Genomic DNA, 56,921 nt, shown 5'->3' with positions numbered 1-56,921 from the left:
TTTCGGCGAGGGCATCTACTTCGGTTCGGCGAAGAGCAACTGGCCGGATTCCCAGCCCGATCACAGCGACCGGAACAAGGCGATCGGCAACACGCTCGGCCCGAACATCGCCGCCGAGGCCATCGACATCAAGGAAGGCACCACCGGCGGCGAGGTGCGCGGCAACACGTTCCACGGCGCCGGGCAGACCGGGGAGAATTCCGGCGAAAGCTGGGTCAACGCCAAGGGGAACGGCTACACCATCGCGGACAACCGGGGCGCCGGCGCGCACCGCAGCGGGTACAAGACCCGGACCGAGGCCGAGGGATTCGGCTGCGCCAACACGTTCCGCGGCAACAGCGGGTCGGTGGCGCCGTTCACCGCCCCGGACGGCTGGGCCTTCGACGTCACCAACAACGGGCAGTGCGGCGGCAAACCGAACGTGGTGTGCGACGACAACACGGTCACCCCGGGCGGCGCCGGACTCAGCACCATCCCACCGATCCGCTGCCAGCCATAGCCCGCACTTCGTCGGCAAAGCGCACGGTCACGGGGTGATGAGGTAGGCGACGCCGCCGGGGCCGCCGCGGACCTTGCCGTCGGCGTCGTACCGCTTGGTGCGCTGCCAGATCTTCTCGAACTGGTCCCGTTTGTACACGTTCCGCACGCGGTCGTTGCTGCTGGACGCCGGGTCGTTCGCGATCACGTCGCCGTCCGGGGTGAAGCCGACGACCACCATGATGTGCCCGGCGGTGCCGTAACCGGCCCCGTCGAGTTCGCTGGCCAGGAACGACTGCGAGGTGATCACCGGGATGCCGCGGGCGATGTACTCCTCGAGTTCGGTCAGCGAATGCAACCGGGTGATGTGCCCGCGCAGGCCGTACCGCGCGGCGTAGGCGGTGTTGAACGGCCAGTTCCCGGTGCCCTGGTAGGCGTAGTCGTAGGTGTACCGGGCCGCGTAGGCGACGCTCGGATCCACGTAACCCGAAGGGATCCAGGACATGTCCTGCCCGCTCGGCCCCTTGCCCCAGTACTCGACGACCATCTCGGTGGAGGTGGGGCTGCACCAGTTCTCGCCCCCGCCGCCGTACTCCGGGAAGTGTCCTTTGTGGAGGTTCTGGGCGTGCCGCGGCACCGGGAGCTCCACCCCGGCGGCCTTGCCGGGCTTGCTGACCTCGACGTCGAACCGGTCGGGGAGCAGGGAAGTCATCGCGCCGATCGAGGTGAGCACCGGAGTGGCGCCGCTGCCCGCCTCCCGGTACAGGCTCACCCGGAGCCGGTAGGAACTGAAGCCGACACCCGCCTTCGCGACCAGCGTGTCCACGCTGACCTCGGCGTGCTGGTCGCTCTGCCCGTCCACGCTGGTGCGCTGGATGTCGGCGTCCCCGTGCGCCCACTGCCCCAGCACGTACCAGGCGGTCTCCTCCCCGCCCGCGGTCCGCGCCCGCGCCTCGACCTGCAGCCAGGTCTTCTCCGGCGTCGAAGCGTTCCAGGAGGCGATCAGCTCGCTCGCGTCGAAACCCGGGCGGTACTCGGGCGAGGTCCACTGCGCGTACTCGTAGGTGCGCGTGGTGCCCAGGCGGGGTTCGGTGCGCTGGATCGTGCCGATCGGCGCGTCGATGCGCAATCCCCGGCCGTCCGCGGCGACCCCGGCGAGGGTGCCGGTGCGGAACTCGGCGGTGGTGGCCCACTGGTGGTAGTCGATCGACTCGTCGTCGGCTCGGGCCGGATGCGCGCCGGCGGCGGGTGCGGTCACGGTGACCATCATCGCCGCAGACAGCAGGGTGATCAGTAAGCGGGCGCGCATGCGGACTCCATCCCTCGTGTTGCCAGGGATTTTTGCTCTTTTGCGCACTGGTGTAAACCACTGACCGGCCCCGAGGTGGTTACAGTACGGCCTGCGACTGGGTGACCTTGGCGACCAGCTTGCCCGCGTCGTCGTGGATTTCGGTCTCCACCACGATCACCCGGCGGCCGGGGTGCAGCGGCCGGGAGGTCGCCACCGCGTACCCGTCGCGGATCGCGCGCAGGAAGTTCGTCTTCGACTCGATCGTGGTCGTGCCCCGCGCGCCCTCGGGCAGGTTGAGGAACGCGCACACCGCGCCGTTCGCGTCGGCCAGCGACATCAGGACGCCGCCGTGCAGCACGCCGCCGAGCGTGCACAGCGAATCCGACCAGGCCACCCGGCTGCGCACGACCTCGGCCGAGTGCTCGAGCGCCTCGACGCCCAGCGCCTTGGTGAACGGCATGGTCCGGTGGAACAACTCGGTGCCCTCGGCGTCGGTCATGGCGGGTCTCCTCGGCTCGTCGATGATCGGCAAGCCTGCCCGAGGGCGCGCGTGCGGTCGATTACCTCCGGGGTAATGGCGGTCAGGCCAGCGGGTTCGGGAGCACGAGTTCGGTGTTGCGGTCCGGTGCCGAGCCCTGGCGGCCCAGGTCGGCGTGCAAATCGTTGTAGGACAGCTCGCGGTAGAGCGACGCAAGCGCTTGCGCGGAGGTGTCCCCGTAGTCCGCCGCGTACGGCGCCTCGGCCTCGACCAGCGTGGTGAACAGGGACAACGTGCCGTCCGCGTTGTCCGCGACCTCGATGACCCGCGCCTGCTGCGGGAAGTCGATGTGCGACGCGGTGTTGATCTCCCAGAAGCCCTGTTCGGGGGTTTTGCCCGGATGCGCGGTGATCTTGTTGAGGTGGGTGTGCCCGTTGACCCAGGCGAGCACGTTCGGGAACCGGTTGAGCAGCCCGACGAAGGTGTCGCCGTTCAGCCGCGGCTCCAGCGGGTGCCGCGAATCCGGCAGGACGTTGCCCATGGTGCCGCTGGTGTGGTGGCTGAACAGGATGAACAGCTCGTCGGTCACCTGGTGCGTGACCTTGTTGCCGAAGAAGTCGTAGTACCGCGAGCTGCCGCGCTGCAGGGTCTTCTCCACCCAGAGGAACTGGCCGAGGCCGATCGACCCGTCCGCGAACCCGGCCAGCGTGGTGGTGTCCAGGCTGATCCCGGTGATCCCCGGCGCGATCCGGAACGTGTAGTAGACGTTGCGGCCGTCGGCGTTGTTCCCGGTGAACCCGTGGCCTTCCGGTCCGGGGCCGGTGTGCGCGGCGTCGAGATGGGCCTGGACGAACTCCGCGGTGCTGAACGGGCGCCGCCGCTCGTCCGGGGTGACCTCGCGGATCGTGCCGGAGCCGCCGAACAGTTCGGCCACCGGCACGCTCCGGCCCGGGGTGTTGATCGCCTCGGCGAGTTTGCGGCTGGTGCTCTCGTCCTTGCCGATGATCTTGTAGCGGCCGGTGTACCAGTTCTCGATGCCCGGCAGATCGGGCAGCGAGCCGACGATGCTGTCGTCGTGGTTGCCGAACGTGCAGTACCACGGGATGTCCAGGCCGGGCGAGGTGAACTCCGCGGTCGCCGCGCCGAGCAGGCCGGGCAGCTGCGGGAAGCCCTTCTTCGTGTAGTCGTCGGCGAGCGGTTTGCCCGGGTTCCAGAACAGCGGGGAGCCGGAGTCCTGCACGCCCTGGTAGGTCGCGGGGTCGCCGGAGTTCGGGGTCACCGTGCCGCCGTTGAGGATGTCCAGGAACCAGCTCAGTTCCAGGTGCTCGTGGTTGTCGGTGTTGTCCCCGGTGGTCATCATGAAGTCGAACGGTTTGCCGGTGAACGGCCCGCCGCGCAACGCGTTCACCCGGCGCACGAGCGCCGTGGTCGCCACCGGTCCGAGCGTCTCTTGTGGACGGTGAGCCGAGCCGATCAGCGGGTGCAGGTATTCGAACCTGGCCGGGCTCTCGGCGTCGGTGATGTGCAGATCGGTGAACTGCACGAAGGACGCCCGAGCGGTGCGCCGGTCGTCGCGCCCGGCCTTGGCGGGGGCGAGTTCCTCCCGCACGACCAGCGGCCAGCCCGGGCCCGCGGTCAGCCGGGTGTACCTGCCGCCCGCGGTGACCGGCGCGGCGACCGCTTCGAGCGTGGTGCCCGCCGGGTCCACCGCACGCCGGGTGGTCTCGCGCAGCAGGCGTTCGACGGCGTTCGCGGTGGGCGTGCTCAGCAGCAGCCCGAGCCCGGAAACCCCGGCCACGGTCACGAATCCACGCCTGGTCCAGTCGGCCATCCAGCTACTCCCGCCTCGCTCGCGCTGCACGCCAGGTATGCACGGTGCCGCATGAGGTTAGCCGACCGATGAACGCGCGGGAACCCAAATGCGAAGGTTTGTCATGTTTGCCTACGACGAAAGTGTTGCCGGGTGGGGTGGGTCGTGAGTGGCCAGACCGGTTCCAACCGGCCAGGACACTCACGAGGTCAGCCCTTGAGGCCCGATTCGGTGACGCCGCGGACGAGGTAGCGCTGCAGGAAGACGAAGAGCAGCACGATCGGCAGGATCGAGATCGCGGCGGCCAGGAAGAGCAGGTTCGTCTTCGGGTTCTGCGAGGTCAGCAGGCCGGACAGGGCCACCTGCACGGTCCACGAGGACGGATCCTGCGCGATGATCAGCGGCCAGAGGAACGCGTTCCAGCTGCCGATGAAGTTGATGACGCCCAGCGCGGCGAAGAAGCCGCGCGAGTTGGGCGCCACGATCCGCCAGAACACGCCCCACCGGCTCAGCCCGTCGATCCGGCCCGCCTCCTCCAGCTCGGCCGGGAAGTCCAGGAAGTACTGGCGGAACAGGAATGTGGTGAACGCGCTGAACAGGCCCGGGATGATCAGCCCGCGCAGATCGGAGATCCAGCCCAGGCTCGACACCACGACGAAACTCGGCACGAACGTCACCGAGGTCGGGATCATCAGCGTGGCGATGACCGCGTAGAGCACCTTTTTCGAGTGCCGGTAAGGGATTCTCGCCAGGCCGTAGCCCGCCAGCGAGCAGAGCAGCAACTGGCCCGCGGTCTGCAGCACGGCCACCAGCGTCGAGTTCAGCAGGGACCGGGCGAGCGGCACGTCGTCACTGGCGAACAGCGCGCCCAGGTTCTCCCAGTGCGGCGAGGACGGGAAGAACGACCAGTCCGGCGAGCTGATCTCCTCCGGGGTGGCCAGCCCGTTGCGCAACAGCAGGTAGAACGGCAGGAGGAACAGCACCGCGGCGACGAGCAGCGCCGCCCAGCGCGACACCGCCTTCACGACGCGGTCCGGTTGAAGCGGAAGAGCTTGCCCTGCAACAGGGTCACCAGTGCGATCAGCAACGCCAGCACCACCGCGCCCGCGCTGCCGTGCCCGAGGTCCTGCCCGCCGGAGCCGAGCGAGGTGTAGTAGAGGTAGACCAGCGGCGGCCGCGCGAACGGCGGGTAGCCCCGCGAATCGCCGAGGATGTTGTAGAACTCGTCGAACGCCTGGTACGCGTTGATGAGGTTGAGCAGCAGCACGGCCACCGCGGTCGAGCGCAGTTGCGGCAACGTGATGTGCCGGAACACCTGCCAGCCCGGTTTCGCGCCGTCCAGCCAGGCGGCCTCGTACAGGTGCCGCGGAATCCGTTGCAGCGCCGCGATGAACAGGATCATGTAGAACCCGAGCTGCAGCCACAGCCGCGCGGTCACCAGCACGATCCAGTACAGCGGCGGGTGCACGGTCCCGGTCCACGCCACCGGATCGGCGTCGAACAGTCCCAGCACGGTGTTCGCCAGCCCGGTCCGCACCCCGGAGAACAGCGAGGTCTTCCACACCAGCGAAGCCACCACGTACGAACAGGCGAACGGCAGGAAGAACACCGAGCGGAAGAACGTGCGCGCGAACGACAACTGGTTCACCCCGACCGCCAGCGCCAGCGACAGCACGAACGTCAGCGGCACGACGATCAGCGCGAACACGCTGAACGTGCCCAGGCTGGACAGGAACGCCTCGTTGGTGAGCATCGAGACGTAGTTGTCCAGCCCGACGAACGAGGTCGGGGTGACCGTGTTGTGCGCGTCGAAGAAGCTGAGGTAGGCGCTCCAGCCGATCGGCAGGTACGCGAACACCGCCAGCCCGGCCAGGAACGGGCCGACGAACAGCCAGAACGCCCAGGTGGTGCGGCGGTTCATCAGCCGAACAGGCGTTTCGTCTCGGACTTCACGACCTCGACGGCCTTGCGGGTCTCGGCCACCGGATCCGCGCCCTCCTTCGCGATCCGGGCCAGCGCGTCGGCGAGCGCGGTGTTCGACTGCGCTGTCCACTGTGGACCACCAACCAGGTGGCTGTGCTCCCGCACGTACCGCACGGCGTCCGCGGCGGGGCCGGATTTCAGGCCCTCGGCGCGGTCGAGCAGGCTGGTGCGCGCCGGGAGGTGGAACCCGAACTTCGTGGCGAACTCCAGCTGATCGTCGGCCTGGTCGATCCACAGCCACTTCAGGAAGTCCTTGCCCGCGGCCACGTTCTTGCTCTTCGCGTTGACCGAGGCCCCGTACGCGCCGACCGGGACCGAGGGTTTCCCGTGGTCGTCGAGTTTCGGGAACGGGAGCACGCCGAAGTCGTCGCCGAGCGCGGCCCGCACCTTCGGCACGTTCCACAGCCCGGTCCACTGCATCGCGGCCAGGCCGCCGATGAACGCGCCGGGATCGGACCAGTCGGTCGGCGCGCCCAGCAGCAGCGCGTTGCCCGCGTTCAGCGCGCGCAGCCTGGCGAACGCGGTCGCGGCCCGCGGATCGTCGAAGCCGACCGCGCGGCCGTCCCCGGTCAGGTAATCCAGCCCCGCCGACCACAGCAGGGGACCCGCGAGCACGGCCACGCCGCCGTCGTTCCCGGCGAACAGGCCCTTGACCCCGCCCCGGGTGAGCCGGTTCGCCGCGTCGATCAGCTCGTCGACGGTCCGCGGCGGCGTCACGCCCGCGGCCTGGAGCAGGCTCTTGCGGTAGAAGAGGACCTGGGTGTCGATGGCCTGCGGGATGCCGTACACCTTGCCCTCGACCGTCTGCGCGGCCAGCGCCGCCGGGTGGAAGTCGTCCCGCACCGGCGCGATGAGGTCGTCCAGCGGCACGATCTGGTTCTGCCGCACCCAGTCGATCTTCAACTGGGCCTCGAACACGTCCGGCACCGCGCTGTTCTGCAACGCGGTGACGATCTTCGAGTCGTAGTCGCCGGGATTCCAGACGACGTCCACTTTGGTCTTCCGGTAGGCGGCGGCGTAGCGCCGGACCGCGTCCTGCACGCCGTCCTCGCCGTAGGCGTGGTACCACTGCTGCAACGCGCCCGAATCGCCGCGCCCGGTGTTCGAACCGCAGGCGGCCGCGAACGTCCCGGCCGCGGCCAGTCCCGCCAAGGAAAAGAACGCACGCCGACTACGCGGCGAACCGTTGATCATGCCCCCTAGCCTCCACTGTGCTCATCGCGGCTCTGCGCGCGACACGATCGCGCCGCCGGGGCTCGACTTCTGCGCCCGTCTCCCCGTGCGTTGTCCGGACGCCCCGCCGCCGCGATCGCGGGGCCTTCGGCCGAAGCGCGCTCTCGGGTCATTTCGGGTGCCGCCCGAGCCAGTTCGCCATGGCCTCCTCCCCGGCGCGCCAGGACATACCCGACGCGCCGAGAATTTTCCGGCTAGAGCTTGCTGATGTCGAGTTTTCCCTCGGAGTGGAACGCGCGCAGGCGCTTCTTGTCGAACTTGCCCACGCTGGTCTTGGGCACCTCGTCGATGAACGTCCAGTTCTCCGGCAGCTGCCACTTCGCGACCTTGTCCGCGAGGAATTCCCGCAGTTCGGCGGCGGTGACGCTCTGTCCTTCGCGCACGACCACGGCGACCAGCGGCCGCTCGTCCCACTTCTCGTCCGGCACGCCGATCACCGCGGCCTCGGCCACCGCCGGATGCGCCATCACGGCGTTCTCCAGGTCCACCGAGGAGATCCACTCGCCGCCGGACTTGATCACGTCCTTGGCCCGGTCGGTCAGCGTCAGGAAGCCGTCCGGGGTCACCTTGCCCACGTCCCCGGTGCGCAGCCAGCCGTCGTGGAACTTGTCCGGGTCGACGTTGTCGCCGTAGTAGGCCCCGGCGATCCACGGCCCGGAAACCTCCAGCTCACCGACGCTCTCGCCGTCCCACGGCGCCTCGGTGCCGTCGTCGGTGATCAGCCGGGCGCGCACCGAGGCGGGGAACCGGCCCTGCGTGTAGCGGTACTCCCACGCCTGCTCACCGGTGACCCCGCCGGGCGGGCGGGCCACGCTGCCCAGCGGCGAGGTCTCGGTCATGCCCCACGCGTGCAGGATCGGCACACCGTACTTCTCCTCGAACGCGTGCATCATCGACGGCGGCGCGGCCGAACCGCCGACCACGACCTCGCGCAGGTGCGAGATGTCCTGCGGGTTGGCCTCCAGGTGCTGCAGCAGGCCCTGCCAGATGGTCGGCACCGCACCGGCGAAGGTGGGCTTCTCCGCCTCGAGGATCCGCGCGATCGGCGCGGGCTGCAGGAACCGGTCCGGCATGATCAGCGAGGCGCCGACCATCAGCGCCGCGTACGGCAGGCCCCAGGACATCGCGTGGAACATCGGGACGATGACCAGCGCCTTGTCGTGCTGGGCCAGCCGCATGCTGTCGCTCATGCACACCTGCATCGAATGCAGCCAGATCGAGCGGTGCGAGTAGGCGACGCCCTTCGGGTCCCCGGTGGTGCCGGAGGTGTAGCACATCGCGGCGGCGGCCCGCTCGTCCACGACCGGCCAGTCGAAGGTGTCCGGCTGGGCCGCGAGCAGTTCGTCGTAGGAGTGCACCTCGACGCCCGCCGGGGCCTCCAGCGCGCTCGCGTCCCCGTTGGCCACGATCACGTGCCGGACCGTGTTGAGCTGCGGGAGCTGCTTGGCCAGCAGCGGCACCAGGGTGCCGTCCACCAGGATGACCTGGTCCTCGGCGTGGTTGGCGACGAAGACGAGCTGTTCGGGGAACAGCCGGATGTTCAGCGTGTGCAGCACCGCGCCCATCGCGGGGACCGCCGCGTAGGCCGCCATGTGCTCGGCGTTGTTCCACATGAACGTGCCGACCCGCTGGTCGCCGGTGACGCCGAGGCTGCGCAGGGCGTTTGCCAGCCTTGCCGCATGTTGCCCCAGTTCGCCGTAGTCCTCCCGGCGTGCGCCTTCACCGGTCCAGGTGACGACCTCGCTGTTCGCATGGACCGTGGTCCCGTGCCGCAGCAGATGCGCCAACGACAACTGCCCGTCCTGCATGGTGCTCAACATCGCGTCTCCCGCTGGTCCTCGTTCGACTGTGAACTGGGTTACGCGCGACTCTAGTGCTGGTAGAAGGCCTGGGGCAGGTGCAGAGTGCACAACCGTTCCGGCACGCGCCTGGGCCGGGTGCCGCGTAGCCGAATCGTTGCCCAGAAGTGCTCTACCGGGTAGTAAGTGCGTGTCGGTTTCGCGGCTTCGTCCCAGGTGGCGTTTACTGGGGCCGTGGTAACGAGGGCCTGGCCAGCGCTTGCTGTTGCAAGCACTCGGTTGAGCGGGCCGTCGCCGCGACAGCGGACCCTGAGAGGAAAGGACTAGTACGTTGGCTCTGCCTACGTTGACTCCGGAGCAGCGTGCGGAAGCCCTGGCCAAGGCGGCCGAGGCTCGCAAGGCGCGGTCGGAGCTGCTTGCGTCGATCAAGTCCGGCAAGGAGAGCATCGAAAAGGTGCTCAAGCAGGCGAAAGAGAACAAGACCATTGGCAAGACCAAGGTCACGCAGCTGCTGAAGGCCGTGCCGGGCCTTGGCGCGGTCAAGGTCGCCGCGCTGCTCGAGCAGGCCGGGATCGACCCGGACCGGCGTGCCGCCGGCCTCGGTGACCGGCAGCGCGAAGCCCTCATCAACGCGCTGAAGTAAGGGCTTGAACAGCCACGGTCAGGCCTCGTGAGTGGTCAGGACGGGTAACGCCGTCCTGACCACTCACGAGCGCGCGGACCAGGTATTCGTCAGGGCGATGAGCCCGTCGGCGAGCCCGCCGCGCCAGCAGGCGTAGTCGTGGCCGCCGTTGAACTCGGTGTAGTGCACCGGGTAGTTCTTCCTGCGCAGGACGTCACGAAGTTTCCGGGTGCGGTCGAGGATCACCCACTCCTGCAGCCCGACTTCCAGGTAGAAGCGCACTGGCCCGCGCGGGGCGTCCGCGAACTCTCCGGTCAGCCACTCGCCGGAGAACCAGTACGAACCGGACTGGCTGAGCACGTTGCCGAACCTTGCCGGTGCGCGGAGCCCGGTGAACGCCGCCGCCAGCCCGGACAGGCTCTGCCCGGCGACGATCGTGCGTGCCGGATCGCCGGTGGCGCCCAGTTCCGCTTCCGCCCACGGCGCCAGCTCCCCGGCGAGGAACTCGACGAACGCGTCCCGGCAGGTCAGCTCGGCCGACCGGGTCTCCGGACTCACCGAATCGGGGAGCGCGGCCACCATGCGCGGAATCCGGCCCGCGGCGATCAGGTTGTCCAGCGTGGCGGCGATGTCCCGGTCGCCGATCCAGCCGTCCCCGTCCAGCAGCACGAGCAGCGGGAGGCGTTCGCCTCGCTGGTGCCCGGGCGGGGTGTAGGCCCAGCACCGGCGGCCCGACGGCAGCGTGTGCTCGCCGAGTTCGCCCGCCGGGACGTCCGGGGACCGGCGCAGCCAGGGCTGTGCGGGCGCGTCCGGCAGCTCGGCCAGCGATTTCTCCGGAGGTCCCGAGGGCGCGGGCAGGTTCGCCCGGGCCAGCGGATCGGGGCCGGGCTTGCCCCCGGCGGGGGTGAGCTGGTAGCTGCCCCGCCAGTCGGCGCGGACCCGGACGGCCGCGTACCGGACATCGGTGCCCGGCACGGGTTCCAGTTCGCCCTCGGCGAGTTTGTTGGCGCGCAGGAAGACGGACCGCTCACCACGCCAGAGGAAGGTGAGGATCCGATCGTTGACGTCGTCCGCCGGTTCGATCAGCGGCGTGCCGTGCTCGGCGACCCGCCGCCAGAACTCCGCGACCCCGACCTCGCCCCGGGCCAGCCGCGTGATCGCCGGGCTTTCCGCCCACGGCACCGGGTACGGCCGCGGTTCCCGCGGCGGCTTGATGATCACCTGGGTCATTTTTCGCTCAGCAGGATCCAGAGCAGCAAGGGGCCGCCGAGCAGGCTGGTGACCACGCCGACCGGGACCTCCCCGCTCCCGGTCAGCACGCGGCCGACGGTGTCCGCGGTGACCGTGATCGCGGCGCCCACCAGGGCGGAGCCGAGGATCGGGACCCGCGCCGGTCCGGCCAGGCGGCCGGCGATGATCGGGGCCGCCATGGCGAGGAACGCGATCGGCCCGCTCACCCCGACCGCGAGCCCGGCCAGCAGCACGGACATCACCAGCACGCCGAGCCGCCAGGCGCCCAGGTGCAGCCCGAGCGTGCGGGCCACGTCGTCGCCGAAGCGGAGGACCGCGAGCTTGCGGCCGCACAGCAGCGCCACCGGCAGCAGCACGGCGAGGCCGATCGTGGCCGGGATCGCTTCGGCGTAACCGCGGTAGGAGAGGTCGCCGATGGTCCAGCCGAACACGGCCTGCGCGGTCGGCAGCCCCTGCAGCGAAAGGATCAGATCGGACACCGACTCCAGCGACACGGTGATCGCCAGCCCGACCACCAGCACCCGGTAGCCGCGGGTGCCGAGTCCGCCCGCGACCAGCAGGATCAGCATGGCCGCGCCGACCGCGCCGAGCGGTCCGAACCACCAGCCGGTGATCATCCCGGTGCCGCTGGCCAGGACGCCGAGCAGCACGGCCATCGCCGCGCCCTGGTTCACCCCGAGCAGGTCCGGGGTGGCCAGCCGGTTGCGGGCCAGCGTCTGGGACAGGCAGCCCGCGACGCCGAGCGCCGCCCCGGCCAGGATGCCGTCCGCGATCCGGGGCAGCCGCGATTCCTGGATCAACGCGATCAGTGCCGGATGGCCGAACCCGAACAGCGCGCCGACCGTGTCGCCGGGCGCGAACCCGGCGGTGGTGAGCACGATCGACACCGAGCCGAGCATCGCGAGCACGGCCGCCAGCACGAGCGCGGCCAGCCCGGCCCGCCGGGGCAGCAGCACCGAGAAACGCCCGCGCCGCAACAGAAACGAATCTGCGTTGAATCGACCTCGCTCCGCTCGGTGTGCATCCGCCGCCGCCGCGCGGTTCTTGTGCGGTGCAGGTAAGCGGGCGTCGTCGGCGCGCGGCGTCATCCGCCTTCTCCCGGGGCGCGGAGGGTCAGCAGCCCGCGGGACCGGGCGATCAGCACCAGGATCGGCGCGCCGACCAGGGCCAGGATCACCGCGACCGGCAGTTCGTACGGCGAGATGACGATCCGGGAGACCACATCCGAGACCAGCAGCAGCGCCGCCCCGGCGAGCGCGGAAAGGACCAGTTGCAACCCGAGCCGGGGCCCCGCGATGAACCGGGCGGCGAACGGCGCGAGCAGCCCGGCGAACGCGATCGGCCCGGTCAGCGCGACCGAGGCGCCGGTCAGCAGGGCCACCGCGAGCGCGGCCAGCACCCGGGTCCGCCCGGGCCGGTGCCCGAGCGCGATCGCCGTGTCGTCGCCGAGCGCGAGCGCGGCCAGCGGCCGCACCGAAACCGCGGCGATGAGCACCCCGGCGGCGACCACCGGCAGCAGCGCGAGCGCCTGCGCGAGCCGGATCCCGGACAGCGAACCGAGCACCCAGTTCCGGTAGGCGTCGTAGCTGTTCGCGTTGCGCAGCAACAGGTACGAGGTCAGCCCGCGCAGCGTCGCGCCGAGCGCCACCCCGGCGAGAACCAGCCGCAACGGCGAGACGGTCACCCGCGCGGCGTTCGCGATCACCAGGACCACCACGCTCGCGCCGATCGCCCCGGCGAACGCCCACACGAGGTAGGTCCACGATCCGGTCGCCCCGGCGAAGGTGAACCCGCACACCACGCCGAGCGCCGCCCCGGCGTTCACCCCGAGCAGTCCCGATTCGGCCAGCGGATTGCGGGTCACGGCCTGCAGTATCGCGCCGGAGATGCCGAGCGCGGCGCCGATCGCCGCGCCCGCGATGGTCCGCGGCACCCGCTGCCCGGAAACGTCGTTGCCCACGGTGGCATCCGTCACCCCGCCGAAGAGGTAGTCCAGCACCGCGTCCGGGCCATAATCGGCGCTGCCGAACAAGATTGATGCCGCGACGGCGAGCAGGAACAGGCACATCAGCCCGCCGAGCCACCAGCGCACCGGCGATCCGGCACGTGACATGAACATGAGGGCAGGCTAACCTAACTGCCTGTGTCAGTCAGAAGACTTCGCCCTGCCGCCGTCGCCCTCACCGCTTTCGTTCTCCTCGGATCGCTCGCCGGATGCGGTGGTTCCGGAGCGAACGAACCAGGCGCGACCTGGCAGGTGACCGACGCCAACGGGGTCCAGGTCGCCGTTCCGGCCACCCCGAAAGGCGTGCTCGCCCTGGGGGAGAACGACATCGACGCGGCGCTCGCGCTCGGCGTGCCGGTCGTCGGCACGCTCAAGGGCCGGGGCCAGGACGGCCCGCCGAGCTACCTCGCCGAGCAGGCGAAGGGCGTCCCGACCGTCGGCGAGCTGACCAAGCCCGACGCGGACGCGATCACCAAACTCATCGTGGACGGCAAGGCGGACCTGGTCCTGGTCAGCGGCCTGTCCGACGAGAAGGTCGTGGACGGCCTGCGCGGCAAGGGGGCGCCGGTGGTGGTCACCGCGACCGCGAAGGAACAGGACTGGAAGGTCTCCTTCAACCGGATCGCCGAGGCGGTCGGGAAGCAGGACAAGGCGCGCGAGATCCTCGGCGCGTACGACGCGAAAGTCGCCCAGATCAAGGGATCGCTCGGCCAGAACACCGGGGACACGGTGAGCATCGTGCGGTGGAACGCCAAGGGGCCCGGGCCGGTGGAGAAGGACCGCTTCGCGAGCCTGGTCGTCGCCGGGCTCGGCCTGGACCGGCCCGAGGCGCAGCAGCAGGTGACCGGCCAGGGCGGCAGCACCACGCTGAGCATCGAACAGCTCGCCAAGATCGACGCCGACTGGGTGTTCGTCGGCTCGCTGTCCGGGCCGGACCGGCAGGCGTTCGAGCAGGCCAAAACGCTGCCGCAGTACCAGGCGCTGACCGCGGTGAAGCAGAACCACGTGGTCGAGGTGGACGGGAGCAAGTGGACCTCGCGCGGCGGCCCGATCGCCGCGAACGGGGTGCTGGACGACGTGCGCAAGGCGTTGGCGACGTGACCGCCGACGTACTTTCTCCCGCGGAGGCGGCGAAATGACAGCTCTGGTCACCGGCGCGGCCCAGGGCATCGGGGCCGCGGTGGCCCGGGCGTTCGCCGCGACCGGGGTCCCGGTGGCGGGCGCCGACCTGCGCGAGGTCACCGCGGACGGGGTGCGCGGCTACCGGCTGGACGTCAGCGATCCGGCCGAGGTGGACCGGGTCGTGGCGCGGGTCGAAGACGAACTGGGCCCGATCGACGTGCTGGCCAATGTGGCCGGGGTGCTGCGCGTCGGCGCGGTGACCGACACCTCGGACGCGGACTGGCACGCGTTGTTCGCGGTCAACACGACCGGGGTCTTCACCGTCAGCCGGGCGGTCGCGCGCCGGATGATCCCGCGCCGCACCGGGACGATCGTCACGGTCAGTTCGAACGCGGCCGGGGTGCCGCGAATGGACATGGCCGCCTACGCCGCGTCGAAGGCCGCCGCGACGATGTTCACCAAATCGCTCGGGCTCGAACTCGCCCGGTACGGGATCCGGTGCAATGTGGTCGCGCCGGGGTCGACGGACACCCCGATGCAGCGCGCACTCTGGCCGGACGGCGATTCGGGACGCTCGGTGATCAGCGGGTCACCGGAAGCGTTCAAGGCCGGGATCCCGCTGGGCAGGCTGGCCGAACCGGAGGACATCGCGGACGCGGTGGTCTTCCTCGCCTCGGACAAAGCGAGGCATATCACCATGCACGACCTTTATGTCGACGGCGGGGCGACCCTGCGCGGTTGACAATGGAACTAGTTACGCGGGCAACCCGCGGGAGAGCTGAGGTGCGGTGACCGTGACAGACGACGTGAGGCCGTTCGTCCCGGCGCGGCTGCTGAGCCAGTACGTCCCGGGTGATTTCTTCCTCGCGACCGAGCAGCGCACGATCCTCGGCTCCGGGGCGGCGCAGACGTTCACCGACGTCGACGCGGTCCGGCTGAGCGAGCGGGTGTCGGCAGTCCTGGCCGAATCGGCGACCCCGTTCGCGGTCGGCGCGCTGCCGTTCGACACCACCGGGAAACCCGGGCACGTGGTCGTGCCGGAGTCGCTGCACATCGCCGGTCCCGCGCATCCCGAGGCCGCCGCACTGTCCACTGCGGACATTCCCGCGCCGATCGGGGTGGTCCCGGTGCCGGATCCGGGCAAGCACGCGGACGCGGTGGCCCATGCGGTGACCGCGCTGGAGCAGCGGCGCATGCGCAAGGTCGTCCTCGCCCGCGCGCTGGATCTGGAGTTCGCCGAAGACGTTGCCGCCCAAGCGATCCTGCACAACCTGCTGCGGGAAAACCCGCACGGCTACACGTTCGCGGCCGCGTTGCCCGGCGGGCGGACGCTGATGGGCGCCAGCCCGGAGCTGCTGCTTTCCCGACGCGGTGACCGGGTGGTGTCGCACCCGCACGCCGGATCCGCACCGCGATCCGCGGATCCGGTGCGGGACAAGGAGAACGGCCGCGCGCTCGAAGCTTCGCGCAAGGACCAGGCCGAGCACGCGGTGCTGATCGAAGCGCTGGTGGAGACCCTGCGCCCGTTCTGCCGGAAACTGGACGTGCCCGCCGGGCCGTCGCTGGTGTGCACGCCCGCCGTGTGGCACCTGCGCACGACCGTCACCGGTGAGCTGATCGACCGGGACGTGACCGCGCTGCGCCTGGCCGCCGCGCTGCACCCGACCCCGGCGATCTGCGGTTCGCCGACCGGGACCGCGCGGGAACTGGTCGGCGAGCTGGAGCCGTTCGACCGCGGCTACTACGCGGGAACGGTCGGCTGGGTGGACGCCGCGGGCGACGGGGAGTGGGTGGTCTCCATCCGCTGCGCCGAGGTGGCCGAGCAGGCGATGCGGCTCTACGCCGGCGGCGGGATCATGCCCGCGTCCGATCCGTGGTCCGAGGTCGCCGAGACCACCGCCAAGTTCCGGACGCTGCTGGGCGCCATGGGCCTGGAGCTGGAGGACTGACGTGTCCGACACTGGGGCTCCGGCGTGGCCGGAGGAGTTCGCCGCGCGCTATCGCGAACTCGGATACTGGACCGGGGAAACCTTCGGGGACATGCTCGCCGCGCGGGCACGGTCACACGCTTCGCATGTGGCCATTGTGGACGGTGACCGGCGCTGGACCTACGCCGAACTCGACGAGCGGGCGAACCGGGTGGCCGCCGGATTGCGCGAACGCGGCGTCGGCCACGGCGACCGGGTCGTCGTGCAGCTGCCGAACATCGCGGAATTCTTCGAGATCGTCTTCGGGTTGTTCAAGATCGGCGCGCTGCCGGTGTTCGCGCTGCCCGCGCACCGCGCGGCGGAGATCCGGTACTTCTGCGAGTTCACCGAGGCCGCGGCATACGTGATCGCCGACCGGCACGACGGATTCGATTACCGCACGATCGCCGGACAGGTCACCGTGCGCCACGTCTTCGTGGTCGGGGATCCCGGCGCGTTCACGCCGTTCGACTCGCTGCGGCGGGAACCGGCCGGGGAGATCGCCGGTCCGGTGGCGAGCGATCTCGCGTTCCTCCAGCTTTCCGGAGGCAGCACCGGGGTGCCGAAGCTCATCCCGCGCACGCACGACGACTACCTCTACAGCGTGCGCGCCAGCGCGGAGATCTGCGGACTGGACGAGCGCAGCGTCTACCTGGTCGCGCTGCCCGCCGCGCACAACTTCCCGCTCAGCTCGCCAGGCACGCTCGGCGTGCTGTACGCCGGGGGAACCGTGGTGCCGGCCCCGACTCCGGCCCCGGACGTGGCGTTCCGGCTCATCGAGGCCGAGCGCGTGACGATCACCGCGGTGGTGCCGCCGCTGGCGCTGGCCTGGCTGGACGCGGCGAAGCGGACCACGGCCGATCTGTCCTCTTTGGACGTCCTGCAGGTGGGTGGCGCGAAGTTCAGCGAGCAGGCCGCGCGGCGGGTCCGGCCGGAACTGGGCTGCCGGTTGCAGCAGGTCTTCGGGATGGCCGAGGGGCTGGTCAACTACACCCGCCTCGACGATCCCGAGGAGATCGTGACCGGCACGCAGGGGCGGCCGATCTCGCCGGACGACGAACTGCGGATCGTCGACGACGCCGACCGGGACGTCCCGCCCGGGGCGACCGGGCACCTGCTGACCCGGGGGCCGTACACGATCCGCGGTTACTACCGGGCCGCCGAGCACAACGCGCACGCGTTCACCGCCGACGGTTTCTACCGGACCGGGGACCTGGTGCGGCGGACGCCCGCGGGGTACCTGGTGGTCGAGGGGCGGGCGAAGGACCAGATCAACCGCGGTGGCGAGAAGATCGCCGCCGAGGAGGTGGAGAACCACCTGCTCGCGCACGAATCGGTGCACGACGTCGCGGTGGTGTCGATGCCCGACGAGTTCCTCGGCGAGCGCACCTGCGCGTTCGTGATCCCGCGGGGCACGCCGCCGAAGGTCAGTCAGCTCAAGGCTTTTCTGCGCGATCGCGGACTGGCCGGGTACAAGCTGCCGGACCGGGTCGAAGTGGTGGCGGAATTCCCGATGACCGGGGTGGGAAAGGTCAGCAAAGCGGAGCTGCGCGCGGAGATTTCGCGCGTGCTCGCGGAACGTTTGGCGAAGCGAACGGGGGCATGACAGTCATGGCGATTCCGGCGATAGCGCCGTACCGGGTGCCGGGCGAGGACGAACTGCCGGCCAGCCGGGTGACCTGGTCCCCGGCTCCGGAGCGGGCCGTGCTGCTCGTGCACGATATGCAGCGGTACTTCGTGGCGCCCTACCAGCGGGACGCGGAACCACTGTCCACTGTGGTCCCGAACATCGCGCTGCTGGCCGAGCGCGCGCACGCGCTGGGGATTCCGGTGGTGTATTCCGCGCAGCCGGGCGATCAGTCGCCCGAGGACCGGAGGCTGCTGAGCGACTTCTGGGGGCCGGGGCTGCGCGCGGCGCCGGAGGACGAGCCGATCATCGGCGAACTCGCCCCGGCCGACGGGGACGTGCGGCTGACGAAGTGGCGGTACAGCGCGTTCCAGCGGACCGAGTTGCGGGGGATGCTGCGGGACTGGGGCCGCGATCAGCTGCTGATCACCGGGATCTACGCGCACATGGGCTGCCTGATGACCGCGGCCGAGGCGTTCATGCAGGACGTGGAGGCGTTCCTGGTGGCCGACGCGGTCGCCGACTTTTCCCTGGAGGACCACCGGATGGCCCTGCGCTACGCGGCGTTGCGGTGTGCGGTGGTGGCGCCGACCGGCGGCGTGCTGGCCGCGCTGGAGAGGAGTGCGAGCGTATGTCCGCGGAACTGACCCGGGACCGGGTGCTCGCCGAGGTCGCCGACCTGCTCGACGTCGAGGTGGACGAACTGGACTTCGACGAGGACCTGGTGGACGCCGGGCTGGACTCGATCCGGATCATGTCGCTGGTGGAACGCTGGCGCACCGCGGGCGCCGGGATCGGTTTCGTCGACCTGGCCGAAACCCCCACCCTCACCGCCTGGCTGCGCACCCTGCGCCTCTAGCCCGGGGAAACCGGCAGGAAGGGACCTTTACTCCGGTAGATCGGGAGCGAGGGACCTTTACTCCGGTTAGACGTGAGCAAAGGTCCCTTCCTATCGGCGCACGGCGAAATCGCGGGGGCCGGGAAGTACCCAATGCGGCGTTGGGCACCTTCAACGTCCCCAATGCCGCATTGGTGTCCTCGCGGTACCGGCACTGAAGGCGGCATTGGGCGCGAGTTCCCCGTTTCGGACGTGCGAGTCCCTCATTTCGAGCTACCGAGTTCCCCGTTTCGGTAGGCGAACGTGCCCGAGTGTGCAAATCGCGTGCCCGAACGTGTAACTCGCGTGTCTGAGTGTGCAACTCGCGGCGGCGGGACGCACCGAAGGCCGTTCCCCCGGCCCGAGACGGGTTCAGGCGTCGGGCGAGGTCAGGTTCGCGGCGACCGCGCGCAGGGCTTGGGCGAGGTCGGCGCCGGAGGGGGCGCTCTCCGGATCGACGAGCCACTGGACCAGGACGCCGCTGAGCAGTGCCTGGTAGAGCGAGCCGATCCGGTTCGCTTCCGCCTCGTCGGCCACCGGGTCGAGCCGCTGGATGAGTTCGGCGAGCCCGGTGCGTGCCTCGCGCAGTCCCCGGGTGAGCAGCTCCCGGATCTCCGGCACGTGAGCGACCTGGGTGACCAGCTCCAGCTGGGTCGCCCAGAGCGCGCGGTGCTCGGTGAACGAGGCGATCAGCCGCGTCCAGACCGCTTCGAACCGGTCCAGCGGTGTCGCGCCGGGACCGAGGTCGGCTTCCAGGGCCCGCTGGATCTCGGCCCCGAGTTCCTCCACGGCTTCGAACAGGGCCGCGTTGAGCAGGGCTTCCGTGGTCCGGAAGTGATAGCCGATCGCCGCCAGGCTGGTGCCCGCGGCCGTCGCGATGTCGCGTGCGGTCGTGCGCGCGTACCCCTTCTCCGCCAGGCAGCGCTTGGCGCCGGAGAGCAGCGCCTCTCGATTTCCCATGCCGCTCAGCTTAGCCGAGGTTGGTAAGAATGTCTCAGACAAACCTCTTGCACAAGTGTCTAAGACGATTCTACAGTCGAGAGCATGAACGAGAACCGCGAAGTCCTGATCTCCGGCGCGAGCGTCGCCGGACCGGCGCTGGCGTACTGGCTGCGCCACTACGGTTTCCGCCCGACCGTGGTCGAGCGCGCGCCCGCCCCGCGCGACGGCGGCTACGCGGTCGACTTCCGCGGCGCCGCGCTCGAGGCCCTGTCCCGGATGGGCATCCTCGACGAGGTGCGCGAGCGGGCGACCGGCATGGGCGAGATGACCTACGTCGACGGGCGTGGCCGGAAGATCACCAGCCTGCCTTCGGTCGCGTTCAGCGGAGAGCTGGAGATCCTCCGCGGCGATCTGGTCGAAATCCTGCACCGGCGGACCGCCGGGGAGGCCGAGTACCTGTTCGGCGACTCGATCACCGGTATCGAGCAGGGCGCGGACGGGGTCCGGGTCACCTTCGAGCACGCCGAACCGCGCGTCTTCGACCTGGTGCTCGGCGCCGACGGGCTGCACTCGAACGTCCGGTCACTGGTCTTCGGGGAGGAGTCGAGGTTCCTGCGCCACCTCGGCCTCTACGTCTCGGTGTTCACCACGAAGAACCACCTCGGCCTCGACCACACCGGCGTGTTCCGCACCGTCCCGGGCAAGACCGCGGGCATGTACAGCGCGCGCGAGAACGCCGAGGCGAAGGCGATGTTCTACTTCACCGCCGGGGAACTGGCCTACGACCGCCGCGACACCGCGCGGCAGCGGGAAATCCTCGCCGAGGCCTACGCGGGGGAGGACTGGGAGATCCCCCGGCTGCTCGAAGGCCTGCGGGAGGCGCCGGACTTCTACTTCGACTCGGTCAGCCAGATCCACCTGGACCACTACTCGACCGGCCGGGTCGCGCTGGTCGGCGACGCGGGGTACTGCGCCTCGCCGCTGTCCGGCATGGGCACCAGCCTCGCGCTGGTCGGCGCGTACGTGCTGGCGGGCGAACTCGCCGCCGCCGCCGGTGACCACGCGGTGGCCTTCCCGCGGTACGAGGAGCAGATGCGGCCGTACGTCGCGGCCTGCCAGCAGCAGGCGATCGACGGCAGGAAGTGGTTCGTGCCCGGTTCCCGTGCGTGGCTGGCGATCCGCAACCTCAACTACCGCCTGATGAACCTCCTGCCCACCGGCGGCCTGATCGAGAAGATGGCGCTGAAAGCCGCCAACGCCATCACCCTCAAGCCCTACGCCTGACCCGGGGTCGTGAGTGTTTGGACCGGTTAGAACCGGCCGGAACACTCACGACTCCGGCGACCACCAGTGTTCGGTGACCTTGATCTCGTCTTCGGCGAGGACGGCGACCGCGGCCCGGTAGCCGTCGCCGGGGTCGAGGTCGGCGAGCCGGGTCCGGGCGGGGTCCAGGGCGCCGTCCGCCGAGGCGACCAGCCGGGCGGGCTCCCCGGGGCCGGACAGGGTGATGCTGTGCAACGGGATCTTCAGCCCCCGCCCGGTCGCCTTCATCAGCGCTTCCTTGCGGGTCCAGTACGTGAAGAACGTGCGGGCGCGCTCCTCCTGCGGGAGGTCCTTCAGCGCGGCGAACTCGGTGGCGTTGAGGGCGTACTCGATCAGCGAGTCCTCCGCGCGCCGGTTGGCCGTCTCCACGTCCAGCCCGACCGGGATGCCGTCGGTCAGCGCGACGCCGATGCGGTCGCCCGAATGCGAGATGGACAGCGCCAGCGAGGCGCCCGGAACCCGGGGCGGGCCGTGCGGTTTGCCGCAGTCGGCGCAGGTCGCGTCGAACTCGATCGAACCGGGCACCCGGCCGAGCCGCTCGGCGGCCAGCGTCTTGGCCAGGGTGCGGCCGGTCAGGAACCGGCGCTTGTCGATTTCGTTGCGGTACGCCTCATGCCGCCCCCGCTCCAGCGGATCCAGCAGGTCGAGGTACCTCGATTCGTTGGGCAGCGGGGTGGCCCACCACACCGAGCAGTCGATCACGAAGAACTCTCCGCCCCTTCTCTGCGGGCGCTCCCAGTACTTCCACCCGCATCGCTGCCCCCATCTTCGTCGATCAGCGTCGCTTCGTCGAACGGATCCTCGCCGGAGAGCACCCGGTCGACCTGCCGCCGGTCGATCTCGCCGGTCCAGGTGCCGATCAGCACGGTGGCCACCGAGTTCCCCGCGAAGTTGGTCAGCGCCCGCGCCTCGGACATGAACCGGTCGATGCCGACGATGAACCCGACCCCGTCCACCAGTTCCGGCCGGTGCGAGGACAGCCCGCCGGCCAGGGTCGCCAGGCCCGCGCCGGTGACCCCGGCGGCGCCCTTCGACGCGATGATCATGAACACCAGCAGGGAGATCTCCTCGCCGAGCGTCAGCGGTTTGTCCAGCGCCTCGGCGATGAAGATGGACGCCATGGTCAGGTAGATGGCGGTGCCGTCGAGGTTGAACGAGTAGCCGGTGGGCACGGTGATGCCGACGACCGGTTTGCTCACCCCGAGGTGTTCCATCTTCGCGATCAGCCGCGGCAGCGCCGATTCCGACGAGGACGTGGACAGGATCAGCAGGAACTCGCGGCCCAGGTAGGCGAACAGCTTGAAGATGTTCAGCCGGGCGATCAGCCAGGTCAGCGCGCCGAGCACGACGAAGACGAACAGGACGCAGGTCGCGTAGAAGCCGACCATGATGATCGCCAGGCTCTTCAGCGCCGCCCAGCCGGTGTCGCCGACCACCGCCGCGATCGCGCCGAACGCGCCGACCGGCGCCGCCCACATGATCATCGCGAGGATGCGGAACACCAGCCGCTGGATGTGCTCGACGCCCCGCCGGATCGGCTCGCCCTTCGGTCCGAGCTTCTGCAGCGCGAACCCGGCGAGCAGCGCCACCAGCAGCGTCTGCAGCACGTGCCCCTCGGTGAACGCGGACACCAGGGAGGTCGGGATGATGCCGAGCAGGAACTCGGTCGTCCCCTCGGGCTTGCCCACCTGCTTCTGCCCGGTCTTCGCGATGTCCGGCGTGATGTGCAGGCCCTCACCCGGGTGCAGCAGGTTGCCCACGATCAGCCCGATGATCAGCGCGACCGTGGACATCACCAGGAAGTAGCCGATGGCCAGGCCGCCGACCTTGCCGACCTTGGCGGCCCGGGTCACCGAGCCGACGCCGAGCACGATCGTGCAGAAGATGATCGGCGAGATCATCATCTTGATCAGGTTCACGAACCCGGTGCCCAGCGGTTTGAGGTCCTTGCCGAACTCCGGCCACACCAGGCCGACGACGATGCCGAGCACCACGGCCGCGACGACCGCGATGTACAGGTAGTGCGTCCGGTCCCGGCGGGCCGGTTTCACGCCTTCCCCCTGCTCAGTGACCATGCGCACTCCTCGGCTGTCGAAGATCTTGGGCGCCCGCAACCTACGGCAAGTTCGCCGACCAGTACAGCGTGGCTCCAGCGCGGTGTTAGGCTGGGTAAGCAAGCGCTTAGTAACCGCCGAGGCGCGGGAGCCCGCGCACAGGCGCCGTCAACGCAGTCGAGGAGCGTCGCGCATGGACTTCACCCTGAGCGTCGAAGAACGAGAGGTGCGTGACTGGGTGCGCACCTTCGTCCAGCGTGAGCTGGTGCCCCGCGAACCCGAGGTGCTCCGCCGCGAGCGCGACGGGAAGCCCGGGATCACCGGCGACGAGCTGGACGAGCTGAGGCTCAAGGCCAAGGAATCCGGGTTCTGGGGCGTGCAGACCCCGGAGGAGTACGGCGGCATGGGGCTGTCCGCGGTGATGACCGCGCTGCTCGAGGCCGAGCTCGGCAAGACCTTCGTGCCGTTCAGCTTCGGCGGATCGGCGGACAACATCCTGTTCCACGCCAACGAGGAGCAGAAGCAGCGCTACCTGCTCCCGACCATCTCCGGCGAGCGCAAGTCCTGCTTCGCGATCACCGAACCGGGCGCCGGATCGGACGCCAAGGCCATCCGGACCTCGGCGAAGAAGGACGGCGCCGACTGGGTCATCAACGGCGAGAAGACCTTCATCACCGGCGGCAACGAGGCCGACTTCACCATGGTCTTCGCGGTCACCGATCCGGAGAAGGGTGCCAACGGCGGCGTCACCTGCTTCCTGGTGGACCGGGACATGGGCTGGCGCTCGGAGTACATCGACACCATGGGCGAATGGGGTCCGGCGTCGCTGATCTTCGAGGACGTCCGGGTGCCGGAGAGCCAGATCCTGGGCGAGGTCGGCCAGGGTTTCGCGCTCGCCATGCAGTGGATCGGCCGCGGCCGCTACCTGCTGCCGGCGCGGGCGATCGGTTCGTGCGAGCGGCTGCTCACGATGGCCATCGAGCACGCCAACACCCGCGAGACCTTCGGCGCGCCGATCGCCGAGCGGCAGGCCATCCAGTGGATGATCGCCGACTCCGGGGTCGAACTGGAGGCGCTGCGCTGGCTGGTGCTGCACGCGGCCTGGCAGGTCGACCAGGGCCTGGACTCGCGGCACGCGCAGTCGATGGCCAAGCTCTACGGCGGCGTGAAGGCCAACGAGATCGTGGACCGGGTGCTGCAGATCCACGGCGGGATGGGGTACACCCGCGAGCTGCCGGTCGAGCGCTGGTACCGCGAGCTGCGGCTGCTGCGCATCTACGAGGGCACCGACGAGATCCAGCGCCGGACCATCGCGCGTAACCTGCTCAAGGGACACGTGAAGGTCGGCGGGGTGCTGGGTTGATCGAAGCGGCGCTGGGCGAGGTCGACGAGTGGACGCGGTCGTGGACGGCCGATGACGCCCTCGTCTACGCCCTCGGTGTGGGCGCGGACGAACTCAACTTCGCGACCGAGAACACCGCCGGGCTCGACCAGCAGGCGCTGCCGACCTACGCGATCGTGCTCGCGCAGTTCGGCGGCCCGAGCCTGCGCCTCGGCCCGATCGACCGCGGCCGGGTGCTGCACGCGGGCCAGTCGCTGACGCTGCACCGGCCGCTCCCGGCGGCCGGTGCGGTCACCGTGCGGCGCGAGATCACCGACGTGTACGACAAGGGTTCGGGTGCGCTCGTGCTGATCCGCACCCGGGCGCACGACGGGGACGGCCCGCTGTTCGAGACCGGGTACTCGATCTTCGTGCGGGGCGAGGGCGGGTTCGGCGGGGAACGCGGCCCGGCCGCCGTTTCGCCGATCCCGGACCGCGAGCCGGACGTGGAACCGGGTTTCCGGACCACACCGGACCAGGCGCTGCGGTACCGGCTCTCCGGCGACCGCAACCGGTTGCATTCGGACCCGGGCTACGCCGCGCGGTTCGGTTTCGAACGGCCGATCCTGCACGGGCTGGCGACGTTCGGGATCGCCGCCCGGTTGCTGATCGGCGAGTTCGCGGGCGGGGACGCGCACCGGGTGGCCGCGGTGGACGGGCGGTTCACCCGGCCGGTGCTGCCCGGTGCCGAACTGGCCGTGCCCGCGTGGCGGCTTGGCGAGGGGGACTTCGCCTTCCGCGTGCTCGTGGCCGGGGAAGCGGTCCTGGACCACGGGCGGTTCCGGCTGTTCTGAGTGTCCTAAGTGGACAACATGGGGTCACCCGGAAGGGTGGCGGGCACGACGAAGGCGTGCCCGCGGACTTCGCCGGAGTCCGCGGGCACGCGTACTCGCCTGGGAATCGGGGACTAACGCTCGGCCACGTCGCGGGTGCGCAAGGCGATGGGCACGCCGGCCAGGTCCTCTTCGTTGCAGAGCAACTTCAGGTCGTAATACGGCGAACCCTCGCGTTCGTCGTAGTCGAGGTGGATGGAAAGGACGTCGACCGGTTCGCCAAGCCATTCCTGGGCTGACCGTAGCCAGCCCGCGCAGCGTTCCAGGGCGGCAGAGAGATCGTCATCGCGGAATTCCACCGGGCGGTACGGTACATCCTGCACCTGATCCCGAGGGTGTTTCGGCGCCGGCAAGCCCGGTGCGAGACCCGAGTCGTCCAGTTCCAGATGGATCGTTTGCTCAGTCACCCTTCGAGGGTCCCTCAGCGGCGCGTTCTCGGCAAGGCGTACCACGGTTAAAGTCCTGCTAGGGCCGGTTGTTGCGAGTGCAACTAGGGCACTTTCGGGGGAGTTCGCGGCCGTCCCGGGACCAGTGCCCGGCACTGGTCCAGATCGGCCTGGTCCGGGGCATCCAGGCAGCCGAGCATGCGCAGGGCGAGCCCCGCGTAGTGCGCGGCGAGCTGGTCCAGCGTGAGCGGGCCGCGTGGCGAATACCACCTGGCCACGCCGTTGCACATCTCCAGCAGCGCCAGCCGGGTGACCGCGGGTTCACCCACCCGGAACACGCCCGCGGCGATGCCGTCGGCGATCGCGGACGCCCACAGCCGCTCGTAGTCGTCGCGCAGGCGCACGACCGCGCGCCGGGTGGGGGCGGACAGCACCCGGACCTCGTTGTCGACCACCCGCGTCTCGTCCGGCCGCACCGCGTGGGTCAGCACGTGCAGCGCGACCAGCCGGGCGAGCCGCCGCCGCGGATCGGCCACGCCCTCGGTCGCCCGGCCCGCCGACGCCAGCAGGCCGCGCAGCGAGTCGCGCATGATCCCGGCGAGCAGTTCCTCCTTGGTGCCCATGTAGTGGTACAGGCTCGCCGAGGACAATCTGGCCTCCTGCGCCAGATCCCGGATGCCCGTGCCGTGAAAACCCTTGGTGGCGAACAGTTTCACCGCCGCCCGGCGGACTCGTTCCCGGCTCTCTACCGCCATCGGCGCTCCACCCGGTCGTAGGTTCCGCTGAGGTGGTCGACGGCCTTGCGCAGTTCGCCCTTGGCCACGCGTTCGGACGGGGTCAGCGGCAGCTCGTCGACGTGGGCCCAGTAGCGGGGCACCTTGAAATAGGCCAGTTTGGCCGCGCAGAACTCGGCCAGGTCCTCCGGCGGCACGTCCTCGCGGTTCTTTTCGCCGGACAGCACGACGAAGGCCTTGATCTCCTCGCCGCGCAGCTCGTCCGGCACCCCGATCACCGCCGCCATCCGCACGTCCGGATGCAGCAGCAGGGCCCGTTCCACCTCGTCCGCGGACACGTTCTCGCCGCTGCGCCGGATCATGTCCTTGGTCCGGCCGAGGTAGAAGATCCGGCCCGATTCGTCCATCCGGGCCAGATCGCCGGTGTGGAACCAGCCCCCGGCGAACGCGCGCGCGGTCGCCTCCGGATCGTCGTGGTAGCCGTGCATCAGCCCGATCCCGCGCAGCACGAGTTCACCGGTTTCCCCGCGCGGCACCGGATTGCCGGACGCGTCGGCGATCATCGCCTCGCGGTGCGGGGAGGGGCGCCCGATGCAGCCGGTGCCCACGGTCTCGTCGTGGTCGGCCGGGGACATCCGGATGTCCCCGCCGGTCTCGGTCATCCCGAACGCCTCGAACCACGGCACTCCCCAGCGTTCCTCCAGCGTCGCGTGCAGTTCGCGGGGGATCGCCGACGCGCTGATCGCGCGCACCCGGTGCCGCCGGTCGTCCGGCGTTTCCGGCTGCCGCAGCAGGAGGGTGGGCATCAGGCCGAGGCAGTAGAACCAGGTGACCCCGTACTCGCGGACCTTGGCCCAGAACGTCGACGGGTGGAACCGGTCCAGCACCACCAGGGTCGCGCCGGAGGCGAGTCCCAATGCGACATTCCACTGTGGATCGATGTAGTGGAACGGTTGCGCGGTCAGCATGATGTCCTCGTCGGACACCGCGGGGAACTCGGTCGCCAGGCTCCGGGCCAGGGTGATCCAGTAGCGGTGGGTCAGCACGCAACCCTTCGGCGCGCCGGTGGTGCCGGAGGTGTACTGGATGTTCACCGGCCGCTCGCCTTCGGTCCAGAAAACCGTCCAGTCGGGCCGCGGACCGGCCTCGGCGAGCAGCTCGTCCGGGGTCAGCACCCGTTCCAGCCCGGTGTCCGGGGCGATCGAGGTGAGCAACCCGGTGAACTCCGGGGCGGCCACGGCGAACCGGGCGCCGGAATGCCGCAGCACATGGGTGCCGTCCAGTTCCCGGTAGTTGGTGTTGACCGGCACCAGCACCCCGCCGAGCTTGGCCAGCGCCAGCCAGAGCAAGGGGAACTCCGGTTCGTTGCGCAGCATCACCGCGACCCGGTCGCCCGGGCGCACGCCCAGCCCGCTGAGCGCGATGGCCAGTTCGCCGCTGCGCCGGTCGATCTCGGCGAAGGTGAACCGGGTCCCGGTGGTGTCGAAGATCCACGCGGTCTTGTCCGGCCACCGCCGCGCCGCCCGGGTGAGCAGCTCGATGAGGTCGTCGACCTCGTGCGGGGCGGTCATCCCCGGCTCCGGAAAGCTTCCAGGGACGCGGCCACCTCCGCGGAGTGCTCGGTGATCAGCGCGTGGCTGACCTCCAGCTCCAGCGCGGCGTCCAGGGCGCCGTCGATGCCCGCGTCCAGCGCGCGTTTGGCGAGGGTCGCGGCCGCGGGCGGGCGTTCGGCCAGCTTCTTCGCCCAGGCCAGCGCGTGGTCGCGCAGCTCACCCGCGGGCACGACCGCGTTCACCAGGCCGAGCCGGTGCGCGGTGGCCGCGTCGATCCGGTCGCCGAACAGCAGCAGCTCCTTGGCCTTGAGCGGGCCGACCAGCAGCGGCAGCAGCCGCGACGCCGCGCCGGTCACGCTCAGCCCCAGTCCCACCTCGGGGAACGCGAACTGGGCGTCCTCGGCGGCGAGCACCAGGTCGCAGCCGAGCGCGAACTCCGCCCCGGCGCCGATCGCGTAGCCGTGCACCGCCGCGAGCACCGGCTGCGGCAGCGCGCGCAACCGCCGGGTGACCTCCTGCAGCCGCTCGATCCGGGCCCGCGAGTCGCCCCGCGCGGGCGGCTCCTTGAGATCGTGCCCGGCGCAGAACGCGCGGCCGTTCCCGGTCAGCACCACCACCCGCGCGCCCCGCGCCGCGGCCTCGTCGAGCGCGCCCAGCAGATCGTCGACGAGCGCGGGGACCACCGCGTTCAGCCGCTCCGGCCGGTTCAGCGCGATCACCGCGATCCCGTTGTCGTGCGTGCACTCCACGGTGGAAGCAGTCATGCCGCGAGCCTAGACGACCGATCGATCGATCGATAGTGTCTTGCGGTATGCGAGTCGATGCGGTCTTCGAGAACGCGCGGGTGCTGACCGGGTCCGGGGAGGCCCCGGAGACCTCCGCGCTCGCCGTGCTGCACGGCCGGATCGTGGCCCTGGGCGACGAGGCCCGGGCGCTGGTGGCGCGGCGGCGGGTGGATCTCGCGGGCGCCACCGTGGTGCCCGGCTTCCACGACGCGCACAACCACCTGGCCTGGTTCGGCATCGGGCTGGACGACGTGCCGCTCGGGGCCGAGCACCGCAAGAGCGTCGAGGACGTCTACGACGCGATCGCCGAGCGGGCCCGGCACACGCCCCGCGGCGAGTGGATCGTCGGCAGCGGTTACGACCAGAACGAACTGGCCGGCGGGCATCCCACCCGGTACGGCCTGGACCGGGCGGCGCCGGACCACCCGGTGCGGATCAAGCACACCTCGGGGCACATGAGCGTGGTGAACTCGCGCGTGCTCGAGCAGCTCGACCTGGCCAACGTGCCGGTCGGCGGGGACGTGGTGCTCGGCGAGGACGGCTCGCCGACCGGGCTGCTGCGGGAACAGGCGCAGCTGCTGCTGCGCCCGCTGATCTACCCGACGCCGATGGAGACCGTGGTCCGCGGCATCGACCGCGCCACCGAGCGGTACCTGTCCGAGGGCATCACCAGCGTGCAGGAGGCCGGGATCGGCGGCGGGCTGGTCGGCCAGACGCCGGTGGAGCTGGCGGCCTACCAGGTCGCCCGCGAGCGCGGGCTGCTGCGGGTGCGCAGCACGGTGATGGTGTCGGCGAGCGAGTTGCACGACCTCGACCACGCCCCCGGCGACCCGATGACCTTCGGCCTGGATCTGGGCCTGCGCACCGGGCTCGGCGACGACTGGCTGCGCGTCGGCCCGATCAAGATCTTCGCGGACGGCTCGCTGATCGGGCGCACCTCCGCGATGCACGAAGACTTCCCCGGGGAACCTGGAAACAAGGGGTATTTCCAGGTCCCCGAGGAGGAGCTGGCGCGCACGATCCGGCGCGCGCACGCGTCCGGCTGGCAGATCGCCACGCACGCGATCGGGGACCGGGCGATCACCGTCGTGCTCGACGCGTACGCCGCGGCGCTCGCGGAGTTCCCGCGCGCCGACCACCGGCACCGGATCGAGCACTGCGCGGTGCTGCCGCCGCACGACCTGTCGCGGGTGGCCGAACTGGGCCTGATCCCGGTGCCGCAGGGGCGGTTCCTCAACGAGATCGGCGACGGCATGCGGGCCGCGCTCGGGCCGGAACGGGAGGACTGGTGTTACCGGCAGCGGAGTTTCCTGGCGGCGGGCTGCGTGCTGCCGGGCAGCTCGGACCGGCCGGTGGTGCAGGGCGCGCCGCTGCTGGGCATCGCGGACCTGGTGCGGCGGCGGACCGCGAGCGGGTACCTGCTCGGCCCGGACGAACGGATCACCGCGGCGCAGGCCGTGCACGCGTACACCCAGGGGTCGGCCTACGCCGCGTTCCGGGAGCGGGACCTCGGCACGCTGGAACCGGGGAAGCTCGCGGACTTCGTCGCCCTGTCGGCGGATCCGACCGACGAGCGCACCCTGGACGAGGCTCGCGTGCTGGCGACGGTGGTGGGCGGGAACGTGGCGTACGAGGCGCCGGGGAGTTAGGAGGCTTCTGGACATGCCGGTACGCGAAGCCGAGGCGGGCGACCTCGAGGAGATCTGCGCGCTGATCGAGGAGCACGCCCGCTACGAGGGCAACGACACGCTCGTCCTCGACCGCGCCGAGATGGCCAAGTACCTGTTCGGCCCGGATCCCAAGGCGTGGGTGCTGATCGCCGAGCCGCCGGAGCGGCCGGGGACGGTCGCCGGGTTCGCGTTCTGCACGTGGAGCTTCTCCACCTGGGAGGCCAAACCGGGCATCTGGCTGGACGATCTGTACATCCGCCCGGATCACCGCCGGCACGGCCTCGGCGGGGAGCTGCTGGCGGCCCTGCGGGCGCGGACGGACGGCCGCGTCGAATGGGATATGCAGGCCGGAAACGAGAAGGCCGAGGCGTTCTACCGCCAGCTGGGTGCGGAGCCGGTCCCCGATTGGACCAGGTACCGCTGGCGCCCGTGACTGCTCGGGTACGCACTACTGCATCGGATACCGCGGGAGCCGTATCGTAGGCACCATGCCGGACAGCGCCAACCGAAGGTCCTCCTCGATCGAGGACTACATCCGGGCGATCTACGGCCTGGTGGAGCGGGGCGAAGAGGTCACCAACACCTCACTGGCCACCCGGTTGGAGGTGAGCCCGTCCTCGGCGTCGGGCATGGTCACCAAGCTGTCGCAGCTGGGCCTGGTGACGCATGTGCCGTACCGGGGGATCGAGCTGACCGGGGAGGGGCGGCAGCTGGCCCGGGGCGTGCTCCGGCGGCACCGGCTGATCGAGACCTATCTGGTCAAGGAGCTGGGCTACACCTGGGACGAGGTGCACGCCGAGGCCGACTCGCTGGAGCACGCGGTGTCGGACCGGCTGGTCGAGCGGATCGCCGCGAAGCTGGGCAACCCGGTGCGCGATCCGCACGGCGACCCGATCCCGGCCGAGGACGGCAGTATCGAGGAGGAGCCGACGCGCATCCTCGACGAGCTGCAGCCGGGCGCGGTCGGCGAGATCGTCCGGGTCTGGGACACCGATCCGGAGCTGCTGCGGTACCTCACCGAGCACGCCATCGGGCTCGGCGAGCGGATCGAGGTCGTCGAGCGGCAGCCGTTCGGCGGGCCGATCGTGGTGAAGGTCGGCTCCCCGCCGGACGCGGCGACCCACGCCCTCGGCAAGGAGATCGCCCAAGCCCTCTCCGTCGCCCTCCGCTGACCCAGCAGACCGTGCACATTGCCGGTTAAGTGCGGCGCATTGGCCACCGAGGTATCGCACTTGGCCGGCAAAGTGCGAACCCGCTGACCACGTGCGCTCGGGAGCGTAGGGCGGGGTGTCGTCGCGGGACGGATGTCGCTACCGGGCGTCACGCGCAACATGGGGACCGGAAAGTCCCTGGAAGCGCGAGGAGTGCGTGATGACCGATCGAAAGTTCCGGTTCGGGATCGTGGGCGGGGCGCCCGATCTGGCCGCGTGGACGGGGCTGGCGCGGCGGGCCGAGGAACTCGGGTACGACACGCTGCTCTCCCCGGATCCGCAGGTGGACGTCGACCCGTTCACCTTGCTGTCCGCCGCCTTCGCGGTCACCAGCACGTTGCGCGTCGGCACGTTCGTGGCGGTGGACGCGTTGCGCGACCGCCGCCACCTGGCCTGGCAGGCGCGGTCGCTGCACAAGCTGTCCGGCGGCCGGTTCGAACTCGGGCTCGGCACCGGGCGGCCGGAAGCCGAGCGGCAGGCGGCCGCGCTCGGCCGCGAATTCGGCGGCGGGGCCCGGCGGCGCGCCGCACTGGCGGAGACGATCGCCCACCTCAAGGAGACCGGCGACCGGCCGCCGCTGCTGCTGGCCGCCGGCGGGCCGAAGATGCGGGAACTGGCCGCCCGGGAGGCGGACACGGTGACCATGGCGTGGCTGCCGCGCACCACCACCGAGGAGGCTGCGTCCATTGTGGACGATTTCCGGGCGGCGGCCGGGGAACGGTGGCCCGAGATCGAGCTGGCCGTCAACCTTCTGGCCTATGGCGACGAACCCGCACCGTGGCTCGAGCGCTTCATCGGGACGAGCGTCCCCGAACTCGCCGCGGCGCACGCGGTCACCGTGCTCACGGGCACTCCGCGTCAGGCGGCGGAAACGCTCCGCGAGTGGCGGGAGCGCCTCGGGATTTCCTACGTCACAGTAAATTCCGGCTATCTCGAGCAGTTCGCGCCGGTCGTCGAAGAACTACGCGGGACGTGAGCACAAAGCCCCTTCCCCTCGCCGGTTCCCCGGGAATACGCTCAGCGGTCCGAAGTCCTTGGGAGCCAACATGACCGGTCATCGAACGACCAGCATCGACCGGGGGGTGGCGGAACGGGAGGTCGGGCGTTTGCTCGAAACCGGCCCGTTTTCCGTGGCGTTGCGTGCCGCGATCCGGGCCAGGGGGCTTGGCCTGGAACGCATTCGCTATCGGATCTTGCGCCGGGGGGTGTCGATCAGCCTGGCCACGCTCAGTCATTGGCAATCCGGCCGGTGCCGCCCGGACCGGCCGGATTCGCTGGCGGCACTGGGGTGCCTGGAAGAAGTCCTGGAAGTGCCGCCGGGATCCTTGGTGCGGCTGCTCGATCTAGAGTGAACTCAGCGCGGTCCGCAAATGTTCGAGCGAGTCCGCGATCCACGGCAGCGCAACGGGATCCGGGCTGCGCAGGGCGGTCCAGCGCTGCTCGGCGGTCGCGCCGTAGAGCAGGCTGGTGGCCACCCGGAACCGCAGCGCGGCGGGGTCGTCGCCGAACTCCACCCCGGCGAGCACGCCGACGCCGTGCCGGTCCAGCAGGCGTCCGGCCAGTTCCGCGCCGGTGCGTACGCCGAGTTCGGCCCGCCGGGAGCCGAGGTCGGGGTAGAGGTAGAAGCCGCCCCGCGGCGCCCGGCAGGACGCGCCCGCGGCGAGGAATTCCGCGTGCACCGCGGTGGCCACCCGCCGGTGCAGGCGCGCGCTCGCGAGCACGTGCGCGCGCACCTCCTCCGGCTCGCGCAACGCGTACGCGGTGACCTCCTGCATCGGCCCGGGCAGCGCCGACCACACCTCGCTGGCCACGCCGATCAACTCCGCGCGCAGTTCCCCGGAGTTCTCCGGCAGCCGGGCGAGCCCGATCCGGTAACCGCCGAGCGCGAGGTGCTTGCTCAGGCCGGTGGTGATGATCGTGCGCTCGGGCAGTTCGAGCGCGGGGCTGTGCACCGGTTCGCCGTCGTGGCGCAGATCCCGGTAGATCTCGTCGGAGATGATCACGAGGCCGTGCCGGTCGGCGACCGCGCACACCTGTTTCACCAGCTCGGCGGATGCCGCGGTGCCGGTCGGGTTGTCCGGGGTCGTCAGGATCAGCACGCCCGGTTCGGCCCCCGCCCGGCGCGCGGCGGTGAGTTCGGCGTCCAGCAGCCCGGGATCCGGGATGCCCCCGGCCTCCTCGGGAATCGGCACGCCCAGCACCCGTTTGCCCGCCAGCGCCGCCTGCGCCGCGTAGCTGACCCAGGACGGCTTCGGCAGCACCAGGTCGCCCGGAAGCACGGTGAGCAACGCGAAGAGCAGCGCCTTGCTGCCCGGGGCGAGCAGGATCCGGGTCGGCGAGGTCGGCAGGTCCCGCCGCGCGAAGTAGCCCGCCGCGGCTTCCCGCGCGTCCGCGGTGCCCGCGACCGGCGGGTACTCGTTGCGCTCGGCCGCCGCCGCGAGCCGGGCGCGCACCTCGGGCAGGACCGGCAGTCCCGCTTCACCGAACCCCAGGTGGAGCACCTTTTCCCCGGCCGCGCGCCGGGCCTGGAGCCGTTCGTTGATGGCCAGCGTCGCCGAGTGCCGGATCATCTTCCACCCCATTGAATGCATGATCGCTTGCATCCAAATTATATGACGCAAGTATATTTGCCCACTATCGGGGCATGGCTACGCTGGAGTAGTGCGAGCGGTGGTCTTCGACGAGTTCGGCGCGCGACCCCGGATCCGGACGGTTCCGGACCCGGTGCCCGCCCCGGACGGGGTGGTCATCGAGGTCGAGGCCACCGGGCTGTGCCGCAGTGACTGGCATACCTGGCGCGGCCACGATCCGGCCGTCACCGTGCCGCACGTCGCCGGGCACGAACTGGCCGGGCGGATCGCGGCGCTCGGCGCGGAAGTGCGCGGCTGGCGGCTCGGCGACCGGGTCACCGTGCCGTTCGTCTGCGCCTGCGGGGCCTGCGCCGAATGCGCGAGCGGGAACCAGCAGATCTGCGAGCGCCAGTTCCAGCCCGGTGCGACGCACTGGGGCTCGTTCGCCGAACTGGTCGCGATCGAGCACGCCTCGGCGAATCTTGTTGCCCTGCCCGAAGAACTCGGCTCGGTCGAGGCCGCGGCGCTGGGCTGCCGCTTCGGCACCGCGTTCCGGGCGCTGCTGCGGCAAGGCGAGTTGAGCGCGGGCCAGTGGGTCGCCGTGCACGGCTGCGGCGGCGCGGGGCTCTCCGCGGTCATGCTGGCCGTCGCCGCGGGTGCGCGGGTCGTCGCGGTCGACCTCTCGCCCGGCGCCCTCGCGCTGGCCGCCCGGGCGGGCGCGGAGGTGACCGTGGACGCCCGGGAGATCGCCGACACCGCGGCCGAAGTCCGCGCGCGCACCGGCGGCGGCGCGCGGATTTCGCTCGACTGCGCCGGGAGCCCGGCGACGTGCGCGGCGTCGGTGGCGAGCCTGCGCAACCGGGGGCGGCACGTCCAGGTGGGCCTGATGCCGCCGGCGCAAGGTTTTTCCCCGATTCCCATGGACCGGGTGATCGCGGGTGAACTGCATATTCTGGGCAGTCACGGCATCCAGGCACACGAGTATCCGGAGATGTTGCGCATGATCCTCGCATCGCGGCTCGACCTCGGCCTGCTGGTGGGCAAGCGGATCGGACTCGACGACGTGCCGGACGCCCTGGCGGCGATGAACGATCCGGTGCCGCCGCACGCCGGAGTCACCGTCGCCGAGCCGGTGGTCTCGTAGCATGGGCGCGGTGAACGGGAAGCCGGGCGGCTCGGCTCCCTCGACCTACGGCGAGCTGTGCGAACTGCTGCGCGCCCGGTTGCCCAAACTCGCGGCCGGGCAGCGGCGGATCGCGAACCTGCTGCTGGCCGATCCCGAAGGAACCGCGTTCCGCAGCATTTCCGAGACCGCGCGGCTGGCCGAGGTGCACGAGTCCTCGCTGGTGCGGTTCGCCGGATCGTTCGGGCTCAACGGGTACCCGGCGCTGGTGGAGCTGTGCCGGTTGCAGCTCGCCGAGCAGGCGCAGCTGGTGCGCCGGTTCGAGCAGGCCAGCCGGCACGAGGGCCCGGGCGGGCTGCTCGCCGCGGTCGTCCAGCACGACCAGCAGAATCTCGCGCGCACCTTCGCCCGCATCGATCCGGCCGACTGGCAGGAGATGGTCAAGCTGCTCGCCGAAGCGGACAGCATCCACGTCATCGGCCTGCGCAAGTGCTTCACGGTCTCCTACCTGCTGAGCTACCTGCTGCACCTGGTGCGGCCGCGGGTGCGCCAGCTCGTCCCCGCCGCCGGGTTGCTGGTGGACGATCTGCGCGACCTGGTCGAGGGGGACGTCCTGGTGGCGGTCTCGATCCACCGGTACGCCGCGGACACCGTGCGCGCCCTCGCCCACGCGAAGCGGCGGGGCGTGCGCACGATCGCGTTGACCGACAACGCCGCCTCCCCGCTGGCCGAGGCCGATCTGACGCTCTACGTGGAAACCGCCGGGGTGACGATCATGCGCTCGCTCACCGCGTTCACCGCGCTGGCCCAGGCGCTCGCCACCGATGTCGCGCTGCACCTGGGCACCCGGAGCCGGTCGGAACTGCTCACCGACGAACGCCTGCTCGAGGAGTTCGAGGTCTACACCGAGGGCAACGGGCGCGAGGCTTGAGCTACCGCAGGCGCCGGGCGCGGAGCACGGTGTCGCGGGTGTGGTGGGTGCCCGCCGGGGCGGGGGCGGTGCGCGGACGGGTTTCGTCGACCTCGACCACCCAGTCGTCGCCGAGGAGCCCGGCGACCTCGTGGGGTTCGTAGTAATCGCTCGGGTCGACGCCGAGTTCCTCCCGCGGCGGCAGTTCGGCGAGGTCGTGGCTGACGAACAGGAGCGTGCCGCCCGGGGCGACCGCGGCCAGCAGGCGGCGCAGCGCGGTGTGGCCCGGCCGACGCGGGAGCGGGAAGTACTGGACCGACACCAGATCGAACGCGCCCGCCGGTGGGGCCGTGGCGGTCAGATCGGCGCGGGTCCACGCCACCGCCTCGGTGCCGCCCGCGGCGCGGGCGGCGCGCTCCAGCGCGTCCCGGGAGATGTCGACCGCGGTGACGTGCCAGCCGTGCCGGGCCAGCCACAGCGCGTCGCCACCTTCGCCGCAGCCCACGTCCAGCGCCTGCCCCGGCGGCAGGCCGGTCACCTCGGTGACCAGCACGCCGTTCGGTTCGCCGCTGAAGAGTTGGTCGGTGCCGCCGTACCGGTCGTCCCAGAACTTCTCGTCCATACCTCCAAGGTGCGCCGCACGGGCGTAGGTTGACAAGGTTCTTTGCCGGAACAGCAAAAGTCTCTTGTGGACTATTGGAGGAGCGCGCGGCACTGGGCGGCGAACGTCCGCGCGCGGCGGGTGGGCCGCAGCGATTTCGCGGTGACCAGGCCGACCCGGATCGACGGGATGTCGTCGGCGATCTCCAGCGCGCGCACCTCGCCGCCGTCGTAGGTGACCGGGGTGGCGACCCGCTGGTTCAGGATGGTGAACCCCATTCCGGCGGCGACCAGCGCGCGCATGCCCTCGAAGCTGGTGGTGCGCACGACGTCCGGGATCCCGGGCAGCACGTCCCGCAGGATGGCCCGCACGAAGTCGCCGGGTTCGGGCAGGTCGAGCAGGACCAGCGGCCGTTTCGCGAGTTCGGCGATCGACGCGGCCCCGGCCCCGGCGAGCGGATCGTCCGCCGCGACCAGCGCGTACGGCCGGAGCTCGACCAGCGGTTCGAAGCGCAGATCGTCGGTCAGCCCGATGTCGTAGCTCAGCGCCAGCTCGCAGACCCCTTCGCGCAGATCGGTGACCAGCGGCCCGGTGTCCGCCTCGTGCACCCGCACCGCGAGGTCGGGATGCCGTTCGCGCAGGGCGCGCAGCACCGGCGGGATGAGGAACGGGACCAGGGTGATGAAGCAGCCGACCTCCAGCGTGCCGCCGATCTCGTCCTGCAGGCGGCGGCTGTCGCCGACCAGGTCCTCGGCCTGGCGGAGCACGGCGCGGGCGTCGGCGAGCAGCTGCCGCCCGGCCGGGGTCAGCGTGACGCCCTTCGCGTGGTGGCGCACGAAGAGCTGGCAGCCGAGGTGCCGTTCCAGCCGGATGATCGCCGAGGACAGCGCGGACTGGGTGGTGTGCAGGCGCTCGGCGGCCTCGGAAATCGTGCGGGCCTCGGCCGTCGCGACGAAGTACTCCAGCTGCACCAGGCTGAAGCCGGTCCGCCCCGCACGCGTCATCCGGGCGATTGTATCGCGCGACGCGATGCAGTCCAGCGACAAGTCGTGTTTGCGCGGGGATTGGTCCGTACCAGACACTGCCTGGAGTGGAGAGCGCGCCGAAGGTGAAGCTGCGCCCGGCCGGGGATCCGGAACTGCGCTCGGGTTTCCTGGCGGGAATGGCCCGGATGACGTCGGCGGTGACCGTGGTGACCACCGACGGCTCGGCGGGGCGGTTCGGCCAGACGGTCAGCGCGGTCACCTCGGTGTGCGCCGATCCGCCGGTGCTGCTGGCCTGCCTCTACCGGGACACCCCGGTCGCGCAGGCCGTCCGCGTCAACGGGTGCTTCGCGGTGAACTTGCTGTCCCCGGAGCACCTCGGCCTCGCGGAGAGCTTCGCCGGGCGCACCCCCGTTCCGGCCCGGTACCGCTTCGACGACGACTGGCGGGCGTTGCGCACCGGGAGCCCGATCCGCCACGACGTCCCGGCGGCGTTCGACTGCCAGGTCGCGGACGTCACGGCGGTGGGCACGCATCTCGTCGTTTACGGACAGGTCGTCGCGGTGCTTTCCGGGGAACAACCCGATCTCGCCTATCGCAACCGCGGCTATGTCCTCGCAGACAGGAGCTTGGTGTGAAGCAGTGCCTGACCGATCGGCAGCGCGAATTCGTGGCGATGGCCGCCGAACTGGCGGACCGGTTCGCCGAGCGGGCCGGTGACCACGACCGGGACAACGACTTCCCGCACGAGAACTACAAGGAAATGCGCGAGGCGGGTTTCCTGCGCATTTCCCTGCCCGAGGAGTTCGGCGGCGCGGGCGCGGGCATGGCGGAGATCCTGCCCGCGATCGAGCGGCTCGCGATGGGGGACGGCGCGACCGCGCTCGCGGTGACCATGCACATCTCGCCGCTGGGCCAGTGGTCCGCGGTCTGGCGGCGCACCGGGGATCCGAAGCTGGAGGGGTTCCTGCGCCTGGCCGCCGAGGACAAGCTCGTCTGGGCCGCGGTGACCAGCGAGATCGGCACCCCGAACCTGATGACCGACGCACGCACCACCGCGACCAAGGTCGACGGCGGCTACCTGCTCAACGGCCGCAAGAACTTCGGCACCAACACCGCGGTCGCCACGCACTGCTCGACGACCGCGCGCTACGAGGATCCCGAACTCGGTCCGCGGCTGATGCTGTTCCGGGTGGCGCTCGACGACGCCGCGGTCACCATCCACCAGACCTGGGACATGATGGGCATGCGGGCCACCCAGAGCAACGACGTCGAGTACTCCGACCTGTTCGTCCCGGACGACGCCCTGGTGCACAGCCTGCCGATCGGGCACCTCGATTCCCGGGTCGCGGAAACCGTGTTCGCCTGGGCGATGCCCGCGTTCGGCGCGGTGTACACCGGGGTCGCCGCGGGTGCGCTGGACTGGGCCACCCGGCAGGTGGTCCGCCGGGGCACCGCGAGTTCGGCGCGGGTGCAGGACACCATCGCCGAATGCGAGATCCTGCTCGAATCGTCCCGCGCGATGCTGCACCGGCACGCGGACGAGTTCGGCGCGGGCCGCGTGTTCACCGAACTGACCGTGCAGGAAGCGCTTTCGCGGTGCGCGCTGGTCAAATACGTGTGCACGAACAACGCGACCCAGATCTTCACGAAACTCGTGGACGCGGTCGGCGGCGCGTCCTACGTCCGCAAGCTGCCGTTCGAGCGGATGTGGCGGGACGTGCAGGCGGGCGCGTTCATGCCGTTCGCCAACTACGCGGCGCGGGAGCTGATCGGCGCGACCGCGCTGGGCATCGAACTCGCGCCGGTACACCAGGACCAGAGGGGATCAGCGAAGTGACTGTGGCGGACACCTACCGGAACACCGGGGACGGCAGGCTGCGCGTGCTGTTCTGCATCGGCGTGCGGGACCCGTTCTTCGCGGCCGACGAGGCCGAGCGCAGGGACGTGTTCACGGCGACCAAGGGCGCGTTCGCCGATTTGCGCGGACGGTTCGGCGTCGAGGTCCTGGGCACCCTCGACGACGACGAACTGGTGGTCGGCCCCGCCGACGGTTACCCGTGGACCGCGTACATCCTGGCCGACGTGCCGGACTACCGGACCGTGACCCAGGTGTGCGACATCGTCCGCGGCACCGAGCTGCCGGGCGGGAAGCTCTGGCGGTACCTGAAAATCGAGGCGCGCATCGGCCGCCCGCTGTTCTTCGGGAACGAGTGATGGCCGATTCGAAGGTCGCCCTGGTCACCGGGGCCGGGCGGGGCATCGGCGCGGCGATCGCGCGCGAACTGCACGGCCGCGGCACGCGGGTCGCGTTGCTGGACCGGGACGACGCGTCCGGTTTCGCCGCCGAGCTGGACGCTTCCGGGGAGACGGCGTTCGCGGTCACCGCGGACGTCCGTGCGCCGGAGGAGCTGCGCTCGGCGGTGCACGAGATCGCCGAACGCTGGCACTCGCCGGACATCCTGGTGAACAACGCGGCCCGGACCGCGCAGAAATCGGTGTGGGACATCGAGTGCGACGAGTGGGACGCGGTGCTGGAGACCAATCTGCGCAGCGTGTTCGCCGCCATCCGGCTGTGCGCGCCGGCGATGCGCGAGCGCGGCTGGGGCCGGATCGTGAACCTGGCCTCGCTCGCCGGGCAGCAGGGCGGCCTCGTCGCCGGGGCGCACTACGCGTCCTCGAAGGCCGGGATCCTGGTGCTGACCAAGATCTTCGCGCGCGAACTCGCCCCGTACGACGTCACCGTCAACGCGGTGGCGCCGGGCCCGGTCCGCACCCCGGTCATGGACGACATGGACGCCGGGGAACTGCGGCGCGCGATGTCCGCGATCCCGGTCGGCCGGTTCGGGCGCCCCGAGGAGGTCGCCGCGATCGTCGGCCACCTGTGCGGGGACGAAGCCGGATTCATCACCGGGTCCACAGTGGACATCAACGGCGGAGTCTTCATGCGCTAGTTGCGTTTCACGCAAGAGTGAGTTGCCGAGATTGCACTGGAGTTAATCGGTACCTTCGCCCACTCTGGACTTATGACCGAAACGACGAACCAGCCCGGTGACCTGCTCGCGGTGGTCAGCCAGAGCGGGCCCACCGTGACCTTCTTCGACGCCGTCACCCACGAGAAGCTCGACGTGCTCGAGGTCCCGCCCGAGCCGCACGAGCTCTGCTTCGACCCGGACCGGCGGGTGCTGTACTGCGTCAGCACCTACCATTCCGGCTACTACCACGACAACACCGGCCGCGCCCGCGAGCTCACCGTGATCGACGTGGCCACCCGCGAGGTCGCCGAGGTGATCGACCTCGGCCCCGAACACGGACCGCACGGCCTCGCGCTCGACCGCGCGCGGAACCGGCTCTACGTCAGCGTCGAGGCCAACGAAACCGAACCGGGCGGGGTGCTGGTCCTGGACACCGAACGCCGCGCCCCGATCGACCGGATCCCGACCGGGGCGCCCGGGCCGCACTGGTTCGCCATCACGCCCGACGGGCGCCGCGGGTACGCCACCAACAAGGAAGCGCCGTTCGTCTCGGTGGTGGATCTGGAAACCGGCACGATGACCGGCCGGATCGACGTGCCCGGCAGCGAGGGGCTCGACGTCTCGCCGGACGGCCGGTACGTGTACGTCGCCGCGCCGAAGGGAGATTTCGGCGGCGTTCCCGCGGCGCAGCCCGGCATCCGGGTGATCGAGGTGGCGACCGGGGAGATCGTCGGGCTCCTGCCGACCGAGCACGTCGTGTTCCCGGTGCACGTCACCGGCACCGGCCTGATCCTCGCGGGCGAACTGAGCATGGCGGGCGACGGCTCCGCGCTCGGCGAGCACGCGGACGGCGCGTTGCACGTCTACGCCCCGGAAACGCATCGGCACCTCGGCCGGGTGGCGGTCGGCCGGTTCCCGTTGACCATCACGTCCTCGCCGGACGGGCGGTTCGGATACGTCGCCAACGTCGACTCCTCCACGGTGTCCGTCGTGGATCTGACCCGACTCGAACCGGTGGCCGTCCTCGAGGTGGCACGAAGCGGTGAACCCGGCGCGCACGGCCTGGCGTATCTGCGCGCCGGGGACCTCGCCTGAGTAGAGTCAAAAGTCCTGGTCGCCCGGGTTCTGTGTACCTTTCGCCCGGCCAGGTCCGGGGCGCTACGGTCGTGGTCGATGGTGCGTGAGCGGTGAGGCGGACTCGCGGTGGACGGTGATCGGACAACCCAGGTCTGGGCTTCGATCGTCGACTGCGCCGCGCGCGAAGCCGTTCCCCTGTCCATCCGCCACGTCTGCCTCGCGTGCGCGAAGGCGATCTCCGCGAGCGGTGCCGGTGTTGTACTTCTGAGTAGCCTTGATACGCACGAACCGGTGCACGCCACCGACGTGCGCAGCGAGGAGTTGGAGGACTTGCAGGCCGCGGTAGGGGAAGGGCCGGGCGTCGACACCCTGTCGGCCGGAGCGCCGACCCTGGTCGACGACCTGGCGTCCCGGGACAGCCGGTCGCGGTGGCCGGTGTTCGCGGCCGAAGCGTGCCGGCTGGGGGTGCGGGGAATGTTCTCGTTACCGGTGGGCGCCGGTGCGATCCAGGTCGGCGTGCTCGACCTGTACCGCGACGGGGTGGGCGGGCTGACCGCCGGCGAACTGGCCGACGCCCTGGTCTACGTCGATGCGTTGCTGCTGCTCGCGCTGAACGGCCAGGCCGGGACCGAAGCGGCGGAGGGCATCCTCGCGGACGAATCGATGTTGCGCCGGGCGGAGGTGCACCAGGCGGCCGGCATGGTCTCGGTGCAGCTCGGCGTTCCGGTGGCCGATGCGCTCGTCCGCCTGCGCGCCTACGCCTACGCGCGCGATCTCCGCGTGGCGGAGGTCGCGCGCGCGGTGGTGCGGCGGACGCTGCGCTTCAGCCCGGACGGGGATCCCCCCGCCCCGGAGCAGGATCAGGGAGGAATGTCATGACCGGGTTGGATCGGCAGATCGCGCAGGCTTTCGTCGAATTGACCGACACCATCGTCACCGACTTCGACCTGATCGACTTCCTGCACCAGATCACCCTGCGCTGCACCGAGGTCCTCGCGGTCGACGCCGCCGGCCTGCTGCTGGCCGACCACCACGGCGCGCTGAACGTGGTCGCCGCGTCCAGCGAACAGGCCCGGCTGGCGGAACTTTTCCAGTTGCAGAACGACGAGGGCCCGAGCCTGGACTGCTTCCGCGCGGGGGAAGCGGTGCACGGCGCCGATCTGACCGTCGCCGCGGCGCGCTGGCCCCGGTTCGTGCCCGCCGCGATGGCCGCCGGGTTCGGCGCGGCGCACGCCCTGCCGCTGCGGCTGCGGGACGAGATCATCGGCGTGGTCAACCTGTTCTCGGCGGATTCCGGTGAACTGGACCGCGAACTGGCCGACGTGGGCCAGGCCCTGGCCGATGTGGCCACGATCGGCATCCTCGCCGAACGCGCCACCCGCCGGCGCGAGATGCTCTCCGAACAGCTGCAGGCCGCGCTGAACAGCCGGATCGTCGTGGAGCAGGCGAAGGGCGTGCTCGCCGAACGGTTCGGGGTCGGGGTGGCCGAGGCGTTCGATTCGATGCGCGGGTTCGCGCGGGACCACGGCCGCAAACTCCTGGTGGTGGCCCGGGCGGTGGTGGACAACGATCCCAGCGTGTCGGCGATGGACCCCCGTTCGATCAACCGGGAGTGACCGCCCCGAGCGCCCGCGCCACCGCGTCCCGGACCGCGGCTTCGCCGGGCGCGGGCAGCCCCTGCTCCTCGGCGACCTCCCGCAGCGAGGTCGTCCGGACATCGGACATGCCGCACGCGACGAAGTGGTCGAAGGCGCTCAGGTCGGGGTCGATGTTGAGGGAGAACCCGTGGCTGGTGACGCCGCGGCGGATCCGCATGCCGATGGCCGCCAGCTTGCGGTGGTCCGGGGTCCACACCCCGACCAGGCTGGACGACTTCGGCGGGGTGTCCCGGCGCACGGTGGAGCACGGTCCGCAGCGGCCGCCCGTGCCCGTCCAGCCGGGGCAGCTCCTCCGGCGGGGTGCGGTGGCTGTAGGTGACCACCGGCGGATGACTCAGCAGGAACAACCGGTCACCCGCCGTGCCCTCGGTTCGCTCGCGAACCCACTCCGCCATGTCCCGGGCGGCCTGCTCGTAGGGAACGCTGCCGAGGTCGACCCGGTGCAGGGGCTCCACAACTGGACAGTCTATATCCGGAAACCGTGGTTCTGTTACCCAACCGATGGGTGCTCGCCGGAGACCCGTTGCACGATCGCGGCGCCGCGGTGAACAGCCCCGCCTAGCTTGAAGGCAGCCCGAGAAGACGCCGCTGATGGGGAAGATCCTTGCCGAAAACGTTCACGCTCGCCGACTACCAGGTCGACCTCACCTACTTCAACCGGTTCTGCCAGGGCGACATCGCGATCACCGCCACCGCGACCGAGAACGTCGACCGCATCGCCCTGGACCCGCGCGGCCTGACCGTCCGCTCGGTCTCGGTCGACGGCAAGCTGGCGAGCCGGTTCTGGCCGTCCGGTGACGAGCTGGTGGTCGTGCCGCACCGGATCATCCACAAAGGACAGCGCTTCCACGTCCGCGTCGGCTGCGAAGGGCCGGTGACCAGGAGCGCCGCCGCGCTCCACCGCATCCTGCGCCGGTGGCCGCACCTGCGGCAGCGCGCGCTCTGAAGCGGCGGCGATTCGGCACGCTTTTCTCCCGGAAACCAGCCGAAAGTCAAGACGCGAACAATTTGTGCGATCGTGAATGAAACGCACGAAGATTCTGTGCCCTGGATGACAAAACTCGAGCGCGCCCGTGGTTCGCGCGTCCGGCCGCCGCTGATCGCCGGGCCGGGCCCGGCGATGCGCGGCCGATAGGCGGCTCGAGCAGCGAACCCCTCACCTGGCGACGAGTGCGCGGTCCTCCCATGCGGTGCGGAATGACAAATTTCGACGCGCTGTTCGCGTGGATATTTGGCCTGTCGAAATTTGTCATTGACAGTGTTATTCCGGCTGAATCATCCTTGTTTTCCAAGCCCTGCGGGACCGCAATCACCTAAGGGAAACCGGCGGTGATCGGGTTCGACCACGGGCGGTGCCGTTCACTGATCGGGGAGCACGACGTGGTGCAGAATCGCAAGCCGCGCACGAGCGAGCCGGCGGCCGGCCCGGTCACCACCGCGGCCCGCGAGCACCGCACCGGGGCGATCCTGACGGTGGTCGCGCTCGTCGCCTTCGTGACCACATTGGACAACACCATCATCGCGGCGGCGGCGCCCTCGATCGGCCGGGAACTCGGCCTTAGCCTGACCTTGCTGCAGTGGGCCGGTATCGCCTACATGCTGCCCTACGCCGGATTGCTGCTGGCCGCCGGCGCCCTGCTCGACCGGCTCGGGCGGCGTCGCCTGGTCCTGGCCGGCTGCGCGGTCTTCGCGGCGGGGGCACTGCTCGGGGGTTTCGCGAGCTCGGCGGAGGTGCTGCTGGCCGCGCGGGTGGCGCAGGGGGTGGCGGCGGCGTTCGTGGTCCCCGGTGCGCTCAGCCTCATCCGGACCGAACTCCCCGCCGGGCGGCGCCCGCTCGCCGTGGCGGTCTGGACCGCCGCACTGGCCGCGGCGCTCGCGCTCGGACCGTGGCTCGGTGGCGCGCTGGCCGAACACCTGCACTGGAGCTGGATCTTCTTCAGCAACCTGCCGTTCATCGCCGGGGCCGCGATCCTGCTGGCCCGCGCCACCCGGGCGGAGCCGCCCCGGACCGGGGTGCGGGTGCCCCTCGGCGGCGTGGTCTTGGTGACCGCCAGCCTGGTCCTGCTCACCGCCTCGGTGACGGCTTCGGCCGGAGCCGCGACGGCCCTGGCGCTGGGCGGGGCGGGAGTCCTGGGCCTGCTCGGCTTCGCGGTGACCGAGCGGCACGCCGCCGCACCGCTGATTCCCGCGCGGCTGCTCCGGAACCGGATCTTCGCCGGGGCGAACGCATTGGTGCTGCTCTGGGGGCTCGGCATCAGCGGGATCGTGTTCTTCACCCCGTTGGTGCACCAGGATTTCCTCGGCCTGGGCCCGGAAGCCGCCGGGCTGCCGCTGGTGCTGGTGGCGGCCGCGGTGGTGTGCGCGACCCCGTTCGTCCCGGTGGCCACCCGCGTGCTCGGGCCGCATCGCGTGGTGTGCCTCGGCCTGCTCCTCGTGGCCACCGGCCTCGCGGCGCTCGCCGCGGTGAACGCGCAGCAGGCGATCGAGCCGCGACTGGCCGGACTGGTCCTGGCCGGGGTGGGCTCGGCGTTCACCACGCCGATCACCACGCAGGCGCTCGAGCTGACCGGCGAGGGCGATTCGGGCGCCGCGTCCGGGGTGCTGACCGCGTCCCGCGAACTCGCCAGCGCGTTCGGCGTCGCGTTGATCGGACTGGTCATCACCGCGGTCCGAGCCGCCGACATCGCCGCCGGGGCGAGCCCCGGCCCGGCGCTGGCCGGTGGGTACACGGCCGGTCTCGTCGTCGCGGCACTGCTGCAGGCGGCCGGGGCGGCGCTCGCGCTCGTGGTGCTGCGTCCCCGGCCGCCGGAACTCTCCCGGCCGGTACCGGCCAAGGAATGCGAGGGAATATGAACCGGGTACCGGACGGCGAACCGCGGTGGCGGGCTTGGCTTGCCGAACGGCTGGGCGAGTTGTTGGATCGGCCGGTCGGGGAGCGGGAGTTCGATCGGCCGTTGCACGAGTTCGGGGTGTCTTCGCGGGATGCGACGGTGCTGGCGGCGGAGATCGGTGAGCTGGTCGGCCGGGACCTGCCGAGCACGCTGGTGTGGTCGGCGCCGACGATCGCGGAGTTGGCGCGGACGCTGGCCGCCGGAGCCGAATCCGTGGCGGCGGCGGATTCCGGTCCGGCCGATCCGGGTGAGCCGGTGGCGATCGTCGGGTTGGCTTGCCGGTTCCCCGGCGCGTCCACTGTGGACGAGTTTTGGTCGTTGCTCGCCGAGGGCGAATCGGCGATCGGGGAGATTCCGGACGGGCGTTGGGAGCAGTTCGCACCTGGTGCGGCCGATCGCGACCTGCCGCGCCACGGCGGGTTTCTCGGTGATGTGGCCGGATTCGATGCCGAGTTCTTCGGGATCAGTCCGGGTGAGGCGGAGGTGATGGATCCGCAGCAGCGGTTGCTGCTGGAGGTGACATGGGAGGCGCTGTCGCACGCGCGCATCCCGCCGGAGTCCTTGCGCGGCACCGACTGCGCGGTGTTCGTGGGTTTGTCGGCGACCGAGTACGCGCAGCTGACCATGACCGATCTGGACCGGATCGACACCTTCTCCAGCACGGGCGCGGCGGCTTCGCTGGCGGCCAACCGGGTGTCGTACGCGCTGGGGGTGCACGGCCCCAGCGTCACCGTCGACACGGCGTGCTCGTCCTCGCTGGTGGCGGTGCATCAGGCGGTGCGCGCCCTCGTCGACGGGGAGGCCTCGGCCGCGGTGGCGGCGGGGGTGAATGTGTTGCTGTCGCCGGGGATCACGGCGAACTTCGAGCTGGCGGGCCTGCTGGCGGGGGACGGTCGGTGCAAACCGTTCGACGCCGACGCGGACGGGATCACCCGGGGTGAGGGCTGCGGGGTGGTGGTGCTCAAGCGGCTGGCCGACGCGCAGCAGGCGGGCGATCGGATCCTCGGGGTGATCCGCGGGAGCGCGGTGAACTCCGATGGCCGGTCGAACGGGATCATGGCGCCGAATCCGGTGGCCCAGCAACGCGTGCTGGCCCGGGCGTATGCGAAGGCCGGGGTGCCGCCCCGGACGATCGACTACGTCGAGGCGCACGGGACGGGGACGCTGCTCGGCGATCCGATCGAGGCGGGGGCGCTGGCGGCGGTGCTGGGCGCGAACCGGGCACCGGACCGGCCGTTGCTGCTGGGGTCGGTGAAGAGCAATCTGGGGCATCTGGAGGGCGCGGCGGGCATCGCCGGGCTGATCAAGGTCGTGCTCGGGCTGTGGCATTCGCAGCTTCCCCGGAGCCGGAACTTCAGCACGCCCAGCCCGCACATCGACTTCGAAGCGGGCAGGTTGGCGGTGGTCACCGAAACCACCGAGTGGCCCCGGTATTCCGGGGTCGCGCGGGCGGGGGTGTCGTCGTTCGGCTTCGGCGGCACCAACGCGCATGTGGTGGTGGAGGAATGGCCACGCACCAGCACTTCCCGGCGTTCCCCGGTGCACCGCCCGGAGGTCATCGCGCTGTCGGCGAAGTCACCGGCCCGCCTGCGCGCCCGCGCCCGGGCGCTGGCGGATTGGGTCGACGACGGTGTCACCCTGCCCGAGCTGGCCGCGGCGGTGCTGCACGGCGACGACCCGGCTCCGGTGCGGGCCGCCATCCCGGCCCGGGACCACCGCGAGCTGCGCGAGCGGCTGCGTGCCCTGGCCGAGGGGCAGCCGGACCGGTCCGCGCCGACCGGTGGCGGGGACCCGGTGTTCGTGTTCTCCGGCTACGGCTCCCAGTGGCCCGCGATGGGGCGGCGGCTGCTGGCCGAGGAACCCGTGTTCGCCGCGGCGGTGCGGGACCTCGACGGCGCGTTCGCCGAACACGCCGGGGTCGAGCTGACCGCGCTGCTGGACGGCACGCGCGAGCCGGACACCTTCGCCACCCGGCAGCTGGCGATCTTCGGGATCCAGGTCGCGCTCGCCGAACTCTGGAAGAGCGTCGGCGTGCGCCCGGCGGCGGTGCTCGGGCATTCGATGGGCGAGGTGGCGGCGGCCGTCGTCGCGGGGGCGTTGGATCCGGTGTCCGGGGTGCGGGTGATGGCGCACCGGGCCGTGCTGCTGGAGGAACTCGACATCGCGGGTGCGGGTGCGATGGCGGTGGTGGAGTTGTCCCCGGTCGAGCTGGGCGAACTCGGCGAGCGGTTCCCCGAGGTCACCGTCGCGGTGTTCGCGTCGCCGACGCAGTGCACGGTCAGCGGCCCGGCCGGGCAGGTGGCCGAACTTGTGTCCCATGTGGACAGTTGTGGCGGGTTGGCGCGGATGCTGCCGCTCGGCGCGGCGGGCCACTCCGCCGCGGTCGACCCGTTGCTGGGCCGCTTCCGGGAAACGCTGGGGGAACTGCGGCCCGCACCGGCTACGACGTACTGCTACTCCAGTGTCCTGGACGATCCCCGGCAGCGACCGGCCTTCGACACCGAGTATTGGGCGGCGAACCTGCGCCGTCCGGTGCGGTTCACCCAGGCGCTGGCCGCCGCGATCGCCGACGGGCACCGCACCTTCCTCGAGATCGCCCCGCATCCGATCGCGCACACCGCCATCGAACAAACCGCCCATTCACTCGGGGTCACCGACCTCGCGGCGGTCGCGTCGCTGCGCCGCGACCTGGACGGCACCTCGGACGGCTTCTCGGGCGCGCTGGCCCAGCTGCACGTGCTCGGGCATCCCGAGGCGCTGCTCCGGCGTTATCCGGATCGGGTGGTGATCGACCTGCCACCACCGGTGTGGGAACACCGCCGGTACTGGGTCGAGTCGGCGCCGCCCCCGCGCTCCGGGCATCCGTTCCTCGGTGATCGGGTCGAGGTGCCGGGGACCGGGCAGCACGTGTGGCCCGGTGAGGTCGGCACCGCCGCGCATCCGTGGCTCGCGGAGCACGCCGCGCACGGCAGCCCGATCCTGCCCGGCGGCGGTTTCGTCGAACTGCTGCTGACCGCGGCCGGGCGACTTCTGCCCCGGCCGGAGCTGCGGGAGGTGGTGCTGCACCGGATCCTGCCGCTGGCCGACCACACCGAGATCTCCGTATCCGCCGACCCTCGCCCGGGGGACGCGGTGACGCTGTCGGTGTTCGCGCGGTCCGGCGGGGACTGGCTGCGGTACGCCGACGCCACCGCGGTCGCCGCGGGGGTTCCGCCCGTCACGATCCGGGAGGACGTGTCCGTCGAGGTCGAGGTTCCCCGCGATGGCAAGGGATTCACGCTGCACCCGGCACTCGGGGAGGCGTGCGTGCGGGCCCTGGTCACCGCCGATGACCGGGTATGGCTGCCGACCGGGTTCGGGCGGGTGAGCCTGTTCGGCGACCCCCGCCGAGCCACCCGCGCCGCCGCCTCGCGCGACACGGGATCGGCTTGGTTGCTCGACCCCGACGGGACAGTGCTGGCCGCCTTCGAGGGGGTCACCATGACCCCGGTGGGCCGGTCCGAGGTGCCCTTCGCCCCGGAACGACTGGCCTACCAAGCCGAATGGGTGCCGAGCGAACTGCCCGAGAAGACGGCCGGTGGCCGCGACTGGGTTCTGGTGCACGCCGGCGAGGTGGATCCCCGGCCGATCGCGGAGCTTCTCGCCGGACAGGGACACGTCGCGGTGCCGGTCCCGTGGGCCCGGCGCGGTGAGCTGGTGAAGGTCGCCGCGGAACAGGCGGCCCTCGGCGGTGTGGTGGTGCTACCCGGTTCGCCGGAGGAGCCCGGTGCGGCGCGGGAGCTGGTGCTCGCGGTCGCGGAGACCGTCCACGATCTGACCACTGTGGACGGTGAACCGCCCCGGTTGTGGCTGGCCACTGGGAAAGCCGCCGTGGTGCTGGACGGGGAGCCGGGCCACCCCGCCCTCGCCGCGCTGCGCGGCCTGATCCGGGTGCTCGCCTTCGAACACCCCGAACTACGAGCGAGCTGGATCGACCACGACGATCCCGCGGACCTGGCACGCGAACTGACCGCCGCCGCGGCCGACGACGAGGTGGCCTGGCGAAACGGCCACCGATACACCCGAATCCTCACCCGCGCCACCCTGCCTGCCCCCGAGCGGCCGGAGCCGATCGTGCGGGAGGGGGCATACCTGATCACCGGCGGGCTCGGCGGGCTCGGCCTCGCCGCGGCCCGGTGGCTCGCCGAACGCGGCGCGACCCGGATCGTGCTCTCCGGACGCCGCGGCCCCTCCGACGCGGCGAGCGTGGTGCTCGGAGAAATCCAAGCCCTGGGCGCGGACGTGGAAGTGGTGACCGGGGACATCGCCGAACCCGGAGTCGCGGTACGCATGGTGCGCTGGGCCACCGCGGATGGCACCCGGTTGCGGGGTGTCCTGCACGCCGCCGGGGTCCTCGCCGACGGCGCCGTGCTCTCCCTGAACCCCGCCGACCTCGCCGCGGTCTGGCGCGGCAAAGTCGAAGGCGCGCTGCGGCTGCACGAAGCGTGCGCGGGGATCGAACTGGACTGGTGGCTGGCGTATTCCTCGGGTGCCGCGTTGTTCGGTTCACCGGGCCAGGCCGCGTATGCGACCGCGAACGCGTGGCTGGACGCGTTCGCCGCCTGGCGACGCGGTCAGGGCCTGCCCGCCACCACCATCCAGTGGGGCGCATGGGCCGAGATCGGCGGCGCCGCGGGCCGCGACAACCCGATCCTCGAACCCATGCCACCCGAAGAAGGCATGGCCGCACTCGCCGCCGTGCTCGCCTCCCGCCGCGGTGAAACCGGAATCACCCGCATGAACGCCGCGAGCGTGCTCGACCTGTTCCCCCGGCTCGCCGAACGACCCTTCTTCGCGATGCTGGCCGAACGGCGGCCGGACGAAACCGGTCCCTGGGCGGGCATCGACGCCCTGCGCACGCTCGCCACCGAAGACCCGGAGCGGGCCGGAGCCACGATCGGCGACCACCTCCGATCGGTGGTCGCCGAGATGATGTGGCTGGACCCCGAACTCCTCGACCCGCACGCCCCGCTCACCTCGCTCGGGCTCGATTCCCTGCTGGCCATGCGCGCCCGCGCGGCCGTCGAACGGGACTTCGGCACCACCCTCCCGCTGCCGATGCTGCTGCGCGGCGCGAGCCTGGCCGATCTCGCCGACCACCTCGTCGACGAACTCCGCCCGGCCGGTGCGGCCGCGCCGGAACCGGGCCGCCGCCCGAACGGTCCGGGCACCCGCGACCTCGCCGAGCGCTGGGTCGCCCGGGCCTGGCGCCAGGTCCTCGGTCCCCGCGAGGTCGCGGTGGACGTGCCGTTCACCGAAATCGGCACGGACGGCGACGCCGAACGACTCGGCGAGATCGTCTCCGCGGAACTGGGCCGGCCGGTCTCCGCGGCGGAGCTGCTGGCCGTGCCCACCATCGCCGGGATGGCCGACCTGGTCCGCGCGGAGTTGGAGGGGCCGGGGCAGGGCCCGGTGCGGTTGCTCGGCGGCGACGGGCAGAGCCCGGCGGTGTTCCTGTTCCACGCGGCGGGCAGCCCGACCGCGGCCTACCGGCCGCTGGTGCGGCTGCTGGACGCGGACGTGACCTGTTACGGCCTGGAACGCCTCGACGACCTGGACACCGTGCGCGAGAAAGCCGCCCGGTACGTGGAACTGATCCGGCAGCGCCAACCCGAAGGCCCGTACCGGCTGGGCGGCTGGTCCTTCGGCGGCCTGCTCGCCTTCGAAACCGCGCAGCAGCTCACCGCCGCGGGCGCCGAGATCGAACTGCTCTTCCTGATCGACACCATCCTTCCGCTGCGCGGGGTCGAACCGTCCCCGGACGAGGCACTGCAGGGCAGGCTGCGCAAGTTCATCGCCTACATCGAACAGACCTACCAGGTGGACCTCGGACTACCCGAGCAGGAACTGGCCGCGCTCGGCGAAGACGAACGCAACGAGTTCGTCATGCGGCGGCTGCGCGAGCGGGTGACGGCCATGGGCGACGCGGTGCTCACCCACCAGCAAACGTCCTATGTGGACGCGCGGATCGCCGAGCGGTACACGCCGAGCACCTATGCCGGCCCGGTGCTGCTCTTCCGCGCCAAGGACCCGCACCCGCTCACCACCACCCTCGATCCCCGCTACCTGCGCACCGACGACGCGCTCGGCTGGGACGAACACTGCCCCCGGCTGGAGGTCGTGCGCGTGCACGGTGACCACATCACCGTCATCGACCCGCCGCACGTCGCGGTCATCGCGGACCGGCTTTCCGCACTGCTGCCGCACCCGATTCGAGGAGATGAAACGAAATGACCCGTACCCGACAGCGCCGTCGTGTACCGATCAGAGCACTCGTCGCCGCCCTGTTCACCGGTGTGCTGGTCCCGGCCACCGGGGACACCGCCGCGTCCGCGGCACCGGTGACGGCCGACGACGGGGCCAAGGTGACCAAGGAAACCTGGGTGGATCAGCGCACCCTGGACCTGGAAATCCAGTCGCCCGCGCTGGGGGCCAAGGCGTCCGTGCGGTTGCTGGTGCCATCGGGCTGGGCGAAGAATTCCGGCCAGTCCTGGCCGAACCTGTGGCTGCTGCACGGCTGCTGCGAGGTCGCCGACTACCAGTCCTGGACCAAGTTCACCGACGTCGAGCAGTTCACCGCCGACAAACCGGCGATGATCGTGATGCCCAGCGGCGGCAAGATCGGCATGTACAGCGAATGGTGGAACTACGGGTTGTTCGGCGTCCCGGACTGGCGCAAATTCCACCTCACCGAGGTCAAGCAGATCCTGGAACGCGGATACGGCGCGGGGGACCGGCGTTCGATCGCGGGACTTTCGATGGGCGGTTACGGCGCCATGGAATACGCCTCCCGCGTTCCCGGAATGTTCGGCGCGGCGGCCTCCTACAGCGGGGCGGTCGACGTGCTGGCCCCCGGTATTCCCGAGGTCACCCAGCTGAACATGATCAACCAGGGGTTCTTCGTGTGGGGTGTGCTGTGGGGTGACCCGTGGTCGCAGCGGGCGCGGTGGATGGACCACAACCCGGCCGACAAGGTCGACAAGCTGCGCGGGACCAAGCTTTACGTGTCCTCCGGAGACGGCAAGACCGGCCCGCTGGACGACCCCGCGGGCCCGCCTCCCGCGGGCGCCTTGCTGGAGGACGTCGCACTGGGGAATTCCCGGGGATTCGTCGGCAAACTCCAGCAGGGCGGAGTCCCGGTCACGGTGGATTTCTACGGTGCGGGCACGCACACCTGGCCGTACTGGCAATTCGCCCTGCACCGGTCGTGGCCGGTCCTGGCCAGCGGAATGGGCATCTGAACCGCACGGAAACAATTGTGATGTGAGGGACCTATGGAAACGACCTCCCGGCAGCGGCACCTGCTCGATGCGGAAAGCCTCGCCGTCGAAACCCTGCCCGCGGCCCTGGCGCGCTGGGCCGAAATCCGCGGTGACGAATGCGCGGTCACCTTCGTCGACTATTCGCGCAGCCTCGCCGGGGACGCCACCTCGTTGTCCTGGCGGGAGCTGAACGACCGGGTCGACGTGATCGCGGCGTGGTGCCGGCGCCGCGCTGGGCGGGGCGACCGGGCGGCCGTGCTGATCCCGCAGTCGATCGACTACGTGGCCGCGTTCCTCGGCGCCCTGCGGGCCGGGCTGATCGCCGTGCCCCTGTTCGAGCCGTCCCCGTTGCCGGGGCACACCGAACGGCTCGCCGCGGTGCTCGCGGACTGCGAGCCGGCCCTCGTGCTGACCGTCCGGGACCACGCGGACGCGGTGGAGGGTTTCCTCGCCGAGCATTCATCCTTGTCCGAGGCTCGGCTTGTCGCCGTGGACGTCCTGCCGCAACTGCCCGACGAGGACTACGAGCCCGCGCGGCTCACCCCGGACGATCTCGCGTACCTGCAGTACACCTCGGGGTCGACGCGGACCCCGGCCGGGGTGATGATCACCCACGGGAACGTGGTGGCGAACGCCCGGCAGGGCGTGGAAGCCTACGAAGGCGAGCCGGGCCGCAGCACCGTGGTCAGCTGGCTACCGCTGTTCCACGACATGGGGTTGGTGGTCGGCGTCGCCTCGCCGATCTTCGGTGGTTTGTCGGCCACCCTGATGGATCCGCTCGCGTTCATCGCGCAGCCGAAGCGGTGGCTCCGGCAACTCGCGGCCACCCCGGGGCCGGCGATCACCGCCGCGCCCAACTTCGCCTACGCCTACGTCGCCTCGCGCACCAAGGAGGAGGACAAGGCGGAACTGAGCCTGGGCCACGTCGTCACCCTCGGCGACGGCAGCGAGCCGGTGCTTCCGTCTACTTTGGACAAGTTCTACGCGAAGTTCGCGGACTGCGGCCTCGAACCGCGGATGCACCGCCACACCTACGGCCTCGCCGAGGCGGTCGTGATGGTCACCGTGTCCCCGGCGGGCTCGCCGCCCCGGCGGCAGGGTTTCGACCGGGTCAGCCTGGCCGCGGGCCGTGCCGTGCTGGTGGAACCGGGCACCGAGTCGAGTTCTACGCTGGTGTCCGCGGGGCAGCCGGTCGATCAGCTTCTCCGGATCGCCGATCCGCGCACCGGGATCGCGCTCCCGGACGGGGAGGTCGGCGAGATCTGGGCGAGCGGCCCGAACGTGGGCCAGGGATATTGGGGCAGCGAAGCCGAATCCGCCAGCGTGTTCGACGCCGAACTGTCCGATGCGGACGGTAACGCGATCCCGCCGTATCCCGGCCGGGACGGCTGGCTGCGCACCGGTGACCTGGGCGTGCTGGTGGACGGCGACCTGTTCATCACCGGGCGGCTCAAGGACCTGATCATCGTCGACGGGCAGAACCACTACCCGCAGGACGTCGAGTACACCGTCGAGCAGGCGCATCCGGCGGTCCGGCGCCACGCGGTCGCCGCGTTCTCGGTTCCCGGCCCGCGCGGGGAACAGGCCGTCGTCGTGGCCGAACGGGCCAAGCAGGTGGACGGCGGGCTCGACCGCGCCGAGGTGGCGGCCGCGGTCCGGTCGATCGTCTCCCGGCAGCACGGACTCTCGCTGCGCGACGTGCTGATGATCGGTCCCGGCGAACTCCCGCGCACCTCCAGCGGCAAGATCCAGCGGTCGGCCTGCCGGGTCCGCTACCTCGAAGGCGCGTTCACCCCGGTCGCGGACTGAACCGCCGTGGACGGCACCAAGGTGTCCACTGTGGACACCACCGAAACGTCCGCGCCACCGGCGTTCGCGCGCCTGCCGGTGCTGGGCATCGCGGCCGCGGTCGGCGCGGTCCTGCTGGCGGTCAGCGGCAGGTTCGGCTATTTCGGCGACGAGTTGTACTTCCTCGCCTCCGCCAAGCACCACCCGGCATGGGGTTACGCGGACAACCCGTGGCTGCTGCCGGAACTGGCCAGGCTGGCCGACGCGGTCTTCCCGAGTTCGGTGATCGGGTTGCGGTTGCTGCCGCTGCTGCTCACCTCCGCCGGGGTGGTGCTCGCCGCGTTGATCGCCCGGGAGTTCGGCGGCGGCACGCGGGCGCAGGTGCTGACCGCGGGCGCCTACGCGCTGTCGTTCCAGCTGCTCGCCTCCGGGCACGTGCTCGCCACCTCGACGGTCGACCCGTTCTGCTGGGTGCTGGTCAGCTGGCTGGTGGTGCGCTGGGTGCGGACCCGATCGGACCGGTTGTTGTTCTTCGCGGGGCTGGTCACCGCGGTCGCCATGCAGGGCAAGTTCCTGATCGCCTTCTTCTGGCTCGCCCTCGCCGCGGGCGCGCTGATCGCCGGGCCGCGGGCGTTGCTCCGCCGCCCCGCGTTGTGGGCGGGCGGTGCGGTGACCGTGCTGGCCACCGTGCCGACCCTGATCTGGCAGGCGCGGAACGGCTGGCCCTACCTGCTCATGCAGTCGGTGGTCGCCGAGCAGAACGACCGCCTCCTCGGCGGGCCCCTCGCCATGATCCCGCTGGCGGTGCTCACCTCCGGACTCCTCGTCGGCGTTTTCCTGACCTGCCACGGGTTCTCCGTGCTGCTGCGCGCCCCCGAACTCCGCGCGTACCGGTTCTTCGGCTGGGCCGCCGCCCTGGTCACCGTGATCTTCCTGCTCACCGCCGCGCGCTACTACTACCTCGCGGGTCTCTACGCGGTCCTGTTCGCCGCCTCCGCGGTCCGGATCGAGAAGCGCCGCCCCGCCGCCTGGTGGCGGTGGGTGCCGACGTGGCCGGTGTACGCGCTTTCCGTTCCCTTGGCGATCTACCTGGCCCTCCCGGTCCGCCCGGCCACCGGATTCACCGGCGTGCCGATCCTGGACCACGTCGCCGGCGGCAGCTACGGCTGGCCGGAACTGGTCGACACCGCGGCGGCGGCCTACCGCGAACTACCCCCGGACCACACCGTGCTGATGGGCGACACCTACTGGCAAGCCGCCGCCCTGGACTACTACGGCCCGGACCGCGGCCTGCCCACCGCCTACGGCCCCGAACGCGGCTACTGGTACGCGGGCACCCCGCCGAACGACACCCGCCAAGTCCTCTACGTCGGCGGCGATCCCACCTGGCTGCGCCAGTTCTTCGGCGAGGTGCGCCAAATGAGCACGGTCCGCCTGGACGTCACCGCCCAGATCGCCAACCAGAACGTCCCGATCTGGCTCTGCACCCACCCGCTGGATCCCTGGCCCCACCTCTGGAACCGGATGCACCGGCCGTAAGCCCCTGGGGGTCGTGAGTGTTCCGGCCGGTTCTATTGATGCGTAACTCAATTATGGCGTGGTCGTTGGTTATGGTGTGAAGGTGACTGTG

52 protein-coding genes (1 of these 52 running past the window's edge) are annotated in these 56,921 nt (G+C 71.0%); 31 read left to right on the top strand and 21 right to left on the bottom strand.

Translation table 11 applies throughout. The features are described 5' to 3' along the window. Positions 1–499, top strand: partial view of a right-handed parallel beta-helix repeat-containing protein gene (locus FXO23_RS06295; protein ID WP_158881757.1) — the end only. 560 nt of this gene lie to the left of the window's left edge; only the last 499 of its 1,059 coding nucleotides appear in the window; its start codon lies beyond the left edge, outside the window; the stop codon is at positions 497–499. 27 nt (positions 500–526) lie between these two features. Here FXO23_RS06295 and FXO23_RS06290 read toward each other — a convergent pair whose 3' ends face one another. From FXO23_RS06290 to FXO23_RS06260, 7 genes are all read right to left on the bottom strand, one after another. After that, positions 527–1,786, bottom strand: a complete 1,260-nt coding sequence (locus FXO23_RS06290; protein WP_158881755.1) for a peptidase C39 family protein — start codon at positions 1,784–1,786, stop codon at positions 527–529. A gap of 79 nt (positions 1,787–1,865) precedes the next feature. Beyond that, on the bottom strand, positions 1,866–2,267 hold the full coding sequence (locus FXO23_RS06285; protein WP_158881753.1) for a PaaI family thioesterase: 402 nt from the start codon (positions 2,265–2,267) through the stop codon (positions 1,866–1,868). An 82-nt stretch (positions 2,268–2,349) separates the two neighbouring features. Further along, positions 2,350–4,077 carry a TIGR03767 family metallophosphoesterase gene (locus tag FXO23_RS06280; RefSeq protein ID WP_158881751.1) on the bottom strand — a complete coding sequence of 576 codons (1,728 nt, stop codon included), beginning with the start codon at positions 4,075–4,077 and terminating at the stop codon, positions 2,350–2,352. Positions 4,078–4,265: 188 nt separating this feature from the next. Beyond that, positions 4,266–5,081, bottom strand: coding sequence for a carbohydrate ABC transporter permease (locus tag FXO23_RS06275; RefSeq protein ID WP_179956699.1), 816 nt, complete (start codon positions 5,079–5,081; stop codon positions 4,266–4,268). Further along, a complete protein-coding gene (locus tag FXO23_RS06270) occupies positions 5,078–5,977 on the bottom strand; it encodes a carbohydrate ABC transporter permease (protein ID WP_158881749.1) in 900 nt (299 codons plus the stop codon). The genes FXO23_RS06275 and FXO23_RS06270 overlap by 4 nt, the downstream gene beginning before the upstream one ends. Further along, the gene (locus tag FXO23_RS06265) at positions 5,977–7,233 is read right to left on the bottom strand and encodes an ABC transporter substrate-binding protein (protein ID WP_158881747.1); all 1,257 of its coding nucleotides are present in this window, start codon (positions 7,231–7,233) and stop codon (positions 5,977–5,979) included. Before FXO23_RS06265 ends, FXO23_RS06270 begins: the two co-directional genes overlap by 1 nt. A gap of 233 nt (positions 7,234–7,466) precedes the next feature. Next, entirely contained in the window at positions 7,467–9,092 is a 1,626-nt protein-coding gene (locus FXO23_RS06260; RefSeq protein ID WP_158881745.1) for a long-chain fatty acid--CoA ligase, read from the bottom strand. A 310-nt stretch (positions 9,093–9,402) separates the two neighbouring features. Between FXO23_RS06260 and mihF the strand changes: the two genes are divergently transcribed. After that, positions 9,403–9,714, top strand: coding sequence for an integration host factor, actinobacterial type (gene mihF, locus FXO23_RS06255; protein ID WP_158881743.1), 312 nt, complete (start codon positions 9,403–9,405; stop codon positions 9,712–9,714). 63 nt (positions 9,715–9,777) lie between these two features. On the opposite strand, the gene FXO23_RS06250 is transcribed toward mihF, so the two are convergent. The 3 genes from FXO23_RS06250 to FXO23_RS50970 all read right to left on the bottom strand — a co-directional run bounded on the left by FXO23_RS06250 (position 9,778) and on the right by FXO23_RS50970 (position 13,063). Continuing rightward, a complete protein-coding gene (locus tag FXO23_RS06250; RefSeq protein ID WP_158881741.1) occupies positions 9,778–10,923 on the bottom strand; it encodes an alpha/beta hydrolase-fold protein in 1,146 nt (381 codons plus the stop codon). Further along, on the bottom strand, positions 10,920–11,921 hold the full coding sequence (locus tag FXO23_RS50975) for a FecCD family ABC transporter permease (protein WP_218951911.1): 1,002 nt from the start codon (positions 11,919–11,921) through the stop codon (positions 10,920–10,922). The genes FXO23_RS06250 and FXO23_RS50975 overlap by 4 nt, the downstream gene beginning before the upstream one ends. A 107-nt stretch (positions 11,922–12,028) precedes the next feature. Beyond that, complete coding sequence (locus FXO23_RS50970) at positions 12,029–13,063, bottom strand: FecCD family ABC transporter permease (RefSeq protein WP_218951910.1); 1,035 nt, start codon at positions 13,061–13,063, stop codon at positions 12,029–12,031. 24 nt (positions 13,064–13,087) lie between these two features. Between FXO23_RS50970 and FXO23_RS06240 the strand changes: the two genes are divergently transcribed. The 6 genes from FXO23_RS06240 to FXO23_RS06215 are packed head-to-tail and all read left to right on the top strand — an operon-like array spanning position 13,088 to position 18,524. Further along, positions 13,088–14,050, top strand: coding sequence for an ABC transporter substrate-binding protein (locus tag FXO23_RS06240; RefSeq protein WP_158881739.1), 963 nt, complete (start codon positions 13,088–13,090; stop codon positions 14,048–14,050). A gap of 34 nt (positions 14,051–14,084) precedes the next feature. Beyond that, a complete protein-coding gene (locus FXO23_RS06235; protein WP_158881737.1) occupies positions 14,085–14,813 on the top strand; it encodes a 2,3-dihydro-2,3-dihydroxybenzoate dehydrogenase in 729 nt (242 codons plus the stop codon). A gap of 52 nt (positions 14,814–14,865) precedes the next feature. Further along, a complete protein-coding gene (locus tag FXO23_RS06230; RefSeq protein ID WP_246256984.1) occupies positions 14,866–16,020 on the top strand; it encodes an isochorismate synthase in 1,155 nt (384 codons plus the stop codon). Between the two features lies 1 nt (position 16,021). Continuing rightward, entirely contained in the window at positions 16,022–17,644 is a 1,623-nt protein-coding gene (locus FXO23_RS06225; protein WP_158881735.1) for a (2,3-dihydroxybenzoyl)adenylate synthase, read from the top strand. Further along, positions 17,641–18,312, top strand: a complete 672-nt coding sequence (locus tag FXO23_RS06220) for an isochorismatase family protein (protein WP_343034454.1) — start codon at positions 17,641–17,643, stop codon at positions 18,310–18,312. The genes FXO23_RS06225 and FXO23_RS06220 overlap by 4 nt, the downstream gene beginning before the upstream one ends. Then, positions 18,297–18,524, top strand: a complete 228-nt coding sequence (locus FXO23_RS06215; protein WP_158881733.1) for a phosphopantetheine-binding protein — start codon at positions 18,297–18,299, stop codon at positions 18,522–18,524. Before FXO23_RS06220 ends, FXO23_RS06215 begins: the two co-directional genes overlap by 16 nt. A 390-nt stretch (positions 18,525–18,914) precedes the next feature. On the opposite strand, the gene FXO23_RS06210 is transcribed toward FXO23_RS06215, so the two are convergent. Further along, positions 18,915–19,502 (bottom strand): TetR/AcrR family transcriptional regulator, encoded by a 588-nt coding sequence (locus tag FXO23_RS06210; protein WP_158881731.1) that lies wholly within the window; start codon positions 19,500–19,502, stop codon positions 18,915–18,917. 84 nt (positions 19,503–19,586) lie between these two features. Here FXO23_RS06210 and FXO23_RS06205 point away from each other — a divergent pair, with 84 nt between their 5' ends. Beyond that, entirely contained in the window at positions 19,587–20,768 is a 1,182-nt protein-coding gene (locus FXO23_RS06205) for an FAD-dependent monooxygenase (RefSeq protein WP_158881729.1), read from the top strand. Between the two features lie 45 nt (positions 20,769–20,813). Here FXO23_RS06205 and FXO23_RS06200 read toward each other — a convergent pair whose 3' ends face one another. Then, positions 20,814–21,509, bottom strand: coding sequence for a 4'-phosphopantetheinyl transferase family protein (locus FXO23_RS06200; protein ID WP_158881727.1), 696 nt, complete (start codon positions 21,507–21,509; stop codon positions 20,814–20,816). Next, on the bottom strand, positions 21,506–22,882 hold the full coding sequence (locus tag FXO23_RS06195) for a cation:dicarboxylate symporter family transporter (RefSeq protein ID WP_158881725.1): 1,377 nt from the start codon (positions 22,880–22,882) through the stop codon (positions 21,506–21,508). Before FXO23_RS06195 ends, FXO23_RS06200 begins: the two co-directional genes overlap by 4 nt. A gap of 172 nt (positions 22,883–23,054) precedes the next feature. Between FXO23_RS06195 and FXO23_RS06190 the strand changes: the two genes are divergently transcribed. Further along, entirely contained in the window at positions 23,055–24,224 is a 1,170-nt protein-coding gene (locus tag FXO23_RS06190; protein ID WP_158881723.1) for an acyl-CoA dehydrogenase family protein, read from the top strand. Next, positions 24,221–25,036, top strand: coding sequence for a MaoC/PaaZ C-terminal domain-containing protein (locus tag FXO23_RS06185; RefSeq protein ID WP_158881721.1), 816 nt, complete (start codon positions 24,221–24,223; stop codon positions 25,034–25,036). The genes FXO23_RS06190 and FXO23_RS06185 overlap by 4 nt, the downstream gene beginning before the upstream one ends. A 113-nt stretch (positions 25,037–25,149) precedes the next feature. Here the strand turns inward: FXO23_RS06185 and FXO23_RS06180 are convergent, their stop codons facing one another. The 4 genes from FXO23_RS06180 to FXO23_RS06165 all read right to left on the bottom strand — a co-directional run bounded on the left by FXO23_RS06180 (position 25,150) and on the right by FXO23_RS06165 (position 28,512). Next, the gene (locus FXO23_RS06180; protein ID WP_158881720.1) at positions 25,150–25,482 is read right to left on the bottom strand and encodes a hypothetical protein; all 333 of its coding nucleotides are present in this window, start codon (positions 25,480–25,482) and stop codon (positions 25,150–25,152) included. Between the two features lie 83 nt (positions 25,483–25,565). Then, positions 25,566–26,216 carry a TetR/AcrR family transcriptional regulator gene (locus FXO23_RS06175; protein WP_158881718.1) on the bottom strand — a complete coding sequence of 217 codons (651 nt, stop codon included), beginning with the start codon at positions 26,214–26,216 and terminating at the stop codon, positions 25,566–25,568. Next, positions 26,207–27,766 (bottom strand): ATP-dependent acyl-CoA ligase, encoded by a 1,560-nt coding sequence (locus FXO23_RS06170; protein WP_158881716.1) that lies wholly within the window; start codon positions 27,764–27,766, stop codon positions 26,207–26,209. Before FXO23_RS06170 ends, FXO23_RS06175 begins: the two co-directional genes overlap by 10 nt. Further along, the gene (locus FXO23_RS06165; protein WP_158881714.1) at positions 27,763–28,512 is read right to left on the bottom strand and encodes an enoyl-CoA hydratase/isomerase family protein; all 750 of its coding nucleotides are present in this window, start codon (positions 28,510–28,512) and stop codon (positions 27,763–27,765) included. Before FXO23_RS06165 ends, FXO23_RS06170 begins: the two co-directional genes overlap by 4 nt. 47 nt (positions 28,513–28,559) lie before the next feature. Between FXO23_RS06165 and FXO23_RS06160 the strand changes: the two genes are divergently transcribed. From FXO23_RS06160 to FXO23_RS06140, 5 genes are all read left to right on the top strand, one after another. Beyond that, positions 28,560–30,182 (top strand): amidohydrolase, encoded by a 1,623-nt coding sequence (locus tag FXO23_RS06160; protein WP_158881712.1) that lies wholly within the window; start codon positions 28,560–28,562, stop codon positions 30,180–30,182. Positions 30,183–30,195: 13 nt separating this feature from the next. Then, positions 30,196–30,636 carry a GNAT family N-acetyltransferase gene (locus FXO23_RS06155; RefSeq protein WP_158881710.1) on the top strand — a complete coding sequence of 147 codons (441 nt, stop codon included), beginning with the start codon at positions 30,196–30,198 and terminating at the stop codon, positions 30,634–30,636. Between the two features lie 55 nt (positions 30,637–30,691). Further along, the gene (locus FXO23_RS06150; RefSeq protein WP_158881708.1) at positions 30,692–31,375 is read left to right on the top strand and encodes a metal-dependent transcriptional regulator; all 684 of its coding nucleotides are present in this window, start codon (positions 30,692–30,694) and stop codon (positions 31,373–31,375) included. A 199-nt stretch (positions 31,376–31,574) separates the two neighbouring features. Next, positions 31,575–32,390, top strand: coding sequence for an LLM class flavin-dependent oxidoreductase (locus tag FXO23_RS06145; RefSeq protein ID WP_158881706.1), 816 nt, complete (start codon positions 31,575–31,577; stop codon positions 32,388–32,390). A 70-nt stretch (positions 32,391–32,460) separates the two neighbouring features. Next, positions 32,461–32,766, top strand: coding sequence for a transcriptional regulator (locus FXO23_RS06140; protein WP_158881704.1), 306 nt, complete (start codon positions 32,461–32,463; stop codon positions 32,764–32,766). On the opposite strand, the gene FXO23_RS06135 is transcribed toward FXO23_RS06140, so the two are convergent. Beyond that, on the bottom strand, positions 32,758–33,996 hold the full coding sequence (locus tag FXO23_RS06135; RefSeq protein ID WP_246256979.1) for a pyridoxal phosphate-dependent aminotransferase: 1,239 nt from the start codon (positions 33,994–33,996) through the stop codon (positions 32,758–32,760). The two genes, FXO23_RS06140 and FXO23_RS06135, sit on opposite strands and share 9 nt — an antisense overlap. Before the next feature lie 79 nt (positions 33,997–34,075). Here FXO23_RS06135 and FXO23_RS06130 point away from each other — a divergent pair, with 79 nt between their 5' ends. Both FXO23_RS06130 and FXO23_RS06125 read left to right on the top strand, forming a co-directional pair. Further along, the gene (locus FXO23_RS06130) at positions 34,076–35,128 is read left to right on the top strand and encodes a zinc-binding dehydrogenase (protein ID WP_158881702.1); all 1,053 of its coding nucleotides are present in this window, start codon (positions 34,076–34,078) and stop codon (positions 35,126–35,128) included. Between the two features lie 10 nt (positions 35,129–35,138). Then, entirely contained in the window at positions 35,139–36,038 is a 900-nt protein-coding gene (locus tag FXO23_RS06125) for a MurR/RpiR family transcriptional regulator (protein ID WP_246256977.1), read from the top strand. A 1-nt stretch (position 36,039) separates the two neighbouring features. Here FXO23_RS06125 and FXO23_RS06120 read toward each other — a convergent pair whose 3' ends face one another. Beyond that, positions 36,040–36,639 carry a class I SAM-dependent methyltransferase gene (locus FXO23_RS06120; protein WP_158881698.1) on the bottom strand — a complete coding sequence of 200 codons (600 nt, stop codon included), beginning with the start codon at positions 36,637–36,639 and terminating at the stop codon, positions 36,040–36,042. A gap of 71 nt (positions 36,640–36,710) precedes the next feature. Then, positions 36,711–37,622 carry a LysR substrate-binding domain-containing protein gene (locus tag FXO23_RS06115; RefSeq protein ID WP_158881696.1) on the bottom strand — a complete coding sequence of 304 codons (912 nt, stop codon included), beginning with the start codon at positions 37,620–37,622 and terminating at the stop codon, positions 36,711–36,713. Between the two features lie 86 nt (positions 37,623–37,708). Here FXO23_RS06115 and FXO23_RS06110 point away from each other — a divergent pair, with 86 nt between their 5' ends. The 7 genes from FXO23_RS06110 to FXO23_RS06080 all read left to right on the top strand — a co-directional run bounded on the left by FXO23_RS06110 (position 37,709) and on the right by FXO23_RS06080 (position 43,269). After that, positions 37,709–38,239 carry a flavin reductase family protein gene (locus FXO23_RS06110; RefSeq protein ID WP_158881694.1) on the top strand — a complete coding sequence of 177 codons (531 nt, stop codon included), beginning with the start codon at positions 37,709–37,711 and terminating at the stop codon, positions 38,237–38,239. After that, positions 38,236–39,441 carry an acyl-CoA dehydrogenase family protein gene (locus FXO23_RS06105; RefSeq protein ID WP_158881692.1) on the top strand — a complete coding sequence of 402 codons (1,206 nt, stop codon included), beginning with the start codon at positions 38,236–38,238 and terminating at the stop codon, positions 39,439–39,441. Before FXO23_RS06110 ends, FXO23_RS06105 begins: the two co-directional genes overlap by 4 nt. Next, positions 39,438–39,818 carry a hypothetical protein gene (locus FXO23_RS06100; protein ID WP_246256971.1) on the top strand — a complete coding sequence of 127 codons (381 nt, stop codon included), beginning with the start codon at positions 39,438–39,440 and terminating at the stop codon, positions 39,816–39,818. Before FXO23_RS06105 ends, FXO23_RS06100 begins: the two co-directional genes overlap by 4 nt. Continuing rightward, the gene (locus tag FXO23_RS06095) at positions 39,818–40,555 is read left to right on the top strand and encodes an SDR family NAD(P)-dependent oxidoreductase (RefSeq protein ID WP_158881690.1); all 738 of its coding nucleotides are present in this window, start codon (positions 39,818–39,820) and stop codon (positions 40,553–40,555) included. Before FXO23_RS06100 ends, FXO23_RS06095 begins: the two co-directional genes overlap by 1 nt. A 72-nt stretch (positions 40,556–40,627) precedes the next feature. Next, positions 40,628–41,671 (top strand): YncE family protein, encoded by a 1,044-nt coding sequence (locus tag FXO23_RS06090; protein ID WP_158881688.1) that lies wholly within the window; start codon positions 40,628–40,630, stop codon positions 41,669–41,671. A gap of 273 nt (positions 41,672–41,944) precedes the next feature. Further along, positions 41,945–42,532: an ANTAR domain-containing protein gene (locus tag FXO23_RS06085; RefSeq protein ID WP_158881686.1), complete on the top strand. Its 588-nt coding sequence runs from the start codon at positions 41,945–41,947 to the stop codon at positions 42,530–42,532. Then, a complete protein-coding gene (locus FXO23_RS06080; protein WP_218951909.1) occupies positions 42,529–43,269 on the top strand; it encodes a GAF and ANTAR domain-containing protein in 741 nt (246 codons plus the stop codon). The genes FXO23_RS06085 and FXO23_RS06080 overlap by 4 nt, the downstream gene beginning before the upstream one ends. Here the strand turns inward: FXO23_RS06080 and FXO23_RS52645 are convergent. Then, positions 43,256–43,549 carry a lipoyl protein ligase domain-containing protein gene (locus FXO23_RS52645; protein WP_218951908.1) on the bottom strand — a complete coding sequence of 98 codons (294 nt, stop codon included), beginning with the start codon at positions 43,547–43,549 and terminating at the stop codon, positions 43,256–43,258. The genes FXO23_RS06080 and FXO23_RS52645 overlap by 14 nt on opposite strands. Before the next feature lie 366 nt (positions 43,550–43,915). Here FXO23_RS52645 and FXO23_RS06070 point away from each other — a divergent pair, with 366 nt between their 5' ends. The 6 genes from FXO23_RS06070 to FXO23_RS06045 all read left to right on the top strand — a co-directional run bounded on the left by FXO23_RS06070 (position 43,916) and on the right by FXO23_RS06045 (position 56,830). Further along, the gene (locus FXO23_RS06070) at positions 43,916–44,257 is read left to right on the top strand and encodes a hypothetical protein (protein ID WP_158881684.1); all 342 of its coding nucleotides are present in this window, start codon (positions 43,916–43,918) and stop codon (positions 44,255–44,257) included. 383 nt (positions 44,258–44,640) lie between these two features. Continuing rightward, a complete protein-coding gene (locus FXO23_RS06065) occupies positions 44,641–46,164 on the top strand; it encodes an MFS transporter (protein WP_246256969.1) in 1,524 nt (507 codons plus the stop codon). Next, positions 46,161–52,475 (top strand): type I polyketide synthase, encoded by a 6,315-nt coding sequence (locus FXO23_RS06060; protein WP_158881682.1) that lies wholly within the window; start codon positions 46,161–46,163, stop codon positions 52,473–52,475. The genes FXO23_RS06065 and FXO23_RS06060 overlap by 4 nt, the downstream gene beginning before the upstream one ends. Continuing rightward, complete coding sequence (locus FXO23_RS06055; RefSeq protein WP_158881680.1) at positions 52,472–53,482, top strand: alpha/beta hydrolase; 1,011 nt, start codon at positions 52,472–52,474, stop codon at positions 53,480–53,482. Before FXO23_RS06060 ends, FXO23_RS06055 begins: the two co-directional genes overlap by 4 nt. A gap of 33 nt (positions 53,483–53,515) precedes the next feature. After that, a complete protein-coding gene (locus FXO23_RS06050) occupies positions 53,516–55,312 on the top strand; it encodes a fatty acyl-AMP ligase (RefSeq protein WP_158881678.1) in 1,797 nt (598 codons plus the stop codon). A 6-nt stretch (positions 55,313–55,318) separates the two neighbouring features. Beyond that, positions 55,319–56,830 carry an ArnT family glycosyltransferase gene (locus FXO23_RS06045; protein WP_158881676.1) on the top strand — a complete coding sequence of 504 codons (1,512 nt, stop codon included), beginning with the start codon at positions 55,319–55,321 and terminating at the stop codon, positions 56,828–56,830. Positions 56,831–56,921 lie beyond the last annotated feature (91 nt).

It is taken from the genome of Amycolatopsis anabasis, from assembly GCF_009765355.1.
GTDB lineage: Bacteria > Actinomycetota > Actinomycetes > Mycobacteriales > Pseudonocardiaceae > Amycolatopsis > Amycolatopsis anabasis.
This window is presented reverse-complemented; position numbering and strand designations above follow the sequence as displayed.

Coding starts and splice junctions, on each gene's coding strand:
- FXO23_RS06235 (WP_158881737.1), top strand. CDS start 14,085: ATGACAGCTCTGGTCACCGGCGCGGCCCAGGGCATCGGGGCCGCGGTG.
- FXO23_RS06190 (WP_158881723.1), top strand. CDS start 23,055: ATGGACTTCACCCTGAGCGTCGAAGAACGAGAGGTGCGTGACTGGGTG.
- FXO23_RS06290 (WP_158881755.1), bottom strand. CDS start 1,786: ATGCGCGCCCGCTTACTGATCACCCTGCTGTCTGCGGCGATGATGGTC.
- FXO23_RS06135 (WP_246256979.1), bottom strand. CDS start 33,996: ATGGGGTGGAAGATGATCCGGCACTCGGCGACGCTGGCCATCAACGAA.
- FXO23_RS06160 (WP_158881712.1), top strand. CDS start 28,560: ATGCGAGTCGATGCGGTCTTCGAGAACGCGCGGGTGCTGACCGGGTCC.
- FXO23_RS06285 (WP_158881753.1), bottom strand. CDS start 2,267: ATGACCGACGCCGAGGGCACCGAGTTGTTCCACCGGACCATGCCGTTC.
- FXO23_RS06095 (WP_158881690.1), top strand. CDS start 39,818: ATGGCCGATTCGAAGGTCGCCCTGGTCACCGGGGCCGGGCGGGGCATC.
- FXO23_RS06260 (WP_158881745.1), bottom strand. CDS start 9,092: ATGTTGAGCACCATGCAGGACGGGCAGTTGTCGTTGGCGCATCTGCTG.
- FXO23_RS06205 (WP_158881729.1), top strand. CDS start 19,587: ATGAACGAGAACCGCGAAGTCCTGATCTCCGGCGCGAGCGTCGCCGGA.
- FXO23_RS06215 (WP_158881733.1), top strand. CDS start 18,297: ATGTCCGCGGAACTGACCCGGGACCGGGTGCTCGCCGAGGTCGCCGAC.
- FXO23_RS06250 (WP_158881741.1), bottom strand. CDS start 10,923: ATGACCCAGGTGATCATCAAGCCGCCGCGGGAACCGCGGCCGTACCCG.
- FXO23_RS06170 (WP_158881716.1), bottom strand. CDS start 27,766: ATGACCGCCCCGCACGAGGTCGACGACCTCATCGAGCTGCTCACCCGG.
- FXO23_RS06055 (WP_158881680.1), top strand. CDS start 52,472: ATGACCCGTACCCGACAGCGCCGTCGTGTACCGATCAGAGCACTCGTC.
- FXO23_RS06210 (WP_158881731.1), bottom strand. CDS start 19,502: ATGGGAAATCGAGAGGCGCTGCTCTCCGGCGCCAAGCGCTGCCTGGCG.
- FXO23_RS06140 (WP_158881704.1), top strand. CDS start 32,461: ATGACCGGTCATCGAACGACCAGCATCGACCGGGGGGTGGCGGAACGG.
- FXO23_RS06080 (WP_218951909.1), top strand. CDS start 42,529: ATGACCGGGTTGGATCGGCAGATCGCGCAGGCTTTCGTCGAATTGACC.
- FXO23_RS06270 (WP_158881749.1), bottom strand. CDS start 5,977: ATGAACCGCCGCACCACCTGGGCGTTCTGGCTGTTCGTCGGCCCGTTC.
- FXO23_RS06220 (WP_343034454.1), top strand. CDS start 17,641: ATGACAGTCATGGCGATTCCGGCGATAGCGCCGTACCGGGTGCCGGGC.
- FXO23_RS50970 (WP_218951910.1), bottom strand. CDS start 13,063: ATGTTCATGTCACGTGCCGGATCGCCGGTGCGCTGGTGGCTCGGCGGG.
- FXO23_RS06150 (WP_158881708.1), top strand. CDS start 30,692: ATGCCGGACAGCGCCAACCGAAGGTCCTCCTCGATCGAGGACTACATC.
- FXO23_RS06060 (WP_158881682.1), top strand. CDS start 46,161: ATGAACCGGGTACCGGACGGCGAACCGCGGTGGCGGGCTTGGCTTGCC.
- FXO23_RS06175 (WP_158881718.1), bottom strand. CDS start 26,216: ATGGCGGTAGAGAGCCGGGAACGAGTCCGCCGGGCGGCGGTGAAACTG.
- FXO23_RS06280 (WP_158881751.1), bottom strand. CDS start 4,077: ATGGCCGACTGGACCAGGCGTGGATTCGTGACCGTGGCCGGGGTTTCC.
- FXO23_RS06090 (WP_158881688.1), top strand. CDS start 40,628: ATGACCGAAACGACGAACCAGCCCGGTGACCTGCTCGCGGTGGTCAGC.
- FXO23_RS06050 (WP_158881678.1), top strand. CDS start 53,516: ATGGAAACGACCTCCCGGCAGCGGCACCTGCTCGATGCGGAAAGCCTC.
- FXO23_RS06120 (WP_158881698.1), bottom strand. CDS start 36,639: ATGGACGAGAAGTTCTGGGACGACCGGTACGGCGGCACCGACCAACTC.
- FXO23_RS06145 (WP_158881706.1), top strand. CDS start 31,575: ATGACCGATCGAAAGTTCCGGTTCGGGATCGTGGGCGGGGCGCCCGAT.
- FXO23_RS06165 (WP_158881714.1), bottom strand. CDS start 28,512: ATGACTGCTTCCACCGTGGAGTGCACGCACGACAACGGGATCGCGGTG.
- FXO23_RS06155 (WP_158881710.1), top strand. CDS start 30,196: ATGCCGGTACGCGAAGCCGAGGCGGGCGACCTCGAGGAGATCTGCGCG.
- FXO23_RS06195 (WP_158881725.1), bottom strand. CDS start 22,882: ATGGTCACTGAGCAGGGGGAAGGCGTGAAACCGGCCCGCCGGGACCGG.
- FXO23_RS06115 (WP_158881696.1), bottom strand. CDS start 37,622: ATGACGCGTGCGGGGCGGACCGGCTTCAGCCTGGTGCAGCTGGAGTAC.
- FXO23_RS06265 (WP_158881747.1), bottom strand. CDS start 7,233: ATGATCAACGGTTCGCCGCGTAGTCGGCGTGCGTTCTTTTCCTTGGCG.